The sequence below is a fragment of the Amycolatopsis sp. NPDC052450 genome, assembly GCF_044547565.1.
Classification (GTDB): domain Bacteria; phylum Actinomycetota; class Actinomycetes; order Mycobacteriales; family Pseudonocardiaceae; genus Amycolatopsis.
Genome location: NZ_JBIUAQ010000012.1, coordinates 42,102 through 82,795 on the forward strand (window position 1 = coordinate 42,102; position 40,694 = coordinate 82,795).

45 protein-coding genes are annotated in these 40,694 nt (G+C 68.4%); 17 read left to right on the forward strand and 28 right to left on the reverse strand.

Annotated elements, in window-relative coordinates; all coding sequences use genetic code 11:
* Window positions 1-121: 121 nt before the first annotated feature.
* Window positions 122-1,636, reverse strand: a complete 1,515-nt coding sequence (gene glpK, locus ACIHAO_RS21095) for a glycerol kinase GlpK (protein ID WP_396560235.1) — start codon at window positions 1,634-1,636, stop codon at window positions 122-124.
* A 13-nt stretch (window positions 1,637-1,649) separates the two neighbouring features.
* Window positions 1,650-2,405, reverse strand: coding sequence for an MIP/aquaporin family protein (locus ACIHAO_RS21100; protein WP_396560237.1), 756 nt, complete (start codon window positions 2,403-2,405; stop codon window positions 1,650-1,652).
* A gap of 248 nt (window positions 2,406-2,653) precedes the next feature.
* Between ACIHAO_RS21100 and ACIHAO_RS21105 the strand changes: the two genes are divergently transcribed.
* Both ACIHAO_RS21105 and ACIHAO_RS21110 read left to right on the forward strand, forming a co-directional pair.
* Complete coding sequence (locus ACIHAO_RS21105; protein WP_396560239.1) at window positions 2,654-4,393, forward strand: glycerol-3-phosphate dehydrogenase/oxidase; 1,740 nt, start codon at window positions 2,654-2,656, stop codon at window positions 4,391-4,393.
* A gap of 97 nt (window positions 4,394-4,490) precedes the next feature.
* Window positions 4,491-5,954, forward strand: coding sequence for an aldehyde dehydrogenase family protein (locus tag ACIHAO_RS21110; RefSeq protein WP_396560241.1), 1,464 nt, complete (start codon window positions 4,491-4,493; stop codon window positions 5,952-5,954).
* Window positions 5,955-6,075: 121 nt separating this feature from the next.
* On the opposite strand, the gene ACIHAO_RS21115 is transcribed toward ACIHAO_RS21110, so the two are convergent.
* The 5 genes from ACIHAO_RS21115 to ACIHAO_RS21135 form a co-directional block, all read right to left on the reverse strand.
* A complete protein-coding gene (locus tag ACIHAO_RS21115; protein ID WP_396560243.1) occupies window positions 6,076-6,606 on the reverse strand; it encodes a GNAT family N-acetyltransferase in 531 nt (176 codons plus the stop codon).
* 21 nt (window positions 6,607-6,627) lie between these two features.
* Window positions 6,628-7,002: a DUF1707 domain-containing protein gene (locus ACIHAO_RS21120; protein ID WP_125796741.1), complete on the reverse strand. Its 375-nt coding sequence runs from the start codon at window positions 7,000-7,002 to the stop codon at window positions 6,628-6,630.
* A gap of 41 nt (window positions 7,003-7,043) precedes the next feature.
* The gene (locus tag ACIHAO_RS21125; RefSeq protein WP_396560245.1) at window positions 7,044-7,502 is read right to left on the reverse strand and encodes a DUF1707 domain-containing protein; all 459 of its coding nucleotides are present in this window, start codon (window positions 7,500-7,502) and stop codon (window positions 7,044-7,046) included.
* 46 nt (window positions 7,503-7,548) lie between these two features.
* Window positions 7,549-9,339: an acetyl/propionyl/methylcrotonyl-CoA carboxylase subunit alpha gene (locus ACIHAO_RS21130; protein ID WP_396560247.1), complete on the reverse strand. Its 1,791-nt coding sequence runs from the start codon at window positions 9,337-9,339 to the stop codon at window positions 7,549-7,551.
* A 192-nt stretch (window positions 9,340-9,531) separates the two neighbouring features.
* Window positions 9,532-9,816, reverse strand: coding sequence for an SAV_915 family protein (locus ACIHAO_RS21135; protein ID WP_125796498.1), 285 nt, complete (start codon window positions 9,814-9,816; stop codon window positions 9,532-9,534).
* A gap of 83 nt (window positions 9,817-9,899) precedes the next feature.
* Here ACIHAO_RS21135 and ACIHAO_RS21140 point away from each other — a divergent pair, with 83 nt between their 5' ends.
* On the forward strand, window positions 9,900-10,583 hold the full coding sequence (locus ACIHAO_RS21140) for a hypothetical protein (protein ID WP_396560548.1): 684 nt from the start codon (window positions 9,900-9,902) through the stop codon (window positions 10,581-10,583).
* Window positions 10,584-10,937: 354 nt separating this feature from the next.
* Here ACIHAO_RS21140 and ACIHAO_RS21145 read toward each other — a convergent pair whose 3' ends face one another.
* Window positions 10,938-12,302, reverse strand: coding sequence for a dicarboxylate/amino acid:cation symporter (locus tag ACIHAO_RS21145; protein WP_396560249.1), 1,365 nt, complete (start codon window positions 12,300-12,302; stop codon window positions 10,938-10,940).
* A gap of 100 nt (window positions 12,303-12,402) precedes the next feature.
* Window positions 12,403-13,029 (reverse strand): Maf family protein, encoded by a 627-nt coding sequence (locus ACIHAO_RS21150; RefSeq protein ID WP_396560251.1) that lies wholly within the window; start codon window positions 13,027-13,029, stop codon window positions 12,403-12,405.
* 166 nt (window positions 13,030-13,195) lie between these two features.
* Here ACIHAO_RS21150 and ACIHAO_RS21155 point away from each other — a divergent pair, with 166 nt between their 5' ends.
* On the forward strand, window positions 13,196-15,001 hold the full coding sequence (locus ACIHAO_RS21155) for a glycoside hydrolase family 3 protein (RefSeq protein WP_396560253.1): 1,806 nt from the start codon (window positions 13,196-13,198) through the stop codon (window positions 14,999-15,001).
* Between the two features lie 123 nt (window positions 15,002-15,124).
* Here ACIHAO_RS21155 and ACIHAO_RS21160 read toward each other — a convergent pair whose 3' ends face one another.
* On the reverse strand, window positions 15,125-16,738 hold the full coding sequence (locus ACIHAO_RS21160) for a DHA2 family efflux MFS transporter permease subunit (protein ID WP_396560255.1): 1,614 nt from the start codon (window positions 16,736-16,738) through the stop codon (window positions 15,125-15,127).
* Window positions 16,719-17,345: a PadR family transcriptional regulator gene (locus ACIHAO_RS21165; protein WP_396560257.1), complete on the reverse strand. Its 627-nt coding sequence runs from the start codon at window positions 17,343-17,345 to the stop codon at window positions 16,719-16,721. Before ACIHAO_RS21165 ends, ACIHAO_RS21160 begins: the two co-directional genes overlap by 20 nt.
* A gap of 150 nt (window positions 17,346-17,495) precedes the next feature.
* On the opposite strand from ACIHAO_RS21165, the gene ACIHAO_RS21170 reads away from it, so the two are divergent.
* A complete protein-coding gene (locus ACIHAO_RS21170; protein ID WP_396560259.1) occupies window positions 17,496-18,866 on the forward strand; it encodes a serine hydrolase domain-containing protein in 1,371 nt (456 codons plus the stop codon).
* Here the strand turns inward: ACIHAO_RS21170 and ACIHAO_RS21175 are convergent.
* The 9 genes from ACIHAO_RS21175 to ACIHAO_RS21215 all read right to left on the reverse strand — a co-directional run bounded on the left by ACIHAO_RS21175 (window position 18,863) and on the right by ACIHAO_RS21215 (window position 25,581).
* Window positions 18,863-19,183 (reverse strand): hypothetical protein, encoded by a 321-nt coding sequence (locus ACIHAO_RS21175; RefSeq protein ID WP_396560261.1) that lies wholly within the window; start codon window positions 19,181-19,183, stop codon window positions 18,863-18,865. The two genes, ACIHAO_RS21170 and ACIHAO_RS21175, sit on opposite strands and share 4 nt — an antisense overlap.
* Entirely contained in the window at window positions 19,180-19,386 is a 207-nt protein-coding gene (locus ACIHAO_RS21180) for a DUF397 domain-containing protein (RefSeq protein ID WP_125796505.1), read from the reverse strand. Before ACIHAO_RS21180 ends, ACIHAO_RS21175 begins: the two co-directional genes overlap by 4 nt.
* Before the next feature lie 197 nt (window positions 19,387-19,583).
* Window positions 19,584-20,417: a helix-turn-helix domain-containing protein gene (locus ACIHAO_RS21185; protein WP_396560263.1), complete on the reverse strand. Its 834-nt coding sequence runs from the start codon at window positions 20,415-20,417 to the stop codon at window positions 19,584-19,586.
* An 85-nt stretch (window positions 20,418-20,502) separates the two neighbouring features.
* Window positions 20,503-20,721 (reverse strand): acyl-CoA carboxylase subunit epsilon, encoded by a 219-nt coding sequence (locus ACIHAO_RS21190; protein ID WP_396560265.1) that lies wholly within the window; start codon window positions 20,719-20,721, stop codon window positions 20,503-20,505.
* Window positions 20,718-22,355: an acyl-CoA carboxylase subunit beta gene (locus tag ACIHAO_RS21195; protein WP_396560267.1), complete on the reverse strand. Its 1,638-nt coding sequence runs from the start codon at window positions 22,353-22,355 to the stop codon at window positions 20,718-20,720. The genes ACIHAO_RS21190 and ACIHAO_RS21195 overlap by 4 nt, the downstream gene beginning before the upstream one ends.
* A 59-nt stretch (window positions 22,356-22,414) precedes the next feature.
* Entirely contained in the window at window positions 22,415-23,077 is a 663-nt protein-coding gene (locus ACIHAO_RS21200) for a response regulator (protein ID WP_396560269.1), read from the reverse strand.
* The gene (locus ACIHAO_RS21205; RefSeq protein ID WP_396560271.1) at window positions 23,074-24,225 is read right to left on the reverse strand and encodes a sensor histidine kinase; all 1,152 of its coding nucleotides are present in this window, start codon (window positions 24,223-24,225) and stop codon (window positions 23,074-23,076) included. The genes ACIHAO_RS21200 and ACIHAO_RS21205 overlap by 4 nt, the downstream gene beginning before the upstream one ends.
* 68 nt (window positions 24,226-24,293) lie before the next feature.
* Complete coding sequence (locus ACIHAO_RS21210; protein ID WP_396560273.1) at window positions 24,294-25,112, reverse strand: SRPBCC family protein; 819 nt, start codon at window positions 25,110-25,112, stop codon at window positions 24,294-24,296.
* A 52-nt stretch (window positions 25,113-25,164) separates the two neighbouring features.
* Window positions 25,165-25,581 carry a MarR family winged helix-turn-helix transcriptional regulator gene (locus ACIHAO_RS21215; RefSeq protein ID WP_396560275.1) on the reverse strand — a complete coding sequence of 139 codons (417 nt, stop codon included), beginning with the start codon at window positions 25,579-25,581 and terminating at the stop codon, window positions 25,165-25,167.
* 96 nt (window positions 25,582-25,677) lie between these two features.
* Here ACIHAO_RS21215 and ACIHAO_RS21220 point away from each other — a divergent pair, with 96 nt between their 5' ends.
* Window positions 25,678-26,247 (forward strand): flavodoxin family protein, encoded by a 570-nt coding sequence (locus ACIHAO_RS21220; protein ID WP_396560277.1) that lies wholly within the window; start codon window positions 25,678-25,680, stop codon window positions 26,245-26,247.
* A 3-nt stretch (window positions 26,248-26,250) separates the two neighbouring features.
* Here ACIHAO_RS21220 and ACIHAO_RS21225 read toward each other — a convergent pair whose 3' ends face one another.
* Window positions 26,251-27,018 carry an NAD(P)H-dependent oxidoreductase gene (locus tag ACIHAO_RS21225; protein ID WP_396560279.1) on the reverse strand — a complete coding sequence of 256 codons (768 nt, stop codon included), beginning with the start codon at window positions 27,016-27,018 and terminating at the stop codon, window positions 26,251-26,253.
* A 43-nt stretch (window positions 27,019-27,061) separates the two neighbouring features.
* On the opposite strand from ACIHAO_RS21225, the gene ACIHAO_RS21230 reads away from it, so the two are divergent.
* The 5 genes from ACIHAO_RS21230 to ACIHAO_RS21250 all read left to right on the forward strand — a co-directional run bounded on the left by ACIHAO_RS21230 (window position 27,062) and on the right by ACIHAO_RS21250 (window position 31,434).
* Window positions 27,062-28,072, forward strand: coding sequence for a GlxA family transcriptional regulator (locus ACIHAO_RS21230; protein WP_396560281.1), 1,011 nt, complete (start codon window positions 27,062-27,064; stop codon window positions 28,070-28,072).
* A 52-nt stretch (window positions 28,073-28,124) separates the two neighbouring features.
* Complete coding sequence (locus ACIHAO_RS21235; protein ID WP_396560283.1) at window positions 28,125-28,832, forward strand: lysoplasmalogenase family protein; 708 nt, start codon at window positions 28,125-28,127, stop codon at window positions 28,830-28,832.
* 67 nt (window positions 28,833-28,899) lie between these two features.
* On the forward strand, window positions 28,900-29,217 hold the full coding sequence (locus ACIHAO_RS21240) for an ArsR/SmtB family transcription factor (protein WP_396560550.1): 318 nt from the start codon (window positions 28,900-28,902) through the stop codon (window positions 29,215-29,217).
* The gene (locus tag ACIHAO_RS21245) at window positions 29,214-29,651 is read left to right on the forward strand and encodes an SRPBCC family protein (protein ID WP_125789019.1); all 438 of its coding nucleotides are present in this window, start codon (window positions 29,214-29,216) and stop codon (window positions 29,649-29,651) included. Before ACIHAO_RS21240 ends, ACIHAO_RS21245 begins: the two co-directional genes overlap by 4 nt.
* 19 nt (window positions 29,652-29,670) lie before the next feature.
* Window positions 29,671-31,434, forward strand: coding sequence for a prolyl oligopeptidase family serine peptidase (locus ACIHAO_RS21250; protein WP_396560285.1), 1,764 nt, complete (start codon window positions 29,671-29,673; stop codon window positions 31,432-31,434).
* Here ACIHAO_RS21250 and ACIHAO_RS21255 read toward each other — a convergent pair.
* The 5 genes from ACIHAO_RS21255 to ACIHAO_RS21275 form a co-directional block, all read right to left on the reverse strand.
* Entirely contained in the window at window positions 31,431-31,865 is a 435-nt protein-coding gene (locus tag ACIHAO_RS21255; protein ID WP_396560287.1) for a VOC family protein, read from the reverse strand. The genes ACIHAO_RS21250 and ACIHAO_RS21255 overlap by 4 nt on opposite strands.
* 52 nt (window positions 31,866-31,917) lie before the next feature.
* Window positions 31,918-32,541: a LysE family transporter gene (locus ACIHAO_RS21260; RefSeq protein WP_396560289.1), complete on the reverse strand. Its 624-nt coding sequence runs from the start codon at window positions 32,539-32,541 to the stop codon at window positions 31,918-31,920.
* A 256-nt stretch (window positions 32,542-32,797) separates the two neighbouring features.
* Window positions 32,798-33,136 (reverse strand): thioredoxin, encoded by a 339-nt coding sequence (trxA, locus tag ACIHAO_RS21265; protein WP_396560291.1) that lies wholly within the window; start codon window positions 33,134-33,136, stop codon window positions 32,798-32,800.
* Window positions 33,137-33,532 (reverse strand): MerR family transcriptional regulator, encoded by a 396-nt coding sequence (locus ACIHAO_RS21270; protein ID WP_125789024.1) that lies wholly within the window; start codon window positions 33,530-33,532, stop codon window positions 33,137-33,139.
* 41 nt (window positions 33,533-33,573) lie between these two features.
* Complete coding sequence (locus tag ACIHAO_RS21275; protein WP_396560293.1) at window positions 33,574-33,969, reverse strand: nitroreductase/quinone reductase family protein; 396 nt, start codon at window positions 33,967-33,969, stop codon at window positions 33,574-33,576.
* Window positions 33,970-34,005: 36 nt separating this feature from the next.
* Here ACIHAO_RS21275 and ACIHAO_RS21280 point away from each other — a divergent pair, with 36 nt between their 5' ends.
* Window positions 34,006-34,836, forward strand: coding sequence for an alpha/beta fold hydrolase (locus ACIHAO_RS21280; protein ID WP_396560295.1), 831 nt, complete (start codon window positions 34,006-34,008; stop codon window positions 34,834-34,836).
* A gap of 286 nt (window positions 34,837-35,122) precedes the next feature.
* On the opposite strand, the gene ACIHAO_RS21285 is transcribed toward ACIHAO_RS21280, so the two are convergent.
* Both ACIHAO_RS21285 and ACIHAO_RS21290 read right to left on the reverse strand, forming a co-directional pair.
* A complete protein-coding gene (locus ACIHAO_RS21285) occupies window positions 35,123-35,614 on the reverse strand; it encodes a hypothetical protein (protein WP_396560297.1) in 492 nt (163 codons plus the stop codon).
* Between the two features lie 49 nt (window positions 35,615-35,663).
* Entirely contained in the window at window positions 35,664-36,779 is a 1,116-nt protein-coding gene (locus tag ACIHAO_RS21290; RefSeq protein ID WP_396560299.1) for a C40 family peptidase, read from the reverse strand.
* A gap of 80 nt (window positions 36,780-36,859) precedes the next feature.
* Here ACIHAO_RS21290 and ACIHAO_RS21295 point away from each other — a divergent pair, with 80 nt between their 5' ends.
* From ACIHAO_RS21295 to ACIHAO_RS21315, 5 genes are all read left to right on the forward strand, one after another.
* On the forward strand, window positions 36,860-37,684 hold the full coding sequence (locus ACIHAO_RS21295) for a biotin--[acetyl-CoA-carboxylase] ligase (RefSeq protein ID WP_396560301.1): 825 nt from the start codon (window positions 36,860-36,862) through the stop codon (window positions 37,682-37,684).
* Window positions 37,685-37,782: 98 nt separating this feature from the next.
* Window positions 37,783-38,367, forward strand: a complete 585-nt coding sequence (locus ACIHAO_RS21300) for a PH domain-containing protein (protein WP_396560303.1) — start codon at window positions 37,783-37,785, stop codon at window positions 38,365-38,367.
* Entirely contained in the window at window positions 38,367-39,299 is a 933-nt protein-coding gene (locus tag ACIHAO_RS21305) for a hydroxymethylglutaryl-CoA lyase (protein ID WP_396560305.1), read from the forward strand. Before ACIHAO_RS21300 ends, ACIHAO_RS21305 begins: the two co-directional genes overlap by 1 nt.
* 181 nt (window positions 39,300-39,480) lie before the next feature.
* A complete protein-coding gene (locus ACIHAO_RS21310; RefSeq protein WP_396560307.1) occupies window positions 39,481-40,305 on the forward strand; it encodes a TNT domain-containing protein in 825 nt (274 codons plus the stop codon).
* Window positions 40,302-40,577: a hypothetical protein gene (locus ACIHAO_RS21315; RefSeq protein ID WP_125789032.1), complete on the forward strand. Its 276-nt coding sequence runs from the start codon at window positions 40,302-40,304 to the stop codon at window positions 40,575-40,577. Before ACIHAO_RS21310 ends, ACIHAO_RS21315 begins: the two co-directional genes overlap by 4 nt.
* The last annotated feature ends 117 nt before the right edge of the window (window positions 40,578-40,694 follow it).

Sequence of the window (40,694 nt, forward strand, 5' to 3'; positions counted from 1 at the left end):
GGTTTTTGGGGCGGCCGCGGGGGGGGGTGACTCGGCCCGCGGTATCACGTTACCGGGGGGTTATTTTGTGTTTTGTGGTGTGCCCGTAAACACCCCCCCCCACCACTCACGAGCCCTGCGATCAGCCCTCGTCGTCGACCCAGTCGAAGGTCTTCGTGACGGCCTTCTTCCAGTTGCGGTACTCGGATTCGCGGCGGGCCTCGTCCATCGACGGGTCCCACTGCTTGTCCTGCGCCCAGTTGTTGCGGATGTCGTCTTCGCTCTCCCAGAAGCCCACGGCGAGGCCGGCCGCGTAGGCGGCGCCGAGCGCGGTGGTCTCGTTGACCACCGGGCGGATCACCGGCACGCCGAGGATGTCGGCCTGGAACTGCATGAGCAGTTCGTTGACGACCATGCCGCCGTCGACCTTCAGCGACTTCAGCGGGACACCGGAGTCGGCGTTCATCGCGTCGATGACCTCGCGTGACTGGAACGCGGTCGCCTCCAGCACCGCCCGCGAAATGTGGCCCTTGTTGACGAACCGGGTGAGGCCGACGATCGCGCCGCGGGCGTCGGAGCGCCAGTACGGCGCGAAGAGGCCCGAGAACGCCGGCACGAAGTACGCGCCACCGTTGTCCTCGACGGTGCGGGCATGCTGCTCGACTTCGGCCGCGGAGCCGATCAGGCCGAGGTTGTCGCGCAGCCACTGCACGAGCGAACCGGTGACCGCGATCGATCCTTCGAGCGCGTACACCGTGTCGTTCGAGCCGATCTTGTAGCAGACCGTGGTGAGCAACCCGTTGTCCGACATGACCTTCTCGGTGCCGGTGTTGAGCAGCATGAAGTTGCCGGTGCCATAGGTGTTCTTCGCTTCACCCGGCGAAAGGCACGCCTGCCCGAAGGTCGCCGCCTGCTGGTCGCCGAGGATGCCCGAGATCGGGACCCCGGCCAGCGCGCCCTTCTCGCGGACCTTGCCGTAGGTCTCCGAGGACGACCGGATCTCCGGCAGCATCGACAGCGGGACGGTCATCTCTTCGGCGATCTCGGCGTCCCAGGCCAGCGTGTCGAGGTCCATCAGCATGGTCCGCGACGCGTTGGTCGGGTCGGTGACGTGCACGCCGCCGTCGACCCCGCCGGTCATGTTCCACAGCACCCAGGTGTCCATGTTGCCGAAGATGAGGTCACCGGCCTCGGCCTTCGCGCGGGCACCCTCGACGTTGTCGAGGATCCACTTGATCTTCGGCCCGGAGAAGTAGGTCGCCAGCGGCAGGCCCACCTTCGCGCGGTAACGCTCCTGTCCACCGCCCAGCGCCCCCAGGTCGCTGACGATCTTGTCCGTGCGGGTGTCCTGCCAGACGATCGCGTTGTACACCGGTTTGCCGGTGGTGCGGTCCCAGACCAGCGTGGTCTCGCGCTGGTTGGTGATGCCGACCGCGACGATGTCGCCCGCGACCAGGTCGCCCTTGGCCAGCGCGCCCGCGGCGACGGCCCGCGTGTTCTCCCAGATCTCTTCGGCGTTGTGCTCGACCCAGCCCGCCTTCGGGAAGATCTGCTCGTGTTCCCGCTGGTCGACGGCGACCACCCGCCCGGAGTGGTCGAAGATCATGCAGCGGGTCGACGTGGTGCCCTGGTCGATCGCGGCTACGTACGAAGTCATCGAAGCTCCAGTCTCAGGTCAGGTTGTGGACGGCGAGGAAGAGGAGGGCGGCCAGGGCACCGCCGACCAGCGGGCCGACGACCGGGACCCAGGAATAGCCCCAGTTCGGGTTGGCCTTGTTCTTGATCGGCAGCAGGAACGCGTACGCGATGCGAGGGCCGAGGTCTCGGGCCGGGTTGATGGCGTAACCGGTCGGGCCACCGAGGGACTGGCCGATGACCAGCACGACGAACGCTACACCCGCGTAACCGAGCGCGGAGTTGCCGAAGTTCGGGGTGCCGCCTTCGCCCGTGGCGTTGGCGTAGACCGGGCTGAGCAGGATCCACGCGACCAGCACGAAGGTGCCGATGATCTCGGTGACGAGGTTCCATGCCTTGTTCGGGATCTGCGGCGCGGTCGAGAAGATGCCGAGCGTCTCGTCGCGTTGCGGGTGGTCGTCGAACTGGAGTTTGTAGGCGGCCCAGCAGAGCACGGCGCCGAGGATCGCGCCGACCATCTGCCCGGCGAAGTAGATCGGGACGTCCGCCCACTTCGTCTTGTCCGCGATGGCGAGGCCCAGTGTCACCGCGGGGTTGAGGTGGGCGCCGCTGGGCGCGGCGATGCTGGCCCCGGCGAAGACCGCGAACGCCCACCCGAAGGTGATCATCACGACGCCACCGTTGTGGCCGTTGTTCTTACGCAACACGTGGTTGGCGACCACGCCGTTACCCAACAGGATCAGGACCGCCGTTCCCAGCAACTCCCAGACGAAGATGGCTCCAGAACTCACCGCTTGACCTCCACTGTGGACACAACGCATGGGACATTGCGCGCAGGGTCGAACACGGTGTGCTACGGCGCCCTTGCCGACCCACGTCCGTGGCACGTTACCGTCGCGTATTTGTTCCTTCCAGGCGTCGTGGGAACCAATCCTTCCAAGATCGACGAGGGTTACGCCACACGTGTCACCCGCATAACGGACCGGTCGCGGCCGATCGTGCGATGCTGGAGTCACAGCGGCACAAGGAGGAATGTCACGTGGCAAGCTCTCAGCGCGAAGCCGAAAACAGCCCCGCCAGGCTGGGACCGCTCAAGCGGGAAGAGTCTTGGCAGCGGCTGGGTGAGGACAAGTTCGACCTCGTCGTCATCGGCGGCGGAGTGGTCGGGGCCGGCACGGCGCTCGACGCCGCCACACGCGGCCTGCGGGTCGCCCTCGTCGAAGCGCGCGACCTCGCTTCGGGGACGTCGAGCCGGTCCAGCAAGCTCTTCCACGGCGGGCTCCGGTACCTCGAACAGCTGGAATTCGGTCTGGTGCGGGAAGCCCTGCGCGAACGCGAACTGATGCTGACGACGATCGCCCCCCATCTGGTGAAGCCGGTCAGCTTCCTGTATCCGCTGACCCACCGGATCTGGGAGCGTCCGTACACCGCGGCCGGCCTGCTGATGTACGACACGATGGGCGGCGCGCGGTCGGTCCCCGGCCAGAAACACCTGAGCCGCGCGGGCGCGCTGCGGATGGTCCCGGCGCTGAAGCGGTCCGCGTTGATCGGCGGGATCCGTTACTACGACGCGCAATCCGACGACGCGCGGCATACGATGACCGTCGCCCGCACCGCCGCGCACTACGGCGCCGTGGTGCGCACCTCCACCCAGGTGGTCGGTTTCCTCCGCGAGGCGGACCGTATTTCCGGTGTCCGCGTGCGCGACGTCGAGGACGGCCGCGAGACCGAGATCCACGCCTCCGCAGTGGTCAACTGCACCGGCGTCTGGACCGACGAACTGCAGCGCCTTTCCGGCGGCCGCGGCCGGTTCCGTGTGCGGGCGAGCAAGGGTGTGCACATCGTCGTCCCGCGCGACCGGATCGTCTCGGAAGCGGGGATGATCCTGCGCACCGAGAAGTCCGTGCTGTTCGTGATCCCGTGGCGCAACCACTGGATCGTCGGGACCACCGACACCGACTGGAACCTCGACCTCGCGCATCCCGCCGCGACGAAGCACGACATCGACTACCTCCTCGAACACGTCAACACCGTGCTCGCGACCCCGCTGACGCATGACGACATCGAAGGCGTCTACGCGGGGCTCCGGCCTTTGCTGGCAGGGGAAAGTGAAGAGACGTCGAAGCTTTCGCGTGAGCACGCGGTCGCCAGGGTCGCGCCGGGACTGGTCGCGATCGCGGGCGGCAAGTACACGACGTACCGCGTGATGGCGGCCGACGCCGTCGACGCCGCGGCCGTCGACCTTCCCGGCAGGCCGCAGTCGTCCATCACGGACAAGGTGCCGCTGCTGGGCGCCGACGGGTACCACGCGCTGGTGAACCAGGCCGACCATCTGGCCGGCGAGCACGGGCTGCACCCGTATCGCGTCCGGCATCTGCTCGACCGGTACGGCTCGATGGTGCACGAAGTCCTCGCGCTCGGCGAAGGACGGCCGGAGCTGTTGAAGCCGCTGGAGCACGCTCCGGACTACCTCGGCGTCGAGGTCGTCTACGCGGCCAGCCACGAGGGCGCGCTTCACCTGGAAGACGTGCTCGCGCGCCGGACACGGATCTCGATCGAGTACGCGCACCGCGGTGTCGACTGCGCGGCGCAGGTCGCCACGCTGGTGGGCGAGGTGCTCGGCTGGTCGAAGGACGAGGAGAAGCGCGAGGTCGAGGTGTACAAGGCGCGGGTCGACGCGGAACGGGAGTCGCAGTCGCAGCCGAGCGACGAGGCCGCCGACGCGTTGCGTTCGGCCGCGCCGGAAGCGCGGTCCGGGATCATCGAACCGGTGAGTTGATCCCTGCTGCCGAGTGGTGTGCCACGCGCGCAGAGATCGTTGCCTGATCGGGTGAATCTGGCATAGCGTCGGCCGTCCCGATACGGAAGGCGGCCTTGTGGTGTTTCTCGACTCGTCGACGTGGACGGACCGGATCTTCGCCGGCGGTTCCTGGGTGCCAGGGGCCGGTGGCGTCCGTGACGTCATGGAGCCCGCGACCGGTGCGGTGCTGGGAAGCGTGGGGATCGCCTCGGCCGAGGACGCCGCGAAAGCGGCCGAGACCGCGGCCGAGGCGCAGCGGGCCTGGGCGGCGACACCGCACGTCCAACGTGCCGCCGTCCTGCGCAAAGCCGCTCGGCTGTGGTCCGAGTACGCCGACGAGATCCGCTGGTGGAACATCCGCGAGGTCGGCGCCGTGCCGGGAGTCGCGGGCTTTTCGCTGCACGTCGCCGAGCAGGAGTGCTACGAGGCGGCCGCCCTGCCCGGCCGTCCGTACGGCGAACTCCTGCCGAGTGAGGAACCGCGGCTTTCGATGGCGCGCCGCGTCCCGGCCGGGGTCGTCGCGGTGATCTCGCCGTTCAACATGCCGATCATCCTGGGCATCCGTTCGGTCGCCCCGGCGCTCGCGCTGGGGAACGCGGTCATCCTCAAGCCGGATCCGCGCACCGCCGTCACCGGTGGCGTGGTCCTCGCGCGGATCTTCGAGGAAGCGGGTCTGCCGCCGGGTGTGCTGCAGATGCTGCCGGGCGGCGCGGACGTCGGCGAGACGCTGGTGACGCATCCGGCGGTGCGGGTCATCTCGTTCACCGGGTCGACCGGTGCCGGGCGCAAGGTCGGCGAACTCGCCGGAAAGCACCTGAAGCGGGCGCATCTGGAACTGGGCGGGAACTCGGCGCTCATCGTGCTCGACGACGCGGACGTCGACGAAGCCGCCGGTGTCGCCGCGTTCGGCTCCTTCTTCCACCAGGGCCAGATCTGCATGACCACCGGGCGGCACCTCGTGCACGAGCGGCTCTACGACGACTTCGTCGAGCGGCTGGCGGCGAAGGCGGCCGCGTTGCGGGTGGGCGACCCGGCGCTGGACGAGGTCGCGCTCGGGCCGATCATCGACGCCGGACAGCGGGACAAGATCCACGAGCTGGTCACGTCCAGTGTCGCGGCGGGGGCGCGGGTCGCCGCCGGCGCCGACTACGACCGGCTGTTCTACTCCGCGACGGTGCTCGCCGACGTGCCGCCGACGGCGCCCGCGGTCGCCGAGGAGATCTTCGGCCCGGTCGCGCCGGTCGTGCGGTTCTCCGACGCCGAGGAGGCCATCCGCCTCGCCACGGCGAGCGAATACGGGCTCTCGCTGGGGATCGTCACCCGGGATGTCCTCAAAGGACTGGAGCTGGCCGACCGCGTCCCGACCGGGATCGTGCACATCAACGACCAGACCGTCAGCGATGAGGCGAACAGCCCCTTCGGTGGCGTCGCCGCTTCGGGCACCGGAAGCCGTTTCGGCGGCGCGGCGGCGAACATCGAGGCCTTCACCGAGACCCGCTGGGTCACCGTCCGCAACCCGCCGCCCACCTACCCTTTCTGACGACCGCCGCAATTAGTCACCTACTTGCGAAGTTGCCGCAATTCGTCACCTACTTGCCCCCGTTCGAGGTCCGGCGCCGGTGCGCGCCCAGGCAAGTAGGTGACGAATTGCGGGGAAGGGGTCAGGCGGTGCGGCGCCAGCGGATGAGGCGTTCCCCGGTCGGGGCCGGTTCGAGTTCGGGCCCGACCAGGGTGAACCCGCATTTGCGGGCGACCGAGGCGGAAACCTCGTTCGTCTCTTCGTAGCGGTAACTGACCTCGCGCAGGCCGAGCCCGCCGAAACCGAAGCGCAGGGCCGCGTTGAGCGCGGTGCTCGCGACGCCCCTGCCCCTTGACGCCGCGCGCACCCAGACCGACGCCTCCGCGTACCCGGCGTCGAAATCGAGATCCCGCAGGCCGACCTCGCCCAGCAACTCGCCGGTCGTCGGTTCGGCCACCGCCCAGGAACAGCGTTCGTCACCGGCCCACTGGGCCGTGCGCAACGCGACGTACTCGGTCGCCTCGTCCAGATCCCGCAAACGGTAGTTCAGGACGTATTTGCGATGCGTCGGGTCGGCGAAGGCCGCGACCAGCGCCGGACGGTCGTCGAGTGCCTTGTCCGCCCTCAGCTGCCGCAGGTAGTACTCGCCCGCGTTGATCTCCACCGGTTCCACCCTTCGAGGGTAACCGGCCCTTCAGCGACGGCGGCTCATGATCAGCGCGACCGCCAGCGGCAGCAGGAAGACCAGGAACGTCCCCCGGGTGAAGAAGAACAGCGCGATCGCGACCGCCGCCGCGATCGGCACGGCGCTGGCCGTCAGCCATTTCGACGGTGGAGCGTCGTTCTTCGCGGACGCCTGCGCCACGCCGGGCATGGGCGGCAGGGGGAGCAGCGCGCCGGGCCGGGGCGAGGGCAGGTCGGTGAACAGCGGTTCGAGATCACTCACCATCCGCGCGGCGCTGATCTTCGCCGACCGCGTACCGAACTCGTCGAGGTCGAGTCTGCCGGTGCGGACATGTTCTTCCAGCGCTTCGAGCGCGTCTTGGCGTTCGGCGTCGCTCAGCCGCATGTCCGGTCTCTCGGCACTCACGTCCCGAGTCTACGGGCGGATCAGCCGTCCAGTTCCCGCCGACGTTGTTTCCCGAGCTTCTTGTGCGCGTTGTCCCAGCCCTTGCCCCAGATGCCTTCGCCGACGGCGCTGATCCCGATCGGGACGAGGATGAACCACCAGGTGACACCGGTGGTGATGATGAGCACGATGGAGGCGATGAACAGGATCGGCTGGAGCGCGCCCATGATCCGTTGCATCGGCGGGATGTCCGCCCACGCCGGTTTCCCCGGTTCGCTCACGGCGGCCTTGGGCGCGTCGAAGAGCGGATGTGGTTCGGGCAGGTCCGCGAAGATCCCGGACAGTTCGCCGCGGGTCTTGGCGGCGGTGACCTGCGCGGACCGCTCGCCGTACTCGTCGATGTCGATCCGGCCCACGCTCATGTGCTCGCCGAGCGCGGTCAGCGCGGACTCACGATCCTGATCACTGATCCGCAGCCGCGGAGACGGAACCTCGCTCACCCTTTCGATGGTAGGCCGAGCGAGGCCCCGTCAACCACGACAAACGTCAGTCTTTCAGCTCGAACAGCTGGGTTCCCTGGGTGACGGCCGCGCCGACCTCGACCGAAAGACCGGTCACGGTGCCCGCTTTGTGCGCGGTGACCGGGTTTTCCATCTTCATCGCTTCGAGCACGACGACCAGCTCGCCCGCTTCGACCTGCTGGCCCTCTTCGACGGCGACCTTGACGATGGTGCCCTGCATCGGCGCGGTGACCGCGTCGCCGCTCACCGCGGCCTTGGTGCCGCCCGCGCGCTTGCGTGGCTTGGCCTTCACGGCCGTCCCGCCGCCACCGGCGTCGAGCGAGAAACCGCCGGGAAGCGACACTTCGAGGCGGCGGCCGCCGACCTCGACGACGACGTTCTGGCGGGGCTGCTCTTCCTCGGCCTCGGCGGCTTCCGGCGCCACGAAGGGCTCGATCCGGTTGTCGAACTCGGTCTCGATCCAGCGGGTGTGCACGCTGAAACCGTTCTCGTCGCCGACGAAGGCCGGGTCGGTCACGATCACCCGGTGGAACGGCAGGACCGTCGCCATTCCGTCGGCGACCATCTCGGCCAGCGCGCGGCGGCTGCGCTCGAGCGCGTTCTGCCGGTCCGAGCCGGTGACGATCAGCTTCGCGAGCATCGAGTCGAACTGGCCGCCGATGACGCTGCCGGATTCGACACCCGAGTCGACCCGGACTCCGGGACCACTGGGCGCGACGAACTTCGTCACGGTGCCGGGCGCGGGCAGGAAGCCGCGGCCGGCGTCCTCGCCGTTGATGCGGAATTCGATCGAGTGGCCGCGCGGTTCCGGGTCCTCGGTGATGCGCAGCTTTTCGCCGCGCGCGATGCGGAACATCTCGCGCACGAGGTCGAGGCCCGTGGTCTCCTCGGACACCGGGTGCTCGACCTGGAGCCGCGTGTTGACCTCGAGGAACGAGATCGTGCCGTCGACCGCGACCAGGTACTCGACGGTCCCGGCGCCGTAGTAACCGGCTTCCTTGCAGATCGCCTTCGCGGACTCGTGGATGCGCTTGCGCTGATCGTCGGTCAGGTACGGCGCGGGCGCCTCCTCGACCAGCTTCTGGTGGCGGCGCTGCAAGGAGCAGTCCCGGGTGCCGACGACGATGGCGTTGCCGTGCTGATCGGCGAGGACCTGGGCTTCGACGTGGCGCGGCTTGTCCAGGTAGCGCTCGACGAAGCATTCGCCGCGGCCGAAGGCGGAGATCGCCTCACGCGTCGCGGATTCGAAGAGCTCCGGGATCTCCTCGCGGGTGCGGGCGACCTTCAGCCCACGGCCGCCACCGCCGAATGCCGCCTTGATCGCGACGGGCAGGCCGTGCTCGTCGGCGAAGGCGATGATCTCGTCGGCGTTCGCGGCGGGGTCCTTCGTACCGGGCACGAGAGGGGCTCCGGCGCGCAGCGCGATGTGGCGCGCGGTGACCTTGTCGCCGAGGTCGCGGATGGACTGCGGGCTCGGGCCGATCCACGTCAGCCCCGCGTCGATCACCGCCTGCGCGAAGTCCGCGTTCTCGGAGAGGAACCCGTAGCCGGGGTGGACGGAGTCCGCGCCCGACCGCTTGGCGGCGTCGAGCAGCTTGTCGAAGACGAGGTAGCTCTCGGCGGCGGTGGTGCCGCCGAGAGCGAAGGCCTCGTCGGCGAGGCGGACATGGGGTGCGTCACGATCCGGATCGGCGTAGACGGCCACGCTGGTCAGCCCGGCGTCCTTCGCCGCCCTGATCACCCGTACCGCGATTTCCCCGCGGTTCGCGATCAGGATCTTGGTCACCGGACCACCTGTGCCGGCCTGCTCGGTCACGCCGTACCTCCTGCGTTCGCACGTCGGGCCGCCCCGATGCGGCTCCGCAGCAGTTTACGGAAATTCCCGCCCCGATTAGTGAGAGCAAGGCCACCCAGTGACCTCTGTTTATACCAGCGCGGCGGGGTGCTTCGGTTCTTTTATCAGGCTTTACACCAGCGCGGCGACGGGTTCCGGTTCTTTTATCAGGCTTTACACCAGTGCTTCGCGGTGCCGCAGTTCTTCCGGAAGGTCGGAGTCGAGCACGATCAGGTCGTACGGCTGGGCCTGGTGGACCCGCCCGAGGTGCTCGGACTTGACCAGCGCCCACGGCTGATGCGGGCCGCAGCACTCGACAAGGCGCTGCACGGTGCTGAAGGCGATCAACGCCGTCCGGCCGTCCTTGGTCGGGCGAAGTTCGATCTCGGCGCTCGTGAAGTCCTTCGGCTTTTTCGCCGTGGGAAGGAACAGGGCGTTGGGCAGTCCGGGGTTCGTCACGGGAACAACATAGCCGTGCACTCTGCGCTAGATCACTTACGCTCTCGGATATGCGGACTCAGGAAGCGCGGGCGCCGCGATCCGTGCTGTTCACCGCGCTGCTGGCGGTGGTGGTGACGGCGGGCGTGATCGTGGCCGTGATCCTGCTCCGCCCGGCCGCGCCGACGCCCGCCGGAGCCCCTGGCGTGCCTCCTGTTTCCGACGGCGCCCCGACCGCGCCCGGGGTCGACTGCGGCGACTCGGCCTGCCGGGAGGTCGGCGCGATGACCGTCGGCGGGCTTCCCGTCGTGCTGCTGGCCGACGACGCGGGCAAGCAGGGTGTGGTCCGGATCGGGGCGGACACGGTGTACCCGCTGATCGTCAACGACCGGGGGGTCACCCTCAAGGGCGATTCTTTGCGCTGCGTCGACGGCGCGACGCCGGTCTGTCTGGTGCGCGGCGAAGTGAGCGGCGGCTCGGTAGGCGAACTGTTCGTCGCGCGCGGCGGGATCTGGCGGGACACCGGGAAGCCGTACTTCTCCGACGCCGGAACGGTCGCCCTGAACGACGTGACCGCCGACGGGATCGCGGACGTCATCGTCGTGCGGCACGAGTGCCCCGGCGCGCAGTCCGGCTCGGCCCGCTGCCAGGCGGCGCCGGTGCTCGCCGAGGTCTACGACGTCGCCCGCGGTTCGGTGGGCTGCACGCGGCGGTACACCGCTCCTTCGGAGCTGCGGGGGTGGCCGGACGTCCGGCTCACCAAGGCTGACCTGCGGGCTTGTCCCTGAAAGGGAGCAAGGGACCTTTGCTATCACTTCATCTCAATGTCGAGAGAAGTGATAGCAAAGGTCCCTTGCTCGCGTTGCTGAGCTTGGCTAAGTAACCGGCCTGCGGGAGCTCGGAAGTCCGTGAGGGCCTCCCTCCCTACCCTCAAGGTAGTGAAGGAGGCCTTCACGGACTCCTGGTCCCTCAAGGAGGCCTTCACGGACCGGCGGATCGCCTCGGTGACCCCACCACCCCCACGCGTCACAGCTGTCGCGCGCGGGAGCAATCCCACCCTCCGCCGCGACAGGCCGAGTACATGAAGGCCCCCTTCCTTGCGCCTGGCGCAAGGAAGGGGGCCTTCATGTACTTGAAGAACCTCAAGCACCCGCGGCAGCAGGCTCCTTCGCAGAGGTAGTAGCCGCTTCGCCGTCGGAGGTGGGCGAAGGATCCGTCGGCGAGTTGAGCACGTCGTCGTCCAGCAGGCCTTCGCTGCGGGCGACGACCACCGGCACGACGATCTGGCCCGCGACGTTGGTCGCGGTCCGCATCATGTCCATGATCGGGTTCACCGAGTAGATCAGCGCGATCCCGAGCGCCACCTGCTGCGCGTCGAGCCCGATGAACGCGGTGGTCAGGGTCAGCGCGGTCAGCCAGCCGGTGGTGCCCGCGGTGGCCAGCGCGCCGAGCACGGCGACCACGACGATGCCGACGTACTGCCAGATGTTCAGCGAAACGCCGGACAGGTTCGCGATGAAGATGGCGCCGATCGCGGGGAACACCGCGGCGCAGCCGTCCATCTTCGTGGCGCTGCCCAGCGGAGTCGCGAAGGCGGCGTACGCGGGCTGGACGCCCAGGTTCACGGCGGACTGCCGGGTCAAGGGCAGCGTCGCGCCCGAAGACTGCGAAGCGAACGCGAACTGGATCGCCGTGCCCGCCTTCGAGAAGAACGTCAGCGGGCTGACCTTCGCCACGAACTGCAGCAGGATCGGGTAGACCACGAACAGCACCAGCAAGCAGCCGGCGTACACCGCGAGAGTGGTGGACAACAGCGGCCGGAACAGGGCGTCACCGTAGTTCGAGACCGCGGCGCCGATCAGGCCGATGATGCCGATCGGGGCGAGCCGGACGACCCAGCCGAGGTAGCGCTGGATGATCTCGAACACGCTCGTGGTGAAGTCGACGAACGGCTTGGCCTTGTCGCCGAGGCTGTAGGCCGCGGCGCCGATCAGCACCGCGAGGAACAGCACCTGAAGCGTCTCACCCTCGGTGAAAGCGGTGAAGAAGTTCTTCGGCAAGAAGCCTTCGACGAAGGCGCTCCAGGAGCCCCAGTTGTCGACGCTCTTGGTGGCCTTGTCGGCGTTCTTCGCGGTCGCGGCGACACCTTCGCCGAGGCCGCCGCTGCCCGGGTCGAACAGCTTCGCGACGGCGATGCCGATCAGCGACGCGATGAACGAGGTGATCGCGAACCACAGCACGGTCTTGCCGCCCAGCCGCGCGGCCTTCTTGCCGCCGCCGAGGTTGCGCAGGCTGTTGATGCCGACCACGATCGCCGTGAAGACCAGCGGGATCACCGCGATCTGCAGCAGCGTCGTGAAGATCGTGCCGATCTGGTCGAGCAGGTCGGTCAGCCAGCTCGCCTCGGTCGTCCTGGCGAGCACGCCGAGCAGGGCGCCCACGACGAGCGAGCCGAGGACCGCCGCCGCGAAGACCTTTGGCCTTGTGTAGGTCCGAATGAAAGACACGGGGCGACTCCGGTGCGTGAAAGTTTCCTGATTTCCCGAACGTGAAGAACGTTCGGCGAGGCAGGACTCTTCCGGATCACCCGATCGTGTGGGAGTCGTCTCAGGATGCGGGACGGGTCCACAGGTCGATGACGCTGACGCCGACTTCGGTCAGCAAACGTCGGGTCAGCGGCAGGCTGATCCCGATGACGCTCGAGAAGTCGCCGTCGATGCCCTCGATGAACCAGCCGCCGAGCCCGTCCAGGGTGAAGCCGCCTGCCACCTGAAGCGGTTCGCCGGACGCGATGTAGGCCTCGATCTCTTCTTGCGACGGCGTGCCGAAGCGAACAGTGGTGCCTTCGGTCCCGGAGGCTTCCTTCGTCCTCACGCCGTCCTCGACGCGGATGATCGCGTGGCCGGTGAGAAGTTCACCGGTTTTGCCCGCCATCGACGCCCATCGCTCGCGCGCCGCCTCCGGCGTGATCGGCTTCCCGACCATCTCGCCGTTGATCGACAGCATCGAATCGCAGCCCACGATGACCATGTCGGTGTGGCCGCCGAGTGCCTCGAAAACCGCTTCGGCCTTCGCGGCGGCGAGCGCGCGGACCAGCTCCTCCGGCGCCGGATCGATCAGGGACGCGGCGACGGCGTCCTCGTCGACGCCGGAGACGACGACGCTCGGGTCGAAGCCGGCGGAACGCAGGACGCCGAGGCGGGCGGAGGACTGGGAAGCGAGGACGAAACGCACCTGAGGAAGGTACTCGACCGGTCTCCGTTGCCCGATTGTGACCTGGAACACCCGAACGTGGAGCTAGTTTGTTGTGGCGCGCAACATATGGATTGTTCGAGCTACGGAGGAACCAATGCCGTCCCGCCTCCGCGTCAGAAGATCGCTTCGCACGACGCAAGCCACAGTGCTCGCAGGACTACTCCTGGCCGGTTCGGCCCTGGCGCCGATGGCGTCCGCCGCCACCGGGCCGGTCTACAAGAATCCCCACGCTTCGACCTCCGCGCGGGTGAACGACCTGCTCAAGCGGATGAGTCTCGACGACAAGATCGGCCAGATGACCCAGGCCGAACGCGGCGCGGTCACGCCTGATCAGGCCGCCGCGCTCAAACTGGGGTCCTTGCTCTCCGGCGGTGGCTCGGTGCCCGCCAGTAACACGCCGAACGGGTGGGCCGACATGGTCGACTCGTACCAGAAGGCGGCGATTTCGACGCCGCTCGGCATTCCCACGCTCTACGGCGTCGACGCCGTGCACGGCCACAACAACGTCTACGGCGCGACGATCTTCCCGCACAACATCGGCCTCGGTGCGGCCGGCAATCCGCGGCTGGTCGAGAAGATCGGCCGTGCGACGGCGCTGGAAGTCGCCGGAACCGGTCCGCGGTGGGACTTTTCGCCGTGCCTGTGCGTCGCCCGTGACGATCGCTGGGGCCGGACGTACGAATCCTTCGGCGAATCCCCGCGCGACGCCATCGCCAACGCGTCGGCCATCACCGGCCTTCAAGGGCGCAGGCTCGGCGAGAAACCGGGATCGGTGCTCGCGACGGCGAAGCACTACGTCGGCGACGGCGGCACGGCGAACGGCGTCGACCAGGGCGACACCGTGATCAGCGAACGCGAACTGCGCCAGATCCACCTGCCGCCGTTCCGTGAGGCGATCGACCGCGGCGTCGGCTCGGTGATGATCTCGTTCTCCAGTTTTCAAGGGGTGCGCATGCACGCCGAGAAGTACCTCATCACCGACGTCCTCAAGAGGGAACTGCGGTTCTCCGGCCTGGTGATCTCGGACTACAACGCGATCAACCAGATCGACGGCAAGGAAGGCTTCACCCCCGAAGAGGTGCGGCTCTCGGTCAACGCGGGCATCGACATGTTCATGGTCCCGTGGGACGCGCCGCAGTTCATCGCCTATCTCAAGGCCGAAGTCGAGGCGGGCCGTGTCTCACGCGACCGGATCGACGACGCTAACCGCCGCATCCTGGCGGAGAAGTTCAAGCTCGGCCTGTTCGAGCGCCCGTACACCGACCGTTCGCTCCAGAAGACGTTCGGCAGCAAGGAACATCGCGACCTGGCCCGGCAGGCCGTCCGCGAATCGCAGGTACTGCTGAAGAACGACGGTGTGCTGCCGCTGGCTAAGAAGAACAACAAGATCTTCGTCGCGGGCAAGAACGCGAACGACATCGGTAACCAGGCCGGCGGCTGGACGCTCACCTGGCAGGGCCAGAGCGGCCCGGTGATCCCGGGCACGACCATCCTCGGCGGCATCGAGTCGGGGGCGGGGAAGGGGACCACGGTGACCTATGACCGTGCGGGTAACGGAATCGACGGCAGCTACCGGGTCGCCGTCGCCGTGGTGGGCGAAACGCCGTACGCCGAAGGGCAGGGAGACCGTCCGAACGGCTTCGGACTCGACGCGGAAGACCTCGCCACGATCGCCAAACTGAAGAGCGCCGGGGTTCCGGTCGTCGTGGTGACCGTGTCCGGACGTCCGCTCGACCTCGCTCCGCAACTGCCGCAGTTCGACGGGCTTCTCGCCGCGTGGCTCCCGGGCAGCGAAGGCGCCGGTGTCGCCGATGTCCTTTACGGCGACTACAACCCGACCGGGAAGCTGACGTTCAGCTGGCCGACCAGTGCGGCGCAGGAACCGGTGAACGTCGGTGACGGCAAGAAGGCGCTGTACCCGTACGGCTACGGCCTGCGGTACCGCCGGTAGCTTCCGCCGTCGGCGCGGATGAGAGGAACGGTCCTTTCCTTGCGAATTTTGCAAGGAAAGGACCGTTCATAGCACCGGTGGGGGCTCGAACACCGCAAGTAGGTGACGAATTGCGGCAAGGGGTCAGGCGGCGCTGGTGGCGGGTTCCAGGGCGGGGGAGCGAGGCGCCCGCGGAGCGGGGCGGCGCATGGTGAGCGCCGCGAGCACGCCCAGCACCAGCACCGCGGCCGGGAGCAGCAGTGTCACCCGCGCCGCGTCGGTGAGTCCATTGTGGACGGCGTCGAGCGCGAGCCGTTGCGCCTGCTCGGCGACGCCGGAAGGCAGGCCCGGGAATGCCGTCGGCCCGGAAGAACCGAACTCCCCGGTCGATTCCGCGGCCTTCGCGATGCCTTCCGCGAACGGCGCGCGGTACTGCTCCGGCAACGCGCTCGCGGCCGACGCCGCCTCGTCGGCGATCGAAGCGCTGATCCGCGCCTGCAGCAGCACGCCGACGGCGGCGCTGCCGAGTACGCCGCCGACCTGGCGGGCGGTGTTGAAGATGCCCGACGCGGTCCCGACGAGCCGCGGTTCGACCGAACTCATCGCCAGGTTGCCCATCGGCGCGAAGATGAACCCGATCCCGAGGCCGGCCACCAGCAGCGCCGGGGTGAGCGTCCACGCGTTCGCTCCCGCCCGTGCGATCAGTGCCACCAGGCCCAGCCCCACGGCCAGCGCCGCCAGTCCGATGATCAGCAGGAGTTTGCCGTTGACCTTGTCCGAAGCGCGGCCGACGAACGGGCCGATCATGCCCGCCAGCAACGACATCGGCGCGAACAGCAACCCGGACATCGTCGGTGATTCGCCGAGCACGGCCTGCATGTAGATCACCAGCGGCAGGAACATGCCGGTCATCGCGAAGCCGACGGTGACCGCGGTCAGCGTCCCGGCCGAGAAGTTGCGATTCGCGAAGACACCCAGCGGCAGCAGTGGTTCCTTGCGGTTGAACCGTTGCCACAGCACGAAAGCGACCAGCAGCGCGACGCCGGCGCCGATGATCTCGAACACGGTGATCGGCCCGGACACGCGGCCCCAGTCGTAGTGCTGTCCATTTTGGACGCCGTAGACGACACAGAACAAACCGGCGCCGGACAGCAGGATCCCGGGAACGTCGAAGGAATGCGAGTGCTTCGGCTGCCAGTCCGGCACCTTGAGCAGAGCCAGCGCGAACGCGACCACGCCGACCGGCAGGTTGACGAAGAAGATCCATTCCCAGCCGAGATGGTCGACGAGCACACCGCCGAGCAGTGGCCCGATGATGGCCGCGATCCCGGCGACACCGCTCCAGAGGCCCATCGCGGGGCCGCGTTTCGACGGCGGGAACAGGTGGCTGATGAACGCCAGCGTCTGCGGCGTCATCAAAGCGGCCCCGAGTCCCTGCACCGCGCGGGCCGCGATCAGCATCTCGACCGAGCCGGACAGGCCGCACCACAGCGAGGCCAGCGTGAACACCACGAGCCCGGTCAGGTAGACGCGTTTCGGGCCGAAGCGGTCGCCGAGGCGGCTGGCGAACAGCATCGGCACCGCGTAGGTGAGCAGGTAGACGCTGATCACCCAGACGATCGCGTTCAGCCCGGCGCCGAGTTCGCGCAGCATCGCGGGAATCGCGGTCGAAACGATCGTGGTGTCCAGCAGGATCATGAAGAAACCCAGGCACAGCGCGGAAAGCGCCGCCCACGGGTTAGCTTGTCTTGCGTTCATCGGTGTCGTCCTCGGTGACCAGGTTGAGGTGCGGCGTGCAGTGTTCCTGGAACCCGATGCGACCGGATTCGAGGTCTCCGATCAGTTTCTGGGTCCATTCGAGCTCGAAGGCGCGCCGCGCGGTGGCATAGGACCAGTCGAGCCAGTAGATCTCGGGGAGCTTGTGCTCCTTGGCCAGGTTTTCGAGCACGACCTGGTCGGAAGCGATGGCGGCCTGTAGCCGCAGCACGCGGTGTTTGAGCTGGGTGAGCGTCATTTCCGGGCCGAGTTCGTCGATGACGGCGAGCGCGCTGAGGTACTCGGGGTATTCCTCGGCGGGCGTGGCCAGCATGTCCTGCGCCCGGTCGACGAACTCGTCGCGACCGGCCTCCGTCATCGCGTACAGGGTGCGCTCGGGGCGTTTCCCGTCCCGCTGTGTCTCGACGATCTCGACGAAACCGTTCTCCGCCAGGCGGTCCACCGTGTGGTAGAGCGAGCCGGCCTTCACTTTGACGCGCGTGCTGACGTAGCGCTCCTTCATCAGCTGCGCCATCTCGTACGGATGCATGGGCCGCTCGTGAAGGAGTTCCAGCACCGCCATGGCGAGCGGGGTGAGCTTCGCGGCCATGATGATCCTCTCGGAAGATTCCGTGCTGATTATTCCGAGTGGACTATATGACATGTCCGGGAGCGCCGTCACCATGCCTCTTGCGTACGCCGATCTCTTGTGCGTACAGTGTGCGCAGTATGAGAACGACGTACGCACGAAGGGAAGCTCATGACGAACTGGGACAACGGGCGCTGGCAGGCCAAGCTGGACGAGCTTCGCGAAGCCCATCACGTTCCAGGTGCCGTGCTGGCCGTGCTGACGGACGGCGAGATTCACGAGCTCGCGAGCGGCGTTCTGCATCGCGGTACCGGCGTCGAGGCGACGACCGATTCGGTGTTCCAGCTCGGTTCGATCGCCAAGATCTACACCGCGACGCTGATCATGAGGCTGGTCGAAACCGGTGAGCTGGACCTCGACGTGCCGGTCGCGGAGGTGCTGCCGGACTTCGAGACGATCGATCCCGAAGCGACCGGGACGATCACCGTCCGGCAGCTGCTGAGCCACACCAGCGGTCTCACCTGTGACTTCCACGTCGACACGGGTCGCGGCGACGACTGCATCGCCCGCTATGTCGAGGCCAGCAAGGGCATCGCGATGGACTGTCCGCCGGGGACGGCGGTCTCCTACAGCAGCGTCGGCTACGTGGTCCTCGGCCGCATCGTCGAGGTGGTGACAGGGTCGACCTGGGACCAGGCCCTGAAGGACCTGATCTTCACGCCGCTCGGGCTGAAGCAGTCGATGACCCTGCCCGAAGAGGCGCTGTGCTTCCGGGCGGCGATGAGTCATCTCGGCGAACCGGGGCAGGATCCGGAGCCCGCCCCCGCCTGGGATCTGATGCCACGCTCGGCGGGGCCTGGCGCACGGGTCATCGCCTCCGCCGGCGACATCGTCCGCCTCGCGCGGATGCACCTCGACGACGGGCTGGCGCCGGACGGGACCCGGGTCCTGGCCAGGGAAACGGTCGAGGCGATGCAGCGCCGCGAAACCGATGTCCCGGACAAGTGGACGGTCAGCGCGGACGGCTGGGGGCTCGGCTGGACGCTCTACGACTGGGACGGCACGCCGGGCTTCGGCCACGACGGCGCGGCAGTCGGGCAGTACGCGTACCTGCGGGTGGTTCCGTCGGCGGGCGTCGCCGTGGCCTTGGTGACCAATGGCGGCGGTGCCCGGCAGCTGTACGCGGCCTTGTTCCGCGAACTGCTCGACGAGTTCGCCGATGTCCGGCTTCCCGATGCCTTCGCACCGCCGGTCGAACCGCCGGTCGTGGATCCGGCCCGGTTCGTCGGCGTCTACCGGCGGGAAGGCGTGGTCATCACGGTGACGGGCGATCGGAAGCTGCGGTACGAGTTCGTCGACGGGATGAAGGATTTCTCGCCGCCGCTGGACATGGATCTGGTGCCCGTCACGGACACCGTTTTCGCCGCTTCGGGAGCGGGCCCGTCGTTCAGCGAAGACTGGATGCCCGTGGTGTTCTCCACGCTCGCGACGGGAACGGACTGCGTTTACATCGGAATGCGCGCCGCACCCAAGATCGCTTAGTTCAGCGGCCTCGGGCCGATTTCGCGTTCGAGGAAGCGGTGGTACTCGATGGCCGCGATCGAGTTCTCCAGCTGTTCGAACGTCGGCGCGGGGAGCGCGCCGTTGAAGACGATGGTCAGGCTCTTCCGCGGGATGTTGATGACGTACGGATCGACGTCGAGTTCCGCGCAGTGCTCGCGGAGGACGGCCGTCCAGCGGTCCAGGTCCTCGTCCTCACCGAGGTGCTCCCAGCGCGCGACGATCCAGTTGCCGTTGATCAGCTGGCCAGCCATCTCCCGTGGATGGTGGACCATGTACGGCTCGGCGACGTCGTTCATCGGCCAAGGTGGTCGAGGAGCGCGGCGAAGGACTCGGACGGCAGCACCAGGATGGGCCGGGTCTCGTCCGGCATCGCCCACTGTTTGGTGTCCCGGATGCCGACCAGGCCGGGCGCGGCGCCGACCTCGACGCAGGCGTTCTCTTCCCAGTGCGTGTAGGTCGACTTGTGCCAGCCGGTCATGTTCTCGTGCCAGGTGGTCATCGGAGGCCCTTTCCCCAGTGACTGTTTCGGCAAGTAGACGGGTTGTGCGGCAGCAAGGTTGGCGAGATCGGGTGATCTGTGCCCGTTGGTCGGTGAACGGCTTCGGTGATCGCGCTCGGCGCACGAAAGTGGGCCTTCACCGACAGCTGCTTTACTCACGATGCACTCTCGGAGTGCATAGCGCAAAGGGTCTTAGGTCACCGAAGTGGTTCGACCGCGAGCTCTCGGTAATCGGCCGCGATCCGCGTCAGGTGCGAGCAGGCGACGTCGCCATAAGTGGCGTAGCGCTCGACTTCGGCGAAGTTCTTCTCGTAGTCGGCGACTTCGCGTTCGTCCGTGACGAGCGCCGTGGCCGTCTGCGTCCCGAGGAGCACCGCGCGCGAGTCGTAGATGTCGAAACCGTGGAGCACGGCGACCGACACCGGCGTGGTCCACGGGATGACGCCGAGCCGCACCCGGCCGCGGCGGGACACCTCGATGAGGTGGCCGAGCTGGGCGAGCATGGTCGCCGCGCCGCCCATGTTCCAGCGCAGGGCGCCTTCGGTGAGCACGAAGTGGAACTCGCGATTCGAGTCGAGGATCCGCTGGCGTTCCAGCCGGGCCTCGACGGTCTGGTCGCGTTCGCCCGACGGCAGGGAATCGTCGAACAGCGCGGTGATGTAGTCGCGGGTCTGGAGCAGGCCGAACACGATGGTCGGCTGGAAACTGCGGATACGCGCGGACGCCGTCTCGATCTTGCCGATGCGCTGCTGCATCCGCCAGGCACCGCGCTGGAGGACGACACGGGCGGACGACGCCTCTTCGCGGAGGTCCCGCGTGATCGCGACCAGCGCCCGCCGGACCTTCGCGGGTGCGCGGTACGCCCGGCACAGCGCGACGACCTGGTCCTCCGTCGGCATGAACGCGCCGGTTTCGACGCGTGAGACCTTCGACTGACTGAGACCGGTGAGCCTGGCCGCTTCGGTACCGGACAACCCGGCGGCTTTGCGCAGACGGCGCAACTCGGTGGAAAGCTGGTCCTGGTTCGTCACGCACGGCTTTCTGAGGGCGGATCCGGTCGGCAGGACTGTCACCATAGTCCGCGGAAACCGGATCCGCGCCGTCAAACGGGCCGTGTCAGCGAGGAAGCGCCGAAGCCCGCCAAGCGCCTTCGCCGGGTGCGAGCGGTGCCCGCACGAGCGAAGCCTTGTCCGCCCACCACGAATCCCGTTTCGGCGCCGGCTCCGGCGCCCGCGCACCGGCCGCCGCCGCGACGACGGCGGTCAGCGCGGCGAGTTCGGCGTCGTCCGGATTGCCGCGGACGACCTTCAGCAGCGGGGTTCCGGGCGTGCTCACAGCGGGATGTTCCCGTGCTTCTTGGGCGGCAGGTTTTCCCGCTTGCCTTGGAGCAGTGACAGCGCCTTGGCGATGTGGCCGCGGGTGTGCGCGGGCACGATCACCGAGTCGACGTAACCGCGCTCGGCCGCCGCGTACGGGTTCAGGAGCGTGTCCTCGTACTCCTGGATCAGCTCGGCGCGCAGCGCGTCGACGTCCTTGCCGTCGGCGGCTGCCGCGGCGAGTGTCTTGCGGTGCACGATGTTCGCCGCGCCCTGCGCGCCCATGACCGCGACCTGGGCCGTCGGCCACGCCAGGTTGATGTCCGCGCCGAGGTGCTTCGACCCCATGACGTCGTACGCGCCGCCGTACGCCTTGCGGGTGATGACGGTGACGAGCGGGACGGTCGCTTCGGCGTAGGCGTAGATCAGCTTCGCGCCGCGCCGGATGATGCCGTTCCACTCCTGGTCGGTGCCGGGCAGGAAGCCGGGGACGTCGACGAAGGTCAGCACCGGGATGTTGAACGCGTCGCAGGTGCGCACGAACCGCGCGGCCTTCTCGGACGCGTCGATGTCGAGGCAGCCCGCGAACTGGGTCGGCTGGTTCGCCACGATGCCGACGCTGCGCCCGTTCACCCGGCCGAAGCCGACCAGGATGTTGGGCGCGAACAGTTCGTGCACCTCGAGGAAATCACCGTCGTCGACGACGCGGTTGATGACCTCGTGCATGTCGTACGGCTGGTTCGGCGAATCCGGGATGAGCGTGTCGAGCTCGCGATCGGACTCGGTCACGTCATCGAAGAAGCCACCGGAGGGCGCGTCCGTCTCGAACAGCGGCGCTTCGGACAGGTTGTTCGCCGGGAGGAACGAGAGGAGTTCCTTGACGTAGGCGATCGCGTCCTCGTCGTCGGAACCGAGGTAGTGCGCGTTACCCGAACGGGTGTTGTGCGTGCGCCCGCCGCCGAGCTCCTCGAAGGTGACCTCTTCGCCGGTCACGGTCTTCACGACGTCGGGGCCGGTGATGAACATGTGGGAGGTCTTGTCGACCATCACCACGAAGTCGGTCAGCGCGGGGGAGTAGACGTGCCCGCCCGCGTTGGCGCCCATGATCAGCGAGATCTGCGGGATGACACCGGACGCCTTGACGTTGCGGTTGAAGATCTCGCCGTACAGCCCGAGCGAGACGACGCCTTCCTGGATCCGCGCGCCGCCGCCCTCGTTGATGCCGATGATCGGACGGCCGGTCTTGATCGCCAGGTCCATCACCTTGACGATCTTCTCGCCGTACACCTCGCCGAGTGAACCGCCGAAGACGGTGACGTCCTGGCTGAACACGCACACCGGGCGGCCGTCGACGGTGCCGTAGCCGGTGACGACGCCGTCGCCGTACGGCCGGTTCTTCTCCTGGCCGAAGTTCACCGAGCGGTGCTTGGCCAGCTCGTCGAGTTCGACGAACGAGCCTTCGTCCAGCAGCAGGTCGATCCGCTCGCGAGCGGTCTTCTTGCCTTTGGCGTGCTGTTTCTCCACCGCCCTCGCGGAACCCGCGTGCACCGCCTCGTCATACCGGCGGTACAGGTCGGCCAGCTTGCCGGCCGTCGTGTGGATGTCCGGTTCGTCCTCGGGCGGCGTCCCGAGCGGCTCCGTCGCACTGCTCATGAAACCGCAGCCTAGCTACTCGACGGTCACTTCGCGTGTGGCGTAGGCAACGTCCGTCGCTAGAGCGAAGCGCGCACCAGACCGGATTCGTAGGCGGCGATCACGAGCTGCGCCCGGTCGCGTGCCGCGAGTTTGTGCAGGAGATGGCCGATATGCGTCTTCACCGTCGCCAGCCCGAGGTGCAGGGTCCCGGCGATCTCGTCGTTCGACAGGCCGCGCGCGATCAGGCCGAGGACCTCGCGTTCGCGGGTGGTGATGTTGTCCAGCGACGCCGCGACGCGCTGGCCCGGTTCGGGTAGCCGGGCGAATTCGGCGATGAGCCTTCGCGTGATCGAAGGGGCGAGCAGCCCTTCGCCCGCCGCGACGACCCGGATCGCGGTCAGCAGTTCGGCGGGCGGGGTGTCCTTCAGCAGGAATCCACTGGCGCCCGCGCGCAGGGCCGAATAGACGTAGGCGTCGAGATCGAAGGTCGTCAGCATCAGCACGTGGACGCCTTCGGTGGCGGCCGACGCGCAGATCCGCCGGGTCGCTTCGATCCCGTCCAGCTCCGGCATGCGGACGTCCATCAGCACGACGTCGGGGCGTTCCTTCTCGGCCAGTTCCGCCGCCTCCAAGCCGTCGCTCGCCTCCCCGACGACTTCGAGATCCGGCGCGCTGTCGACGAGCACGCGGAAACTGCCGCGCAGCAACGCCTGGTCGTCGGCGATCAGTACGCGGATCATCGTGTCCCCACTTCCTTGGCGGCGTACGGCAGCCGCGCGAACACCCGGAATCCCCCGGCGGGAAGCGGGCCCGCTTCGAAGTCACCACCGTAGACGGCGACGCGTTCGCGCATGCCGATCAAACCGTGCCCGCCGCCGGTCGACGGCGAGCCTTCGCCGCGCCCGTCGTCGACGATCTCGACGCTGACCTCGCCGGGGCCTTCGGTGATCGTCACCCGGCAGGCCGACGGCCCCGCGTGCTTCACGACGTTGGTCACCGCCTCCTGCGTGATGCGGTAGACCGAAAGCGCGACACCTTCGGGGAGGTCGTCCACCGCCTCGCCGGTCAACTCGACTCGCACCCCGGCCTGTCCGGCCCGTTCGGCGAGGGTCCGCAGATCGGCGAGTTTCGGCGCGGGCCCGAGCGCCGCTTCGGGCGTCCCGTCACCCGAGCGGAGGACGCCGAGCATGCGCCGGAGTTCGACGAGGGTTTCGCGGCTGGTGAGTTCGATGACCCGCAACGCTTCGCGGGCTTCTTCGGGCTGTTCCTTCGCGACGTGGTTGCCGACGGCCGCCTTGACCGCGATCAGGCTCATGCTGTGCGCGACGACGTCGTGCATTTCGCGCGCGATGCGCAGCCGCTCATCGGAAACCGCCTGATCGGCCTGGGTTTCGGCGAGCTGGGCCAGGTTCGCGCGCCGTTGCCGCGTCATCCAGCCCAGCGCCCACGAGCCCGCCACCCCGCCGCCCGCGAAGGCCGTCGACGCGATCGTGTTCGGCCCGAGCCGCAGGAACTCGAAGATCATGACGACGACCAGGCCGAGCCCCATCGCGATCAGCGAGCGGGCCCGCGGATGTTCCAGCGCCACGGTGTACAGGGCGCACGCGGTGGCCAGGAGCGCGGCCGGGCCCAGCCCGTTGCCGGCGAGCAGGGCCGGGATCAGGCTGCCGAGGCCGAGGCCGTAGGCGACCAGGGGCCGGTGGCGCCGCAGCGCGATCGCGATCCCGCTGGCGGCGATCGTCGCCCAGGCGAGCCACATCGGGATGGCGATGAGGAACGTCCAGGTCCGCGCGGCGAGGTTCCCGCCGACGGCCACGACGAGGACCACCGCGAGAAGCGCGTCGATCAGGTACGCCACCCGCTGCGGGAGCGCCGACGGCTGTTTCATACGGCGAACTTAGCCGGGCGGGTGGCGCGTGCGCGTCCGTCCGGTGGAGGTCATCCCCAGGGTGGAGATCAGCCTCCGTGAGCCGCCGCGAAGAACTCCTTCAGCTTCTCGCGCCAGCTTCGCAGCGCCTCGGGTACGACATCGTCTTGTCCGGCAGGGACGGTCTGCGTCAGCTCCACCATGGTGCCGTCGAGTTCGGAGTGGCTGAACTCCCAGCGCACGACGCCGCCGCGCGGCAGGGAGAGCTCCAGCAGCCGCGGCGGCTCTTCGCGGATGACCGTGCCCGACGTCTTTTCGGGCGTGACCAGTGCCCAGACGTCGTCGAGCGGTTTCCAGACCAGGTCGCGGCGGAAGCGGATCACCTTGCCCTCACCGGTTTCCAGGACTTCGCCGTCGGCGAGCCCGAACTCCTCGATGTAGGCCTCGATGGGGCCGACCCAGTCCTGCGGCGGCTCGTGGTCCTCGCCGTCGAGCAGGGCGGTGAGCGCGACGAGGCAGCTGTCCCAGCCGGCGGCCGTGCGGCCCGCCGCGATCCTGGCGATCGCGGGTTCACCCCGGCCGAAGGTATGGGTGAACAGCAGACGGCTGCCGTCGCCCTCCGGAGTGATCTCCCAGCGCAGCACGTCGTCGTTCCAGCTGAAGGCGAACACGCGAGGTTCGTCGGCTTCGAGGACCTCGCCCGCTGTCGGGGCCTCTTCGCCTTCGAAGGTGAACTCGATGGTCCCGCCCGGTCGCAGGTCGACGGCGACCGCCGCGGGGAACCACTTCGCGAGCTCCGACGGTTCGGTGATCGCCCGCCAGACGCGCTCCGGCCGGTGCGCGAGACGGCGTTCGATCCGCAGCGCGGGGCGCTCTCCGACGGTTTCCAACCGGGCGCGAGGGTTCACGGTTACCTCCTAATGTGCCTCAAGGGGAATATAACCGTGCGGGAATACTGGGTCAAACGCCGCGCAGGGCGGCTACCGCGTCCTTCAGTTCAGGGTCGGCTTGGGCCTTGTCGAGGGCCGTCGCCAAGACCTCGTGATAGGTCGGTTCTGTTTCGGAGAGCCGTTTCCTGCCTTCCTCGGTGATGCACGAATACACCCCGCGGCGATCGTTCTCGCAGGGGTCGCGTTCCGTCAGGCCGGCGTCTTCGAGGCGGACGACCATCCGGCTCACCGAACTCTGGTTGAGCCCGATCGCCTCGGCGAGTTCCTGCATGCGCAGGACCCCCCTCTCGGTGGCGGCCAGCTTGCCGAGCGCGCGGAACTCGGAGAGCCCGAGTCCGTGCCGCCTTTGCAGTGCCTTCGCGAGTTCTTGCTCGATGCGCCCGTGCAGCGTGAGGACACGGCCCCATGCCTGTTCGTCGGCGGTCATGGCGACCTCCCTGGATCTGCTTGACACGAGTTTACATGCAGTGACAGCATCTGCTTGCACATACATGTACTTTGAAATCACTCGGAGGGGATCGCGATGACCGAGGATCGAAGCTTCCTGTTCCTGATCGGGAGCGCCCGCGCGGGCGGCAATACGGAGATCCTGGCGCGGCGGGCGGCGAAGGCGCTTCCTCGTGCTGTGAAGCAGCGATGGATCCGGACGGCCGAGCTGCCGTTGGCGCCGTTCGTCGACCGGAAACACGACGGCGAGGAGTTGGTCCCGCCCGCCGGGAACGAGCGAGCACTGTTCGACGCGACCATGGCCGCCACGGATCTGGTGATCGCGTCGCCGGTCTACTGGTACAGCGTGTCGGCGTCGGTGAAGCTGTACTTCGACCATTGGGCGGGCTGGCTGGACCAGCCGGAACTCCGCTTCAAGGAGCAGATGCGCGGTAAGACCTTGTGGGGGGTGAGCGCGCTCGCCGAGCAGCCGGAACAGGCGGAACCCCTGATCGGAACCCTGCGCAAAACCGCCGTATATCTCGGAATGCGCTGGGGCGGGCAGTTGACCGGCAACGGAAGCCGACCTGGCGACGTCCTGCTGGACGAGGGCGCGCTCAAGGCGGCCGAGACCTTCTTCGCCGGGGCGGATCTCGTGCGCGCCTGAGCTTCAGGACGTGTGGACACCGATGCCGCCCCGGCCGGGAGCGAGGTCGTCGCGCAGGACGAGGTTCTCGTCGTAGTCGCCGCCGTTCTGGGAGCGGAACGGGATCGGGTCGCTGGTGGACAGGGTGCGCAGCCTGCCCCGCAGTGCTTCGGCGGCGACGTCGTACTGCTCGGGCGAAACCCGGTCGGCGCCGCAGACCGTGAGTGGAGGGAGGACGGACATCCCGGCGTACCAAAGGGTTCCGTGCTGGAGCGGGAACAACACGTCGTTGATCTCGCCGTTCACGCCGCGCGGTCCGATGGTGGTTTCCGGCGCGCCCGCGGTCAGCAGGACCATGGCGCGTTTCCCGGCCAGCACCCCTTCGCCATAGCGCGACGTCCGGCCGTCGGGGCGTCGCACGCCGTAAGCGAAACCCTTGACGAAAACGCGGTCGAACCAGCCCTTGAGGATCGCGGGCATCCCGTACCACCACAGCGGGAACTGGACGATCACCGTGTCCGCCCACGCCAGTTTCTCGTGCTCGGCACGGATGTCTTCGCCGAGTTCGCCGGTCTCGAAGGCGTTCTTCGACGTCGAGCCGACGACGAGCCGATCTGGGGAAGCGGCCCGGCCGAAGTCGTCGGCGTCGACGACGGCCTTCCACTTCATCGCGTACAGGTCGGATTCCCGGACGTCGGCGCCCTGCGCGCGAAGGGCGCGCACGCCTTCGTCGCGCAGCGAGCCACTGAGGGAACGGGGTTCCGGGTGGGCGAAGATCCACAACACGTTCATGTGTCCACCGTCGCGCGGTCCGGCGGCCGACGCGAGTGGCCCGATGGCCAACATGTGCAAGAATCAGGCCATGGGCTTTTTCGGACATCCCGGTCGTCATCGGGTCGCCGTGCTGGTCCGGCACGGAATGCTGGTGATGGAGCTGGGCATCGTCATCCGGCTCTTCGGCACGGCCAGATCGGCCGACGGCGAGCCGCTCTACGAGGTCGTCACCTGCACGCCGGAACCCGGCCAGATCCGGACCGACGCCGATGTCACCATCTCGGTCCCGCTCGGCCCGGAAGTGCTGGCCGAGGCCGACACCGTCGTCATCCCGGCCTCGTCCACCGAATACGAACCGTCGGGGCACGACCTCACCGAGCCGCTCGCGCGGGCGCTGGAGCTGATCCGGCCGGACGCCAGGATCGCGTCGATCTGCACGGGTGCCTTCGTGCTCGCCGCCGCCGGACTGCTCGACGGCCGGAAGGCGACCACGCACTGGCGTTCGGCGCTGGACTTCCAGGCGAAGTTCCCGAAGGTCGACCTGGACCCCAATGTGCTCTACACCGACGACGGGAACGTTCTGACCGCGGCGGGGGTCGCGTCCGGGATCGACCTCTGCCTGCACATGATCCGGTGTGATCACGGCGCCGCGGTCGCGAACGAGGTCGCGCGCGGCACGGTCGTCTCGCCGCATCGCGAGGGTGGGCAGGCGCAGTTCATCCGGCGTCCGGTGCCGGAGCCGCAGTCCTCGTCGACGGCGGCGGCGCGGGCCTGGGCGCTGGAAAACCTCGACCGGCCGCTGACGCTGCGCGAGCTGGCGGCGAAAGAGGCGATGAGCACGAGGACGTTCACGCGGCGGTTCCGGGACGAAGTCGGGATTTCGGCGCTGCAGTGGCTGACCCAGCAACGGATCGAACGGGCCCGCCAGCTGCTCGAAGAGACCGACTTGCCGGTGGACAAGGTCGCCGCCGAGGCGGGGTTCGGCACGGCCGCGTCGCTGCGCCAGCATCTCCAGGCCGCGTTGGGTGTCTCGCCGAGCGCGTACCGGAATACCTTCCGTGAAGCCGTCTAGAAACAGCTGACCGACTGGTAACTTACCCAGAAATAAGTTCCGGAGGTGGTCAGTGTCAACAGCGAAGGCCCTCAAACTCGCCGAACGGATCCTGTTCGGCGCCGCCGCGATCGGCACGGTGTACTCCGCCAGGACGGGCAACCGGCGGTTGCAACTGGTGACGAAACCGGCCGCGGTCCCCGTCCTCGCGGCTCGTGTCGCTCGGGCGCAAACCCTTGCACCAGGAGAGAAAGGGCTGCTCGTCGCCGCTTTGGTCGCGGCAGGCGCGGGCGACCACTTCATGGGCCGGTCGCATGAGGACCGTGAGCTGATCAAGGGCGCGACGTCGTTCGGCGTGATGCAGGTGCTGTATTCCGCGTTCCTGTGGCGCCGCGGCGCACGTCCGCGTGCCGCGACCGCGACGCCCCGGCTCGGGGCGTGGGCTGCGGCCGCCGTCGCGATGACGCTCCCGAAGCCGTCTCCGGTGTCCTCGGTGCTTTCGGTCTACGGAGGCCTGCTGAGCACGACGTCGACTCTCGCGGCAGACCCGGCCTTGGCGCCGAAGGCTCGGGTGTCGGGCGGGATGGTGGTCCCGTCGGGTGATCGCCGGACCTGGATCGCCGCCGGCGCGCTGCTGTTCTCCGCGTCAGACCTGGCGATCTTGATTCGCCGCAACTTCGTCACCAGTGAGCGAGTGCGAGCCAACCTCGAAACCTTCGTGCTGACCTCGTATCTGGCCTCCCAATGGCTGCTCGTCGAGGGCATGACCGCGGAGGAGTAGAAAGTTAAGCAGGTACTTGACTATCGCTCGGCGTGGGCGGATAGTTAAGCATGTGCCTAACCAACAGATGGATCAGGTGTTCAAGGCGCTTTCCGACGGGACGCGCCGCGAAATGATCGAGCGCCTCACCCGGGGACCGGCCTCGGTGGGGGAGCTCGCGCAGCCGTTGTCGATGTCGTTGCCCGCTGTGATGCAGCACCTCCAGGTGCTCGAAACCTGCGGACTGGTCCGGTCGGAAAAGGCGGGCCGCGTCCGCACCTGCCATCTCGAACCGGACGGCCTGCGGATGGCCGAGGACTGGCTCGGCGGGCAGCGCACCGGCTGGGAACACCGGCTCGATCGCCTTGGTGGCTTTCTCGACTCCGACGAAGGGAAACGGTCATGACCGTCAAACACGCCACTTTCACCCTCGAACGCGTCTATCCGGTGTCGCCGGAACGCGTTTTCGCCGCCTGGTCCGATCCCGCCGCGAAAGCGGGCTGGTTCACCGTGCCGGGCGGCGGGCATTCCTTGGACTTCCGTGTCGGCGGCCAGGAGGTCACCAGCGGTCCTCCCGATGACGGGAAGCGGATGGTCTTCGAAGCGCGCTACGAAGACATCGCCGAGAACGAGCGGATCGTCTACGCGGGCACACTCTCCGCGAACGACGTTCTGGCGACCGTGTCGGTCACGACGGTGCTGCTCGAAGCCGAGGCGGACGGAACCCGGCTGACGCTGATCGAGCAGGGCACCTTCCTTGACGGGCACGAAGAACCGAGCTGGCGGGAACAAGGTACGGGCGACTGGCTCGACAAACTGGGCAAAACACTGTCGCGATGATTTCCGGCAGGATGGGGACATGCTGACCGCTGAGCTGATCGTCGACAGCCGTTTCCCGTCGGAACCCGCGCTTTCCCCCGACGGGAAATGGGTGGCCTACCAGGTCTCGACCATCGCGAAAGGCGTTCCCGAGATCTGGCTCGCCGCTGTGGACGGCAGCGAAAAGCCGCGGAAGCTGGCCGAAGGGTCCTCGCCCCGGTGGTCCGCGGATGCCCTCTATTTCCTCCGGGACGGCCGTGTCTGTTCGGGGGACGAGGAGCTGTTCGCCTGGGGCAGTGAGATCACCGGATTCCTTCCGCTGCGCGACCGGATCGTGTTCATCGCCGAAGACGAGACGCCCGCTCCGGCCGTCTGGGTCTGGAGCGAGAGTCTTCGCCCGGCGCGGCTGCGAAGCTTCGATCCTCGAACCGGCGAGATCACGACACTGATCGAAGATCACGTCGTCGACGTCGCCCGACGGCAGGACGACAAGGCGCTCGCCGTCATCACCTGGCCGACGCCGGAAGCCGACCCCAGCGGGCTCGAACCCCGGCTTTCCTCGCTGGACCTGGAAACCGGTGAGCGGCGTGAGCTCGGCCGGGTCGCGTTCGAAGCCGACGGCCCCGTTTGGTGGCGGGACGAGGACGGCTGGCACATCGCGTACCTCGGGACTCCGGAACCGGTGGGTGGCTGGGCGGTCTTCGACGTTTCCGTGGAAACCGGGGAACAGCGGAACCTCACCGAGGAATCGACCTGCCCGGTCAAGCTCGCGCAGGTCGATTCCGGTGCTCCTCTGGTGCTCGTCGCCGACGGGCTCGACACGGCTCTCCATCGGCTCGGGTCCGGCGAAGTGTCGTTCTGGCGCGGGCAAGCCGACGCGCTGGCCTCGAACGGCGAGATCGTGGTCACCGTGCTGAGTACCGCGTACCGGCCGAAAGATGTCCATTGTGGACCGCTGGGCGGGGCGTCGACGCGAGTCAGCGACACGGCGCCGGAGTTCGCCGGGATTTCGTGGGGTTCCCAGGAACGGTTGTCCTACAAGGCGTCCGACGGCCTCACGTTGGACGGCCTGCTCGTCCTGCCGCCGGGAAAGACGCGGGCCGACGGGCCTTTCTCACTGGTCACGCGGGTTCACGGCGGACCGTACGACCGGTTCTCCGACCGCTTCATGCTCGGCTGGTTCCCGTCGGCACAGTGGCTGGCCCTCGCAGGGCACGCCGTCTTCCTGCCGAATCCCCGTGGGGGACAAGGCCATGGGCATGAATTCGCCGCTTCCGTCGCGGGACGGGTCGGCCTGGAGGAATGGGGCGATATCGAGACCGGGATCGATCTCCTCATCGCGGAAGGAGTGGCCGATCCGGAGCGGCTCGGGATCGTGGGCGGGAGTCACGGCGGATACATGACGGCCTGGGTCGTCGGGCAGACCCGGCGGTTCAAGGCGGCGCTGATGGTCGCCGGGATCAGTGACTGGGGAATGCTCGCCGCGACCGGTGAACTCGGTCCGCTGGTGGAATCCGCGCACAGCGGGAGTATCGGCTGGGAAGGGACAGGGCCGCACCGGCACGATCAGCTCAGCCCGATCTCCTTCGCGTCGAAGATCGAGACCCCCGTGCTGATCGTGCACGGTGCGGAAGACACGAACGTCCCCTTGTCCCAGGCGGAATTCTTCCACCGCGCGCTACGCCACTTCGGCGTCGAACACGACCTCGTCGTGTATCCCGGCGAAGGACATTCGCTCCGCGGACGTGATCACCAGCTGGACCTGCTCCGCCGGTCTCGCGAGTGGTTCGCGCGGTTGCTTTAGCTCCAGTCGGTCTGCGGTTCTCCGGGGATGTGCGTGCCGAAAGTCCATTCGTAGCCTTCGAGATCGTCGACGCGGCAGCGGTAATTGCCCCATTCGGTGTTCTCCGGTTTCCAGACCGGCGTCGCGCCGGCTTCGACGGCGGAAGCGAAGACGGCGTCCACGGCCTCCTGCGTCGGAAGGCTCACGTAGAGGCCGTGGCCGACCGTTTCGCCCTTGCGGGCCGGACGGTCGTAGTCCTCTTCCGCGCTGAACACGATGATCCCGACGCCGCCGAGCCGCAGTTCCGCGTGCTGGATCAACCCTTTGTCGTCGGCGAACTCCATGGTGGTCTCGAAACCGAAGGCGCGTTCGAGCCAGCGAAGCGCCTTCGGGGCATCGTGGTAAGAGAGGTAGGAGTGGAGGGAGGCGAGGCGGTCCTTGGTTTCGGTCATGGGCACAGCCTCGCAACCGATGCGGACAACTACGGTCCTGGATTGCCGGCCGTCACCAGAGCAGACGAAGCCCGAGCACGGTGATGAGCGCGCTGGACGCCAGCGCGGTCACCAGCTGTCCACGGCGTCCGGTCAACGCCTTGCCGAGTACGGCGCCACCGCCGGCGAGGAACAGTTGCCAGCTGGCCGAAGCGGCGAACGCGGCGAGCGCGAAGACCACGTGCTCCGCCCCGCTCGCCGCGGCCATGTCCTCGCTGCCGAGTACGAGCGCCGCGAAGTAGACCACCGTCGTCGGGTTCAGCAACGTGATCCCGAGCAGGCTCACGTACGCCTTCGCCGGACCGATCGCGACCGGCTGGGTCACCTCGGCTTTGGCGGAGGCGCGGAAGTTCCGGACCCCGGTGAGTCCGATGTGGACGGCCAGCCCGAGCAGCACCGCCACCGAGATCCAGCGCAACGGTTCGGCGATCGGCTCGATGATCGGGATCAGGCTGCCGCCGCCGAGGACCGCGAGCAGGGCGTACAGCCCGTCGGCCGTCGCGACTCCCAAGGCGGCGTACGCGCCGATCTTGAGCCCTGCCCGTGCTGTCAGTACCACCAGATAGGTCGCGACCGCGCCCACCGGGATGGCGATGCCATACCCGGCGAGCAGGCCCGCGACGAGCGCGGCGCTCACGGCAGGACTGGTGTCGGCCTCCGCCAGGACCCGGCCTGCTGCTGCACCCGCACCCGTCGGACGACGGAGGACGGGGACAGGAAGGTGAGGGTCGATGTCATGTGGTGAAGGATGCGAACGGACGGCCCGGCGCGCAACACAATTAACGGCGCAGGACGCTCCGCGGATGTCATGAAAGGGTCGTTCAGGACGTTTTTCGTCCTGAACGACCCTTTCATGACATGACTGACGGCCCCCGTCACGTCCGCCTCGCCCGTCACTGGACGACGGCCTGCTCCAGAACGGCGTCCAGATCGGCCAGCAACTTGGCCTTCGGCCGGGCGCCGACGGTCGTCCACACCGGACTCCCGTCGCGGAAGAGGATCAGCGTCGGCAAGGACATGACCTGATAGTTCCTTGCCGTGAGCGGGTTCTCGTCGGAGTTGAGCTTGCGGATGAGCAGCGCGCCGGCGCGCTCGTCGGCGATCTCCGCGAGCACCGGCGCGATCATGTGGCAGGGCGGGCACCATTGCGCCCAGAAGTCCACCAGGACGGGTTTGTCCTGGTCGAGGACGAGTTCTTGGAAGGTTTCGTCGGTGACGACGGAAAGGGACATTCAGGCCTCCTCGGTTCGCGGCACGACGACGCACGGTCCCGGCGGTGTTTTCAACGCGCCCGCCAGTTTGGTCAGCAGGCTGTCCCGCACGTCGTTGAGCCTGGCAAGACAGGCGTCCACCTCGGCGAGTTTGCGTTGGTAGACCTCGATCGAATCGGCGCACGAGTCGCCGGTCTCGTGCCCGGCGCGCAGGCATTCGACGAACGGCCTGGTGTCCTCGAGGCTGAGCCCGACCGCTTGCAGGGTCAGGATCTCGTGCACCAGGCGGTAGTCGTCCTCGTCGTACTCCCGGTAGCCGTTCGACGCGCGCCGTGCGTCGAGAAGCCCTTGTGACTCATAGAAACGCAGCGCGCGCGTGGTGGTTCCGGTGCGCGCGGCGAGCTCGCCGATCCGCATGGTCCGAGCGTAAACCTTGCCCTTGGCGTCAAGGCAAACGTTCAGTCGTCGAGATCGACCCGGATGGTGAGGAGGTTCGTGCCGATCGCCCGCACGGCGGCGCTGTTGAGCCTCGGCAGGGCCTTGAGGCGGACGCGGGGGTCGTCGCCGGGGAGCAGGTGTGCCGTGCCGGTGTGCCACCGGCCCTTGAGCCGGACGCGGACGCGCGGGTCGGCCTGGATGTTGCGGACGTACTGCGATTTCTCGCCGAACTCGGAGACGATCCAGAACTCGCGGCCCACCCTGCGGCCCCCGATCGGCGTCTGCCGGGGCACCCCGGACTTGCGGCCGGTGGTCTCCAGGACCGGCTGGTTCGGCAGGCGGACGAGGATCGGGTTGCCGACGTGGCGCTGGAAGGTCGTGGCCACCCGGTGCTTGATCTCGTGAAAGCGCGACATGCCGTCCAGCGTGCCTGACGGTTCTACGCTTGGCCCATGGTGAACGAGTCCGACGTGGCCCTGGGGGACGGGACCACCCTGCACACATACGACACGGGCGGCGCCGGTCCGGTGGTCTTCTGGCATCACGGCACCCCGAACATCGGCGCCCCGCCCGCCCCGCTGTTCCCGGCCGCTGCGCGGCTCGGACTCAGGTGGGTCTCCTGCGACCGGCCCGGTTACGGCGGCTCGTCGCCGCGGCCCGGCCGAGACGTCGCGTCGGCGGCGTCGGACGTCGAGAAGGTCGCCGACGCACTGGGGATCGAGCGGTTCGCGGTCTTCGGGCATTCCGGTGGCGGACCGCACGCGTTCGCCTGCGCGGCTCTGCTGCCGGAACGGGTCTCGGCGATGGTCGCCGTCGCGAGCATGGCCCCGTACGACGCCGACGGGCTGGACTACTTCGCCGGCATGAGTCCAGCAGGAGTGGGCGCTCTGACGGCCGCCTTGGCGGGACGGGAGGCGAAGGAGGACTACGAGGCCTCGGCCGAATACGACGCCGAGATGTTCACCCCTTCGGACCACGCGGCCCTTGCCGGTGACTGGAAATGGTTCCTCGAGGTCGTCGGCCCCGCGATCGAGGGCGGCCCCGGCGGACTGATCGACGACGATCTCGCGTACGTCGCGAAGTGGGGCTTCCAGCCGTCCGACGTCAAGGCTCCGGTGCTGCTACTGCACGGCGCCGCGGACCGGATCGCGCCGCTCGCGCACGGCGAGTGGCTGGCCCGGCAGTGCGCCGCTGCCGAGTTGCGCACTTTTCCCGAGGAGGGGCACCTTTCGGTTCTTCGCCACGGGGAGGCCGCGCTCGAGTGGCTGGCCGAGCGCCCGTGAGCTGACCGCGACTTCGCGTCGATGCGGGGTGGCGGTTTCGCGTGATCGGACGGACGGCACGCGTGATTGGACGGACGGCACGCGTGATTGGACGGACGGCACGCGTGATTGGACGGACGGCTCGCGGCGGAACCCGGCCGCGAGCGTGTCGTCCATCCAGACACGCGTGTCGTCCGCCTGATCACGCGTGCCGTCCGCCAGAACACGCGCGATCGCCAACGACAGCGTCTTCACACCGTTCGCAGTGGCGGCATCCGAGAGGGCTCGCCAGAACGCCCCAAATCGCTCACGACCCCGCAGCACCGAAGGCAGCGTGCAGCGCCTCTTCGTACTGCTGCCGCGAGAACGTCAGCACACCGATGGCGTCGTAGTTCCATTCCCGGTACGTATTGCGAAGACCCGACCAAGTCACGGTCTCGTCGTCGGTCGCTATCTTCACCACCAACGCCCAGCATTCGACGATGCCGCACGAGCACCCCAGCAGGAGGTGTTCGTCGTCTTCGGCGCCGTGCGGAACGTCGTCCGGTGCTTCCCCGAGGAGGTGCTCGGCGGAGCAACTGGTCAGGGGGCTGTAGTCCCCGGCGAGCAAGGGCGCGGGTTCCGGCGCGAACTCCTCGGCGCGTTCCTGCTGTTCCGCGAGCGCGTCGGGAAGTTCGGCCCGGCGCACCAGTTCCAGGAAGGAGACGCCGTCGATCAGCAGCTCGATCGCGGCTGTCGTTCTCCCGTTGGCCGATCGCCTTGTCACGTCGGAGACCCTGCGGAACTCGATCGAACGCATGGCGCCACGGTAACCGCCGGTGCCGGGGCCAGAGCGTGGTTTGGCCGGTTCAGGCCGCGGGCCGTCCGGCGCCGGTGTAGTCGTCGCCCTTCGAGTGGTACGTGTGGATCTGGATCGCCTGGCCCTGGGTGGGCGCGTTGATCATCAGGCCGTTCCCGAGGTACAGCCCGACGTGGTGGATGCGCGTCGCCGGGCTCCCGTAGAAGACGAGGTCCCCGAGCTTCGGTTCGCCGGACACCTGCGGCAGCGCCCGGAATTGGCTGTCCGCGGTCCGCGGGAGCGAGATCCCGGCTTCGTCGTAGGACTTCTTGGTCAGCCCGGAGCAGTCGAAGCCCGCCGCGCCCGCCTCGGGGCCGTTGCCGCCCCACACGTACGGAAGGCCGAGCTGACCGAGGGCGAACCGCGTCGCCTTCACGGCTGGGCTGGCGGAACGTGCCGGGTCGAGGGACAGGGTCGCGTACAGCTGCGCGTTGCCCAAGACGCGCTGGCGGAACAGTTCGGCGTCGTTGCCCTTGCCGCCCTGGTAGCCGGCGATGGCCTTCCACCAGCCGTTGCCGCCGCCGAGGTCGGCGCCGGAAGCGCACAGCGCGCGGCCGGCGGCGACCGACGCGGAGTCGGGGTCGGTGAGCGCGGGTTTCGCGATCCCGGGGATCGACGCGCCGTGCTTCTTCCACTGCTGTGCCGACAGGCCGAGGGGGTTGTCGCCGCCGCGTCCGTGGTTCGAGCTCGCCGCGCCGACCCCGGCAAGGGTGACCCAGGACAGGTGGCAGTTCGGCTGCTCGCCGCGCAGCGCCAGTTCACCGTTCGCGTAGCCAATGAGCGACTTCGCCGGGATGTCGAGCGGCCCGGCCAGTTTCGCCGCCCACTCTTCGAGCGGCCGGACGCCCTTCGGTGTCTCCTGGGCCTTGACCGGCGCGCTGACTTCGAGGACCGACGGACCCGCACCGCCGCCGACGGTGGCCGGATCCTGTTTGGCGGCCGGCACCGGGACCGGCTGGTTCCCGCCGGCCGGTGCCGGATCGTTGCCGCCGGCGAGCAGCCAGCCCGCCGTCGCGAGCCCCGCGACCAGCGGGAGAGCGACCAGGCCGCGCATCGCCACGCCGTGCGCCCACGACTTCTTCTTGCTGTTTTCGGGCGCGCTCGGGGCTGAATCGGGCTCGGTCACGCCGTCCAGGTTATTGGAGACCACCTCTGCGTAACGAGCGAACGCCTTGCACGTTAGGGGGACTCTCATATTCTGGACGAATGAGTGAGACGGGAGCGCTCGACGCCGGGCGTCTGAGTGCCGCGCTGTCCGGCCGGTACGCCACGATCCAGGTCGTGGCGAGCACCGGGTCCACCAACGCCGACCTGCGGGAAGCCGCCGCGAAGGGTGCCGAAGACCGCACCGTGCTGATCGCCGAGGAGCAGACGGCCGGCGTCGGCCGCCGGGCCAGGCAGTGGTCCTCGCCGAAGGGATCCGGCCTCTACGTCAGTGTGCTGCTGCGGCCGGACGGGGTTCCGTTCAGCAATTTGGGTTCACTTTCCGTGGTCGCGGGTCTCGCGGTCCGGGAGGTCGCCGCGAGTGTGGGCGTCGACGCCGTCCTCAAGTGGCCGAACGACGTGTTGGCCGGTCCCGGTCGCGCGAAATGCGCGGGCATCCTGGCGGAGGCCGCCGCCGGTGACGAGAGCACCGTGGTCCTCGGCATCGGCCTGAACGTCCTGCCGCTCGGCGAGAACGTCCCGGCCGGGCCCGGCGGCCTGCCGGCGACCTCGCTGGCCGAGCAGGGGGCGACGGAGACCGATCGCGCCGAGATCGCCACGCGGCTGCTCACCGGTTTCGACGAACTCGAACGCCGCTGGCGGCTCGCCGGCGGGTCGCTGGCCGAGGCCGGTCTGCTCGGGGACTACCGGCGGCATTGCGCCACGCTCGGCCAGGATGTCGAGGTCCAGCTGCCCGACGGCTCGGCGCTGACCGGCCGTGCCGCCGACATCGATCCCGCGGGCCAGCTCCAGGTCGACGTTCCCGGTGGTGAGCGGTACACGGTGTTCGCCGGCGACGTCGTGCACGTCCGGCCCGCCGGGGCCTGATCCGTGCGTCTCGATTTCCGGCGTCTCCTCTTCCGCCGGGACCGTTCGCCGGTACGGTGAGCTCACCAGCGCCGAACATACTTTTGGGAGCGTCCGCCGTGGCCTATCCGGACGATTTGCTCAGCGAAAACGAGCACGTCGTGGTGCACAGTCACCCGCATTTCAAGATGCTGATCTTCCCGTTCCTCGCGCTGATCGTCACGCTCGGCGTGGGCATCTGGCTGGCCGTGATCGCGAGGGACGCGACGGCCCCGTGGGACCTGATCTCGGAGATCGCGATCGCCGCGGTCGGGGTCGGGCTCGTCGTATGGCTCTTCCTCGCTCCGTTCGTCCGCTGGCGCACGACGCATTTCATCGTGACCACGGATCGGCTGATCGCCCGTGAAGGCGTGCTCAAGCGGACCGGGATCGACATCCCGTTGTCGCGGATCAACAGCGTCCAGTTCGAGCACGGCCTGCTGGACCGCGTGTTCGGCTGCGGCACGCTGGTGATCGAGTCCGCTTCGGACGAACCGCTGAAGTTCGACGACATCCCCAAGGTCGAGCGTGTGCACACGGTGATCTACCGCGAAGTCAACGACAACCCGTACGACGACTTCGCGCCGCCTGCCGCCGGCGCGCCGCAGCAGACCGAACCCCTGCCGCCGCAAGGGCCCCCGCCGCGCGGAAACCGGCGGCGTTGATGGGCACGCGAGAGCTGGGGCTGCCCGACCGCGTCCCGTCGGCCGCCGCGTTGCCGGAACGGGTGACGATCTGGGAGGTCGGTCCGCGTGACGGTCTCCAGAACGAGAAGTCGATCGTCCCGGTCGAGGTCAAACTCGAATTCCTGGACAAGCTCGCCGATGCCGGGCTGACCACGCTCGAGGCGACCAGTTTCGTGAGCCCGAAATGGGTGCCGCAGCTGGCTGACGCCGAGCAGCTCCTGGCCGGGCTCGAAAAGCGCGAGGGCGTCCGGTATCCGGTGCTCGTCCCGAACGAGCGCGGGCTGGACAGGGCGCTGGAGGCCGGCGTCTCGCATATCGCGATCTTCGCCAGCGCCACCGAGACCTTCGCCAAGAAGAACCTCAACTCGACGGTGGACGACCAGTTCGCGATGTTCGAGCCGGTCGTCACCCGGGCGCGGGCCGAAGGCCTCGATGTCCGCGGCTACGTGTCGATGTGCTTCGGCGACCCTTGGGAGGGCGCCGTCCCGGCCTCGCAGGTCGCCGGAGTGGGTAAGCGGCTCCTGGACCTGGGCTGCTCGCAGCTCTCGCTCGGGGACACCATCGGCGTCGCCACCGCGGGCCAGGTCGAGGCGCTGATCGGCCAGTTCGCCGACGTCGGCACCTTGGCCGTCCATTTCCACGACACCTACGGCCAGGCACTCGCGAACACGCTGGCCGCCCTGCGCTGCGGTGTGTCCACTGTGGACTCCTCGGCCGGTGGGCTCGGTGGCTGCCCGTACGCCGAATCGGCCACCGGGAACCTCGCCACCGAAGACCTCGTGTGGATGCTCGACGGTCTCGGCGTCGAAACCGGGGTCGACCTCGACGCGCTGGTGGCGACGAGCAAGTGGATGGCCGGGAAGCTGGGCAGGCCGAGCCCGTCCAGGGTGGTCAACGCGCTCGCCGGATGAGGTTCGCCGAACTCACGGACGGGACCTGTTTTCGCCCTCGTCGAACGTCGCCGCCCGCGCGGGCCTTGACGCGCTTTCGGGTATCCGCCGACGAGAACGCCGGTCGGCGCTAAGGTCGTAACGCGTCCTGTCCGCTGCCTCCCCCGTCACCGGTGGGGTTCGATTCCTTGGGGGAGGTGCGGTGACCGATCCGAGCGAGGCCGGAACGGGCCCGATCCGGCTGCCCGTCCAGTACGACGACGCCCCGACACCACCGCACGGGGCGCGCGCTCCGTACGCGCCTTCGCCGTGGCCGCCCGCGGTGGCGCCGTTGCGGGTGCCGTTCCCGCCCCGGCCCGTCGCCCCGCCGCCCATGGGGGCTTTGCGGACCGAACGGGAAAGCGTGATCGCGCTGTTCCTCGTGCACATGTTCCCCATCGGGCATCTGCCGGTCGCGATGGGGAAACCCGCGCGCCAGTTGCCGCTCCCCGAAGGCGGTTCCGGCCCGCAGGATCACCCCGAAGCGGACGTGCTGGACGATCTGGACGCGTTGTCACACGTCAGCAGTGGCTTCCGGCGATCGCCGACGACTCCGGCCGTCGCGCCCCCGCCGGCGTTGACCAGGGGGCACGACCCGTGGGGCGGAGCGTCCCAAGAGGACTGGACGGCGCGCTTCGCCGGAGACAACGGTTATCTGTGGCCGCCCGCCGAACTCTTTCCCGAGGGCGGTATCGATCCCGCGACGCCGGCGATGCTCGAAGCCGGCACTCATCTCGACCGTTTCGGGGATCAGCACGGCCGGGTGTTCGCCGAGGACGGGACCCTGTTCCCGATGCGCTCGCTGCCGCCGGAGCAGGTCACCACGTACCGGCGTTACCGCGTCGTCCGGCCGCTGCCGGTCTGGCGATCGGTGACCGCCGAATGGTTCGGCCAGCCGGGCGGCGGGGTGCGCTTTCGCACGGTGCTGGGCGCCGATGAACTCGTCACGCTGGGCTACCTGGCGGACGTCACGGGGGAGGTTCGGTGAACACGGGGACGATCCTGCGGTGGCTGGCCGCGCTGGGTGTGCCCGCCGAGGTGGTCTCGGTCGGCGCGGAGACGGACAACGCCTGGTGCCTCATGCGCACTGAGGAAGAAGACGCCGAGCCCGCCTGGGAGGTCTTCTGGCGTGAGCAGGGCAACCGGTACGACTGGGCGCGTTTCACCAGCGAACAGGTCGCCTGCCACTACCTCTTCGGCCGTCTCGCCTGGTCCCAGGTCGCGCGCGGCGCCGTCGGCCTGCTGCCCGGGGCACAGTGACCCTCCTTGGCTGAGGAGTTGGGGGGTGCGCCAAAGGAACCAAAGCTAGTTTGTGAAATTGGTTTTGCAACAAGCCCCCCCCCCCACCCCCCCCCCCGACCCCCACACCGCCGCCCC

Bases quoted from the DNA above. Each gene is read 5' to 3' on its own strand.
- ACIHAO_RS21275 (WP_396560293.1), bottom strand. From the start codon at position 33,969: ATGTCGCGCTTTCACGAGATCAAGCACCGGGTGGCCACGACCTTCCAG.
- ACIHAO_RS21240 (WP_396560550.1), top strand. From the start codon at position 28,900: ATGGATCAGGTGTTCAAGGCGCTTTCCGACGGGACGCGCCGCGAAATG.
- ACIHAO_RS21170 (WP_396560259.1), top strand. From the start codon at position 17,496: ATGACGAACTGGGACAACGGGCGCTGGCAGGCCAAGCTGGACGAGCTT.
- ACIHAO_RS21165 (WP_396560257.1), bottom strand. From the start codon at position 17,345: ATGGCCGCGAAGCTCACCCCGCTCGCCATGGCGGTGCTGGAACTCCTT.
- ACIHAO_RS21220 (WP_396560277.1), top strand. From the start codon at position 25,678: ATGACCGAGGATCGAAGCTTCCTGTTCCTGATCGGGAGCGCCCGCGCG.
- ACIHAO_RS21160 (WP_396560255.1), bottom strand. From the start codon at position 16,738: ATGAACGCAAGACAAGCTAACCCGTGGGCGGCGCTTTCCGCGCTGTGC.
- ACIHAO_RS21195 (WP_396560267.1), bottom strand. From the start codon at position 22,355: ATGAGCAGTGCGACGGAGCCGCTCGGGACGCCGCCCGAGGACGAACCG.
- ACIHAO_RS21305 (WP_396560305.1), top strand. From the start codon at position 38,367: ATGGGCACGCGAGAGCTGGGGCTGCCCGACCGCGTCCCGTCGGCCGCC.
- ACIHAO_RS21255 (WP_396560287.1), bottom strand. From the start codon at position 31,865: ATGACCGAAACCAAGGACCGCCTCGCCTCCCTCCACTCCTACCTCTCT.
- ACIHAO_RS21215 (WP_396560275.1), bottom strand. From the start codon at position 25,581: ATGACCGCCGACGAACAGGCATGGGGCCGTGTCCTCACGCTGCACGGG.
- ACIHAO_RS21175 (WP_396560261.1), bottom strand. From the start codon at position 19,183: ATGAACGACGTCGCCGAGCCGTACATGGTCCACCATCCACGGGAGATG.
- ACIHAO_RS21200 (WP_396560269.1), bottom strand. From the start codon at position 23,077: ATGATCCGCGTACTGATCGCCGACGACCAGGCGTTGCTGCGCGGCAGT.
- ACIHAO_RS21250 (WP_396560285.1), top strand. From the start codon at position 29,671: ATGCTGACCGCTGAGCTGATCGTCGACAGCCGTTTCCCGTCGGAACCC.
- ACIHAO_RS21225 (WP_396560279.1), bottom strand. From the start codon at position 27,018: ATGAACGTGTTGTGGATCTTCGCCCACCCGGAACCCCGTTCCCTCAGT.
- glpK (WP_396560235.1), bottom strand. From the start codon at position 1,636: ATGACTTCGTACGTAGCCGCGATCGACCAGGGCACCACGTCGACCCGC.
- ACIHAO_RS21230 (WP_396560281.1), top strand. From the start codon at position 27,062: ATGGCCAACATGTGCAAGAATCAGGCCATGGGCTTTTTCGGACATCCC.
- ACIHAO_RS21245 (WP_125789019.1), top strand. From the start codon at position 29,214: ATGACCGTCAAACACGCCACTTTCACCCTCGAACGCGTCTATCCGGTG.
- ACIHAO_RS21180 (WP_125796505.1), bottom strand. From the start codon at position 19,386: ATGACCACCTGGCACGAGAACATGACCGGCTGGCACAAGTCGACCTAC.
- ACIHAO_RS21285 (WP_396560297.1), bottom strand. From the start codon at position 35,614: ATGCGTTCGATCGAGTTCCGCAGGGTCTCCGACGTGACAAGGCGATCG.
- ACIHAO_RS21295 (WP_396560301.1), top strand. From the start codon at position 36,860: ATGAGTGAGACGGGAGCGCTCGACGCCGGGCGTCTGAGTGCCGCGCTG.
- trxA (WP_396560291.1), bottom strand. From the start codon at position 33,136: ATGTCCCTTTCCGTCGTCACCGACGAAACCTTCCAAGAACTCGTCCTC.
- ACIHAO_RS21205 (WP_396560271.1), bottom strand. From the start codon at position 24,225: ATGAAACAGCCGTCGGCGCTCCCGCAGCGGGTGGCGTACCTGATCGAC.
- ACIHAO_RS21270 (WP_125789024.1), bottom strand. From the start codon at position 33,532: ATGCGGATCGGCGAGCTCGCCGCGCGCACCGGAACCACCACGCGCGCG.
- ACIHAO_RS21120 (WP_125796741.1), bottom strand. From the start codon at position 7,002: ATGCGGCTGAGCGACGCCGAACGCCAAGACGCGCTCGAAGCGCTGGAA.
- ACIHAO_RS21280 (WP_396560295.1), top strand. From the start codon at position 34,006: ATGGTGAACGAGTCCGACGTGGCCCTGGGGGACGGGACCACCCTGCAC.